Origin of the sequence: Curtobacterium sp. NPDC086286 (genome assembly GCF_044746255.1) — a bacterium.
Classification (GTDB): domain Bacteria; phylum Actinomycetota; class Actinomycetes; order Actinomycetales; family Microbacteriaceae; genus Curtobacterium.
This window is the reverse complement of sequence record NZ_JBIVBW010000005.1, coordinates 246,203-303,873: the sequence shown is the minus strand read 5'-3', so window position 1 is coordinate 303,873 and position 57,671 is coordinate 246,203. Positions and strand designations below refer to the sequence as shown.

Below are 57,671 nucleotides of genomic sequence, written 5' to 3'. Positions count from 1 at the left end.
TCGTCGTACTTCAGGACGTTCTTGCGGACCTCGGCGTTGCGGCCCTCGACCTGCGCCTGGGCCGACCGGATCGCACGGCCGACGAGCTTGTTCTCGATCGCGAGGTCGTCCGGGACGTTCGAGCGGCCCATCAGGCTCTCGGCGGCACCGGAGTTGAACAGGCGCATGAGGTCGTCGGTGAGCGACAGGTAGAAGCGGCTCTCGCCGGGGTCACCCTGACGGCCGGAACGACCGCGCAGCTGGTTGTCGATGCGACGGGACTCGTGGCGCTCGGTGCCGAGGACGTAGAGACCGCCGACCTCGCGCACCTTGTCGGCCTCGTCCTTGATCTCAGCCTTGACGCGGTCGAACACGTCGTCCCACGCGGCCTCGTACTCTTCCGGCGTCTCCGTCGGGGACAAGCCCTTGGCGTGCATCTCCTGCACGGCGAGGAACTCCGAGTTGCCGCCGAGCATGATGTCGGTACCGCGACCGGCCATGTTCGTCGCGACCGTCACGGCGCCGAGTCGACCGGCCTGGGCGACGATCGCGGCCTCACGCGCGTGGTTCTTCGCGTTGAGGACCTCGTGCTTGACGCCCTTCTTCGCGAGGAGCTTCGACAGGTACTCGGACTTCTCGACGCTCGTGGTGCCGACGAGGACCGGCTGGCCCTTCTCGTGGCGCTCGGCGATGTCCTCGGCGACCTGCTCGAACTTCGCCTTCTCGTTCTTGTAGACGAGGTCGGTCTGGTCGATGCGCTGCATCGGCTTGTTCGTCGGGATCGGGACCACGCCGAGCTTGTACGTCGACATGAACTCGGCGGCCTCGGTCTCGGCCGTACCCGTCATGCCGGACAGCTTCTGGTAGAGGCGGAAGTAGTTCTGCAGCGTGACCGTGGCGAGGGTCTGGTTCTCGGCCTTGACCTCGACCTTCTCCTTCGCCTCGATCGCCTGGTGGATGCCCTCGTTGTAGCGGCGGCCCATCAGGATGCGGCCGGTGTGCTCGTCGACGATGAGCACCTCGCCGTTCATCACGACGTAGTCCTTGTCCCGCTTGAAGAGGGCGACGGCCTTGATCGAGTTGTTCAGGAACGAGATGAGCGGGGTGTTCGCCGACTCGTACAGGTTGTCGATGCCGAGGTAGTCCTCGACCTTCTCGATGCCGGGCTCGAGCACGCCGACGGTGCGCTTCTTCTCGTCGACCTCGTAGTCCTCGCCCGGGGTGAGGCGGGTCGCGATCGACGCGAACTCGGTGAACCAGCGGTTGGCCTCGCCCGAGGACGGACCGGAGATGATGAGCGGCGTGCGGGCCTCGTCGATGAGGATCGAGTCGACCTCGTCCACGATCGCGAAGAAGTGGCCGCGCTGCACCATGTCGGATGCCTGCCACGCCATGTTGTCGCGGAGGTAGTCGAAGCCGAACTCGTTGTTCGTGCCGTAGGTGATGTCGGCGGCGTACTGCTCGCGACGCTCGGCCGGGGACTGGTTCGCGATGATGCAGCCGGTCGTCATGCCGAGCGCACGGAACACGCGGCCCATGAGCTCGGACTGGTACGACGCGAGGAAGTCGTTGACGGTGATGACGTGCACGCCGCGCGACGGGATGGCGTTGAGGTACGCGGCCGTCGTGGCGACGAGGGTCTTGCCTTCACCGGTCTTCATCTCGGCGATGTTGCCGAGGTGCAGCGCGGCACCGCCCATGAGCTGCACGTCGAAGTGCCGCATGCCGAGGGTGCGCTTCGCTGCTTCCCGCACGGCGGCGAACGCCTCGGGCAGCAGGTCGTCGAGGGTCTCGCCGTTCGCGTAGCGCTCGCGGAGCTCCTTGGTCTCGTCCTGGAGTTCCTCGTCGGTGAGGCTCGCGAAGTCGTCCTCGAGGTCGTTGATGGCCGAGGCGTACGCCTTCAGCCGTCGGAGGGTGCGTCCTTCGCCGATGCGGAGGACCTTCTCCAGCACGTTTGCCACGTGAGCTCCTTACGAGATCGTCACGCGCGACCTGCGCGATGCGAACAGCCAGTCATGCTAGCAACCCGTCGACTCCGGCCGCTGTGAACAGCGCGGGTGTGCGCGGCCCGCGAACGGTCCGCGCACACCCGGGTTCGGTCTGCCGTACTGAGCGATCGTCAGGCGATCGCGACCGCCGGCTCGGACTCCGACGCCGCTGCCGGAGCGTGCTCGGTGGACGGGTCGTCGATGCTGATCACGCCGTAGTCCCAGCCCTTGCGGCGGTAGACCACGCTCGGCCGGTGCGTCTCCGCGTCGACGAACAGGTAGAAGTCGTGCCCGACGAGCTCCATGAAGTACAGGGCGTCGTCGACCGTCATGGGACCGGCTTCGAAGACCTTGTGCCGGATCACGACGGGGCTGTAGACCTCGTTCTCGTCGTCCTCGGCGTTCGCGTCGACCACCGGGACGGCACCCGTCGCGACGTCCTCGATGAGCTTGCCGTCGGCCGGGACGACACCCATGCGCTCGAACGCGGTGCCGGACGCCTCGGACACGGAGGTCGGACGGTGGCGGCCGCGGTGCACCTTGCGGCGGTCGCGTGCTCGGCGGAGTCGTTCCATGATCCGGGCGAAGGCCAGATCGAAGGCGGCGTACTTGTCCGACGCGGCGGACTCCGCCCGTACGAGGGGGCCGGGGCCGATCAATGTCAGCTCGACGCGGTCCTCGCCCTGGGAACCGCCCGATTTCTCGTTGTGGCGGCTGATGCGCACCTCGAATGCGAGGGCGCGGTCGGCGAGCACGTCGATCTTCTCGGACTTCTGTTCGACGTAGGTGCGGAATCGGTCGGTGACCCCGATGTTCCGGCCCGTGATCGTCACGTCCATGTGGCGGCTCCCATCCAGACTCAGCGCGTCGCCTCCATCCGGCGATCCTGAACGCCTTGCCGCGAGGCTAGACCCGGTGGCGCTCCGGCGTCACGTGATGTCGGTGAGTCGCCAGGACACCCACCGGACACACAGTGGCCACCGAGCGTTCACCGATGCGCCGAGGGCTCCGGACGGGCGCACCTCAGTCGTCGACGCTCGCGACGGCGACGCACCGCACGACCCGACCACCGGCGGCACGCACGGCGCGCACGGCCTCTGCCATCGTGACGCCGGTGGTGACGACGTCGTCCACCACGACGACGGCTCGACCGGTTACGCCCGTGACCGAGAGGGTGCCGACCGTCGCGGCCACCCGTTCCACCGCGCTGCGTTCCTTCTGCCCGCCGCGCACTGCGCCGGCACCGACGCCGACACCTGCACCGGCACCGGCACCGACGCCGACACCGGCACCTGCACCGGCACCGACGCCGGCACCTGCACCGGCACCGACGCCGGCGCGACGCCGCGCCAGCCCTCCTGCCCGCACCCGCGACATCGCCCGCGACCGCCGCACTCCCCCGCGCGCCGCCAGCAGAACGACCGGGTCGAACCCCCGCCGCCGAGCACCCTGCCGCGAGGGCGGCACCCGCAGCAGCACGGCCCCGGGACCGGCGTCGGCGAGCGCCGCCCGCACGAGCCCACCGAACCGGGCGCCGAGGGGCCGAGCGAGGTCCACGCGTCCGCGCAGCTTGAGCTCGAGGAGCATCGTCCGCACGAGTCCCGTGTACCCGAACGCCGCGTCCAGCCGGACCCCGGCGACGAGACGCACCCGGCGGGGCATCGCGTCGAGCGCGTGTCGGCACGCGGCGCAGAGTGCCCGGTCGGGCCGGCCGCACCCGACGCAGTCCACCGGCAGGAAGAGCCCGAGCACCGCGACGGCCGCGTCGAGCCACGGCCGCAGCCTGTCCCGTGTCGTCATGCCGACGATCCTGACCGCCACCCACCACCGGGCGCGCGCCGATCCGTGGGGCTGGGGACGCGCCTCCTGGACCGCCGCCCTGTGGAGGAGCGACCTCAGCGCTGGACGCCGAGCACGTCCGCGCTGATCCCGGTCGTGACCCAGCCACCGCCGGTCGACTGCAGGACCGACCCGTCGGACATCCGCAGGAGCATCGAGCCGCCGCTCCCGCCGACGATCTCGGTCGCCCGGCCGTCGGGCTTCGGCAGGGTGCTCGACTGCCCACCGATCGTGGAGCGGACGACGTCCGGACCGGAGGACGTCTGCCCGACCGAGGCGACGTCGGAGTCGCTGATCCAGGCGGCCCCGACGGCGTTGCCCGTGGCGGCCTGCACGCGCACCGGGGGGCCGAGCGCGGTCGGTGTGCGGTCGGCGCCGCGCACGATGGCCATCACGTACAGGCTCGGTCCGTCGTTCGTCTGGATCAGCGCGAGGGCCCTGGTCGAGTCGCGCGAGACCTGGAACGACACGAGGTCGCCGGCCGGGAGCGTCGTGTTCACCGCGTGCGGATCGCCGCCGAGACCGTAGGCCGTGACCCGGCGGGTGTTCTTCTCGGACGCGACCCAGACGAACCCGAGGTCGTCGACGGACGGCGGGACCAGGCCGTCGGTCGCGTCGATGCGCAGGTGGGAGCGTCCGCGCACGACCGTCACGCCGTCGCCGTTCCCGACCACCGCAGCGGTCCCGGACGCGGACAACGCGAACGAGGACGGCCCGAGGTCGCCGATCTCCGCGCCCATGCCGTTGCCGAGCGGTGCGATCTTCCCGCCGCCGAGAGCCGAGTAGCCCACGGTGCCGTCCTGGTCGACGAGCGGGCGGGCATCGACGTCGGGGTTCTGCTGCGCGTCGGACCCGCTGCCGTCGGGGACGGCGAAGGTCGTGCCCTCGGCCGTGATGTCGACGGAGGACACCGTGGCGACCGAGGCGAGCGACTTGCTCAGCTGCTCGCGCATCCGGATCCGGTCCTGACTGCTGGCGCGCAGGGCGTCGCTGGACAGGTCGACGAGGGCGGTCCCGCTCTGGATCGTGACCGCGTTCAGGGAGAGCTGCGTGCCCTCGGGGAAGGCGGTGACCACGGCCCCCTTGAGCCAGCTCGCGGGTCCGGCGAGCAGCGCGCTCGCGATGCGGGTGCTCGTCGACGACCGGGCGAGGAACCAGCGCTCGTCGGGCACGAGGAACTTGTACGTCGGGTCGTAGAAGTAGAGCGCGTGCTGCTGGAACACCGACTCGAAGTTCACCGGCGACAGGATGATGCCGTCGGGGGCGTAGGCGATGCGCCACTCGCCGTCCTCGCGGGTGAACTGGAACGTCAGCGTGGACGAGGTCGGTCGGACCGCCTGCGTGTACTCGCCGTCGGCGTCCACCGAGGCGCTCGCGGTGAGGGTGTAGGTCAGCTCGCGTTCGCCGACCCGCTCGATCGCCGGGTTGCCGGGCTGGATCGTCACCGAGCGCCGGGGGTTCCACTTCGTCGAGAAGTTCGAGGCGAGGAACTCCCGGGCCACGGCGTAGTCGTCCGCCGCACCGGTGCCGGCCGCGATGAATCCGCGGAGGATCGTCGTCTGGTCGGCGCCGGGCACGGGCTTGCCGGGCCGGTAGTCGACGCCGGACACCGACTGGTCCTTGATCACGCCGCCGGAGCGCACCGCGCCGTCGGTGGGGATCGCGGCGCAGGCGGACACGGCGACGATCGTCAGCGCGGCGAGCGCCGTGGCGACCAGGGTGCGGAAGCGGGTGCGCATCAGTCGTCCTCCCTGACGGCGCGGGGGCCGTCGTACGACTCGTCGAGGTCCGGCAGTGGGATCGCCGAGGTCGTCACGGTGACGCGGTCGTTGCGCGGCAGCGTGAGCACGAAGGTGGAGCCCTCGCCGGGGCGGGACCACACGTCGATGCGGCCGCCGTGCAGGTTCGCGTCGCCGAGCGAGATCGCGAGTCCGAGGCCGGTCCCGCCGATCGTCCGCTTGCGGCTCGGGTCGGCGCGCCAGAACCGGTCGAACACGCGGGCGGCGTCCTCCGGCGGCATGCCGACGCCCTGGTCGCGGACGGCGATCGCGACCGAGCGGGCGTCACTGTCGACGACGACCTGCACGGGCTTCGCGTCGCCGTGCTCGATCGCGTTGCCGACGAGGTTGCGGAGCACGCGGCGGATGCGCTTCGCGTCGAGCTGCATGGTGGTGTGCCCGCCGGGTGTGGCGAGCTGCAGGTCGATGCCGGCCCGTTCGGCGAGCGGCCGGAACTCGTCGACGATGTCGGTCGCCAGGGCCGCGGGGATGACGGGCTCGGGATCGAGGTGCACTGCCTGCGCGTCGAACCGTGAGATCTCGAGGAGGTCGGCGAGCAGGAGCTCGAACCGCTCCACCTGGGCGTGCAGGAGCTCGGCGGACCGACCGACCGACGGCTCGAAGGCGTGCCGGGAGTCGAACAGCATGTCTCCGGCGAGCCGGATGGTCGTCAGCGGGGTCCGGAGCTCGTGGGAGACGTCGGAGACGAACCGCTGCTGCACGCGGGAGAGCTCGGCGAGCTGTGTGATCTGCCGGCTCACCGCGTCGGCCATGCCGTTGAAGCTGCGGGCGAGGGTGGCGATGTCGTCGTTGCCCCGCACCGGGATGCGTTCGTCGAGTCGGCCGGCGGCGATCTTCCGGCTCGTCTCGGCCGCACCCCGGATCGGCACGACCACGAGACGGACGACGAGCGAGGTCACGAGGGCGATGAGCACCATGAGCGCGACACCGCCGATCGAGAGCGTCTGCGAGACGAAGTCGAGGGTCTGCTGGGCGTCCGACAGGTCGTAGACGAGGTACAGCTCGTACTGACCGGCACTCGGGATCTGCAGGGTCGACCCGACGGCGAGGCCGGGCTGGTGGCGGCCGTCGTCGTCGAGGCGCACGGGCTGCAGGCTGAGCGTGCCGGTGTTCTTGCCGACCTGCTTCCGGAGGGCGTCGGTGATCACGGCGTCCGGGAAGCCCTGGCTCGCGACGTTCTGCACCGTCTGCGGCCCGGGCTGGTCGGGACTCCGCTCGATGGCGATGCTCGTGCCGCCGGGGCTCGTGGTGTTCGACAGGATCGCCTGCTGCGCCTCGCTCTGCAGGGTCTCGAGCTCGCTCTGGTTGTTGTCCTCGCCCGCGGTGGCCGCGTCGAAGATGCCCTGCGCCACGATCGTCGCGCGTGCCGACTCGGCCTCGATCTGGTCGCGGCGCTGCGAGTAGACGTTGTTCGAGATGCTGATCATGACGGCCGTGCCGATGATCGCGACCGCGAGGCCGGTGGTCATCACCGTGATCGCCACCGACCGGAACATCAGGGATCGGCGCCACACGTACGCCGCGGCCCGCCAGCCACGCCGGACCCACCGTCGAAGGCGACGGCCGGCGCGGGCGAGCCTGCCCTGCACGGCGACGCCGCCGGTCGACGCTGCGGACGGCACGGTGCTCAGGCTCCTCCGGCCCGGTACCCGACGCCGCGCACCGTGGTGACGATCTTCGGGTTGTCGGGGTCGTGCTCGATCTTCGCGCGGAGGCGCTGCACGTGGACGTTCACCAGGCGGGTGTCCGCCTTGTAGTGGTAGCCCCAGACCTGTTCGAGCAGCATCTCGCGGGTGAACACCTGGTTCGGCTTCTCGGACAGCGCCCGCAGCAGGTCGAACTCGAGCGGGGTCAGCGCGATGACGGCGTCGCCCCGACGGACCTCGTGCCCGGCGACGTCGACGGTGAGGTCGCCGACGTGCAGCACCGTCGCGTCGGCGGCCGTCGGGCGGAGCCGGGTGCGGATGCGGGCGACGAGCTCCTTCGGGTTGAAGGGCTTCACGACGTAGTCGTCTGCGCCGTTCTCGAGCCCGGCGACGACGTCGGACGTGTCGCCCTTGGCCGTGAGCATGATGATCGGCGTGCCGCTCTCGGCGCGGATGCGCTTGCAGACCTCGATGCCGTCGATGCCCGGGAGCATCACGTCGAGCAGCACCAGGTCGGGCTTCGTCCCGTGGAACGCGTCGATGGCGTCGTTGCCGTCGGCGCTGAACTCGGGTTCGTAGCCCTCGGAGCGGAGGACGATGCCGATCATCTCGGCGAGGGCCTGGTCGTCGTCGACGACGAGGATGCGCGGTGTCATGTGATGGGGACTCCGTGTGACGTGCAGCGGTACCCGGTCGGCACCTGACCACTCACGATAGCCGAGGCCCCGTGCGACGGCGTTTTCCGACAGGATGGGTGTCGACCGCGCCTTCCGCGTGCTCGGTCGGGACCACGAGGGGGCGGCGATGTCCGATTGGCAGGTACCGGGGGCGCCCGGCGGTCCGCAGGACGGTCGGGGGAACGGCCAAGGAGGCGCGGCGCGGCCCCCGGGGCAGCAGCCGTCCGCCCCGTGGCCGGGCCAGTCCGGTGGTCCGGGTCGGCCTCCGGCCGGGTCGCGGCCGGTCATCCCGCTGCGACCGCTCGGGCTCGGTGACGTCCTGAGCGGCGCTTTCACCGTGTTCCGCCGCAACGCGCGGGTGCTGCTGCTCTGGAGCGTGCTCCTCAGCGGGGTCCTCGGGCTGCTCTCCACCATCGCGAGTGCGTTCGGCCAGCGTGCGATCCAGTCCCGCATGCTCTCGGCGGTCGACGGCGACGTGGACGGCCAGACGTCGATCCTCGCCGGATCGGTGACGCTCTGGCTGGTGCTGTCGATCGCGCTCCCGTTCCTGGCCTACCTCGGGCGCGGCTTCCTCGTCGCCCCGGTCGCCGCGGACACCGGACAACGCATCCTCGGACGGCGCGCCACCTTCCGCGGGCTCTGGGCGCTCCTCGCCGGACGACGCTGGTCCGTGGTCGCCTGGATCCTCCTGCAGCTCGCAGCCGGTGCCGTCATCGGGATCGTCTTCGTGCTCGTGCTGGTCGGCGCCGCCGCCGGGCTCTCCGGCAACGGGTCGGGCATCGGCGGCTTCCTGCTCACCTTCTTCGTGCTCGGCCTCGGTTTCACGGTCGTGCTCGTCTGGCTCGGGACGAAGTTCGCGTTCACCGTCCCGACCATCGCGCTCGAGGGACGCCCCGTCTTCCAGGCCGCGGCGCAGTCGTGGCGGCTCACCCGCGGAGCCTTCTGGCGCACCTTCGGCATCATCCTGCTCGTGCAGGTGATGTTCGGCTTCGCGGTGTCGATCGCCTCGGTCCCGCTCACGATCGGTGCGACGCTCGTCGGCGGCACGTTCGACCCCCTCGGGCAGACCGATGCGGGGTCGGGAGCCGGGGTCGGCGGGCTCGTGGCGATCGTCGTGGGGAGCCTGCTCGGGATCGCGGTGCAGTGCATCACCGACGTGCTGTCCGCGTCCGTCGTGACCTTCCTGGCGATCGACCGCCGCATCCGGACCGAGGCGCTCGACCAGCGGATCGCGTCGCACCTCGAGACCGGGCAGCCGGGTGACCCGTTCGCGCCGTCGCCGCGGGTGGACCGGCCGGCGTGGCCGGGGCAGGGGCAGGGGCAGGGGCACGGGTGGCCGGGTGCCGGTCCGGGTCCGCAGCAGCCGTGGCCTGGCCAGCCCTGGCCCGGGGCCGGTCCGGGTCCGCAGCAGCCGTGGCAGGGGCAGCCGTGGCCGGGGCAGCCGGGCGCGGGCGGCCAGCAGCCGGGCGGCCCGACGCCGCCGCAGTGGGGCGGCGAACCCGGACGGTACCCGCCGGACGGCCGCGCATGACGATCGACCCCGACGACGCACGACGGCTCCTCGAACGCGAGCTCGAGCGGTCGGAGTACGACGGTGCCCACGTGACGTGGTGGGACCGCGCCTCGCGTGCGGTCCTCGACTGGCTCGGCTCCCTCCGCGCGGACGGCCTCGGCTCCCCCGCGGTCGCGCACACGCTGCTCTGGACGGCCGTCGTCGTGCTCGTCGCGGTGGTCGTCCTCGTGGTCGTCGCCCGCGGACTCCCCCGGCGTCGCGCTCGGCTCGCGGACGGGCAGGTCGGCGGGGTGTTCGACGACGACGACCTGCGTCCCGCCGGTGCGATCGCCGAGGACGCCCGAGCAGCCCTGCGCGCGGGTGACTGGTCCCGCGCCGTGCTCGACGGGTACCGTGCCCTCGCCCGTGGGCTCGGGGAGCGCGACCTCGTCCCCGACGTCCCCGGCGCCACCGCGCGTGCCATCGCCGGCCGGGCGGCCGTGGTCTTCCCGGCCGAGGCCGCGCGGCTCGAGCGCGCCGCGGCCACCTTCGACGAGGTGCGGTACCTCGGCGCCGACGCGACCGAGCGGACCGCCCGCGACGTCCTGGACACCGAGCACGCGGTCCGGACGGCACGCCCCGCGCGGACGACGACCCCGGCGGTCCCCGCGTGACCGCGACCGCCACCCCGTCCGCACCGTCGGGCGAGGCCTCGACCTCGCCGCGCCGTGCGGGCCGTGGGCTCCGCGTCGGCTTCTGGGTCGCCATCGTCCTGGTCGGCACCGTGCTCGCCGTGCTCACGGCCGTCGTCGGGCGGACCGGTCCCGGGCAGGCGCCGCTCGACCCGACCTCCGCGACGGCGAGCGGCGCGAAGGCACTCGTGCGGGTCCTCGAGCAGCAGGGCACCGACGTCCGGATCGTCGACCGCGCCGACCGGATCGGGGACGGCACTGTGTTCGTCGACGACGAGCAGGGCGTCCTCGACCGAGGCGTCGCGCGGCGGATCGCTCGGCAGGCGGACCACGTCGTCCTCGTGTCGTCGACCCCCGCGACGCTCGAGGCGTTCGGGCTCGACGTCGAGCCGGTCACGCAGGTCGGCGGGGACGACACCGTGTCCACCGCCTCGTGCGCGATCCCGGCCGCTGCCGGGGCCGAGCGTGTCACCCTCGGCGGCACCGGGTACGCCGTGCCGGACGGCGGCCGGGCCCCCACCGGCACCGACCTCTGCGCACCGTCCGGCTCGGGCGGCGACCGGGCCTACGGCCTCGTCCGGACGGCGACCCCGGCCGGTGACGTCACGCTCGTCGGGACCACGGCGGCGTTCCGGAACGACACGATCACCACCGCCGGCAACGCCGCCCTCGCCCTCGGTCTGCTCGGCGACGACGCGACGCTCAGCTGGTACACGCCGACCCCCGGCACGTCGGACGCGGCACCGACCCTCGGGTCGCTCGCACCGCCGTGGGTGCCGAGCGCACTCGTGCTGCTCGGACTCGTCGCCGTCGCCGCCGCGGTCTGGCGAGGCCGCCGGCTGGGCCCGCTCGTGGTCGAGCGGATGCCGGTCGTCGTCCGTGCCGCCGAGACCACCGATGGCCGTGCCCGGCTCGCCGCACGCACCGGCGACCGGACCCACGCGCTCGACACGCTCCGGATCGCGGCCCTCCGCCGCACGGCACGCCGGCTCGGCCTCCCCCGGTCGGCCCACGTCGACGAGGTCGTCCGGGCCGCGGCACGCGCCACGGGGATCCCCGACCGGCGCGTCGGGGCGGTCCTCATTGGCGGCCCGGCCACCGACGACCGGGCCCTCACCGCCGGGGCAGCGGCGCTCGACGACCTCGAGCGTGCCGTCCTCGCCGCGACCACCGGCGCCCAGCAGACCGACCGAGACCACCGAGGAGCACGACCGTGACCGATCCGTCCACCACCCAGACCCCGCAGGCGACCCCCGCTGGTGATCCGTTGCGCGACGTGTTCGGACGGCTGCGCGCCGAGGTCGGCAAGGCCGTCGTCGGGCAGGAGGGCGCCGTCTCCGGGATGATCGTCGGCATCCTCGCGCAGGGGCACGTCCTGCTCGAGGGCGTCCCCGGCGTCGCGAAGACCCTGCTGGTCCGGAGCCTCGCCGCCGCGATGTCGCTCGACACGAAGCGGATCCAGTTCACGCCGGACCTGATGCCCGGCGACGTCACCGGCTCGCTCGTGTACGACGCCTCGACGGGCACCTTCCCGTTCCGCGAGGGACCGGTGTTCACGAACGTGCTCGTCGCCGACGAGGTGAACCGGACGCCGCCGAAGACCCAGTCCGCACTCCTCGAGGCCATGGAGGAACGCCAGGTCAGCGTCGACGGCGACGCCCGGGTGCTGCCCGACCCCTTCTTCGTCGCGGCGACGATGAACCCGATCGAGTTCGAGGGCACGTACACGCTCCCGGAGGCCCAGCTGGACCGCTTCCTCATGAAGCTCACGCTCGACGTCCCGCCGCGGGACGTCGAGTGGCAGGTGCTCCGTCGGCACGCGGACGGCTTCGTGCCGCGGGACGTCCGGTCGGCCGGGATCGCGCCGGTCCTCGGCGTCGACGAGGTCCTCGCCGCACAGCGCGCGGTCCGCGGGGTCAGGGCGCGGGACGACGTCCTCGCGTACATCGTCGACCTCGCCCGCGCCACCCGGCAGGCGCCGTCCGTCCGGGTCGGGGTCAGCCCGCGCGGTGCGACCGCCCTGCTCGCCGCCGCGAAGGCCTGGGCCTGGCTCACCGGCTACGACGCGATCACGCCGGACCACGTCCAGGCCATGCTCCTGCCGGTGTGGCGGCACCGGCTGCGGGTGGCCGCCGACGCCGAGCTCGAGGGCGTCGGTGCCGACGGGGTGCTGCAGCAGGTGCTCGAGCAGGTCCGGGTGCCGATCTAGTGGCGATCTCCGGCCGGTTCGTCGCGCTCCTCGCCGTCGCGATCGTGCCCACCGTACTGCTCGGCACGGGATGGGCGGGTGCAGCCTGGGCGGGCGTGGTCGTGCTGGCGGCCCTGCTCGACGTGCTGCTCGCCGCCGACCTCACCGCCGTGCGCGTCGAGCGGCGGATGCCCCGGCTCGCCCGCCGGGACACCACCGCCGACGGGACACTCGTGCTCGCCAACGACGGCCGCCGGACGCTCCGCGGTGTGGTGCGCGACATGTGGGAGCCGTCCGCCGGGCGGGCCCCGCGCCGCATCGACCTGCAGGTGCCCGCCGGGGAACGACGGACCGCGCGCATGCGGTTCGCCCCGTTCCGTCGCGGCCGCCGGGCCTCCGCCGGCGTCGCCGTGCGTGCGTTCGGGCCGCTCGGGCTCGCCGCACGCCAACGCGTCCTCGTGGCGCCCGCCGAGCTGGTCGTCACGCCGCCGTTCCGGTCGCGTCGGCACCTGCCCTCGCGGCTCGCGCGGCTGCGGGAGCTCGACGGCGAGACCACCCTCCAACTGCGGGGCCACGGCACCGAGTTCGACTCGCTGCGGGACTACGTGCGCGGCGACGACGTCCGGTCGATCGACTGGCGCGCGACCGCCCGCCGCCAGGACCTCGTGGTGCGCACCTGGCGTCCGGAGCGGGACCGTCGGGTGATCGTCGTCGTCGACGCCGGGCGTGCCGGTGCCGGACGGGTCGACGACGAACCGCGGCTCGACACGTTCATCGAGTCCGCGCTGCTCCTCGGCGCACTCGCGGCGGCCGCGGGCGACCGGGTGGACCTCGCCGTGCTGGACGACGCCGTCCGGGGTCGCGTCCACGGTGCCACGCGCACCGACGTCGTGCAGCGGTTCGGGGAGACGCTCGCGCTCGCGGAACCCGGGATCGCGGCCACCGACTGGTCGGCGGTGCCCGGGCTCGTCGACTCGATCACCACCTCCAGGGCCCTCGTGGTGCTCGTGTCGAGCCTCGACTCGGTCGGCGCGTCGGGTGACCTCCTCACCGTGCTCCCCCGCCTGACGCGACGGCACGCGGTCGTCGTCACCAGCGTGACGGACCCGGCCGTCGAGCGGATGGCGAGCGGGGCGGTGGACCCGGCGGTCTCGGGACCGGGGCGGCGGGGCGGACGTGCGCCGTCCCTCCAGGGCCGTGCCGAGCGCGACGTGTACCGACGCGCTGCCGCCGAACGCACGCTCCTCGATGCCGACGGCGTGGCGGACGTGGCGCGCCGCGCCGGGGCCGAGGTCGTCCGGGCCGCACCCGAGCAGGTGCCGCCCCTCGTCGCGGACGCGTACATCCGCGCGAAGGCGACCGGACGGCTCTAGGCGTCGGTCAGTCGGCGACGAGGGCGGACGTGCCGCGCTCGAACTCCTCGAGGTCGCCGCGCTGCCCAGCGCGGTACGCGCGACCGCCGAGGACCCACTGGTACCAGAGCACGGCCGCGAGGGCGACGGTGCCGATCCCGATCTTGACGGGCCACGGCCAGTCCTGCCGGGTCACCGTGCCCTCGACGAGACCGGACAGCAGGAGCGTCAGGGCGAGGCCGACGGCGATCGTGATGAGTGCTCGGCCGTCCTCGGCGAGGGCCTGTCCGCGGGTGCGGGCCCCGGGGGCGACCCACGACCAGAAGATCATCAGGCCGGCGGCCGCCGCGAGGAAGATCGAGTACAGCTCGAGCTGCCCGTGCGGGGCGATGTAGAGGAAGAAGTCGCCGAGGCGGCCCTGGTCGTGCAGGATGGCCGCCGAGACGCCGAGGCTGATCGCGTTCTGGCCGATCGAGAACGGCACGAAGAGGCCGGTGATCCCGAAGGCCACCATGGTGGCGGCGATGTACGCGTTGTTCGTCCACACCTGTGCCGTGAAGGCACCGAGACCGTGGTCGGAGTAGTACGCCTGGAAGTCCCGGGTCGCGTACTGCCGGAGCGCCTCGGGGGTGCCGAACGTGTCGACGGCTCCCGGGGTGGTCGTGATCCAGACCGCGGTGATCGCGGCGATCGCCGCCGTGGCGGCCGCCACCCAGATCGCGACCCAGCGGATCCGGTACAGGGCGGCGGGGAGCTGCAGGACGAAGAAGGACGTCAGCGCCGCGAGCGGGTCGACGGGCGTGCCGGTGAACCGGAGTCGGGCGCGGAACAGTGTCAGCGAGAGCCGGTCGCCGACCGCGGTGCGCGGGGCGGCGCCGCGGATGCGCGCGAGGTCGGTCGCTGCCGCCTGGTAGCCGGAGACGAGGCGGTCGACGTCGGCACCGGAGGCGTGGCGGGTGCGGGCGAGCCGATCGAGTTCCTGCCACCGGTCGCGGTGCACCTCGGTGTAGGCGTCCAGGTCCACAGCGTCTCCCCCGCTCGTTCCGGTGTTCGCGCGTCCGTGCCGTCCGGGCGGCGGGCGTGCGTCTCCGACAGAATGATCCCATGCCGAAGACCCGCGTGCCGCGTGACCTCGCCGACGGTCGGTTCGTCGTCGCGCTCGACGACACCCACGACGAGCTCGTCGTCGGTGAGGCCGTCGCACTCGACGTGCAGCCCGCCGGCATCGCGTTGCGGCTCGCGGCGGCGCTCCTCGACGGTGTCTGCCTGCTCGCGCTGTACGTCATGCTCATGATCGGCCTGTCGCGGGTCTGGCCGAGCGACCTCGACGAGGCCTGGGCAGCGGCGCTCAGCATCGGCGTGCTCGTCGTCGTGCTCGTGCTCGTCCCGGCGGCGCTCGAGACCGTCACCCGGGGCAAGAGCGTCGGCCGGTACGCCACCGGCACCCGGGTCGTCCGGCTCGACGGCGGGGCGATCGGGTTCCGGCACGCGTTCACCCGTGCCCTCGTCGGGCTGTTCGAGCTGTGGATGACGTTCGGCTCCGTGGCGCTGCTCGTGGCGCTGTTCGGGTCCCGTCCGCGGCGGCTCGGGGACCTGCTCGCCGGGACGTTCGTGCAGCACGAGCGGGCGGCGAAGCAGCGGTCCCCCGAGGTCCTCATGCCCGCGGAGCTCGTCGCCTGGGCCGGGGTCGCGGACGTGTCGGCGCTGCCGCAGCGGCTCGAGAACCGGCTCGGGGCGTTCTTCCGCGGTGCTGCCGACCTCCGTCCCGAGCTCCGGGAGGCGGCGGCACGGTCCCTCGCGGCAGCGGTCGCCGAGTACGCGCACCCGGTGCCGGCGGTCCACCCCGAGGTGTTCCTCGCCGGGGTGGTCGTGCTGCGGCGGGAGCGGGACCTGCGCGCGTTGCGGGGTCGGGCGGCGGTGCTCGACCGGGCGTCGGCGGTGGCGACGGCGCGGCCGCCGGGGTTCCCGCGCTGACGGGCTGCGCCGCGCGGCGGCGGGCGTCGCGGCGGCGCGGCTCGCGTCCGGCTTTCGAACCAGGTTTCCGACGTCGAACCAGCGCGGGAGGCTGGTTCGACGTCGGAAACGTAGTTCGTCGCCGCCGGGCCCGCGCCGCGGGCGACCGGCGCGCGAGCCGCGGGCCGCGGGCCGCGGGCCGCGAGCCGCGCTCGGTCGCGCCGGGTGCCGGCGCCGACCGGCGCAGCCGGCAGCCGGCGGGCGGCAGCCGGCGGCTGCCGGCGCACAACCAAAAGCACGCGGAGCCGCGCGGATGCGTGGTTCCGGGCGACTTTGGTTGTGCGGTGCGGCAGCGCGCCCGCCGCGGCGCGGCAGCGCGCGACGGCAGCGCGCGCCCGCGCGCCGCGTCAGTACCGGTAGTGCTCGGGCTTGTAGGGGCCCTCGACCGGGACACCGATGTACGCCGCCTGCTCCGGCCGGAGCTCGGTCAGCGCGACCCCGAGCGCGTCGAGGTGCAGCCGCGCCACCTTCTCGTCGAGGTGCTTCGGCAGCACGTACACCCCCGTCGGGTACTCGGCGCGGCGGGTGTGCAGCTCGATCTGGGCGAGCACCTGGTTCGTGAAGGAGTTGCTCATCACGAAGGACGGGTGCCCCGTGGCGTTGCCGAGGTTCATGAGCCGCCCCTCGGAGAGCACGAGGATCGACCGGCCCGTCGGCAGACGCCACTCGTGCACCTGCGGCTTGATCTCGACCTTCTCGACACCCGGCAGGGACTCGAGGCCGGCCATGTCGATCTCGTTGTCGAAGTGCCCCACGTTCGCGACGATCGCGAGGTGCTTCAGCGCGAGCATCTCGTCGACACCGACGACACCGAGGTTGCCCGTGCACGTGACGACCATGTCGACCTGGTCGGCGACGTCCGCGAGGCGCGCCACCTGGTACCCGTCCATCGCGGCCTGGAGCGCGCAGATCGGGTCGACCTCGGACACGATCACGCGGGCGCCCTGCCCGCGGAGCGCCTCGGCCGCCCCCTTGCCGACGTCGCCGTAGCCCACGACGAACGCGACCTTGCCGCCGATCAGCACGTCGGTCGCCCGGTTGAGCCCGTCGGGCAGCGAGTGCCGGATGCCGTACTTGTTGTCGAACTTCGACTTCGTGACGGAGTCGTTGACGTTGATCGCCGGGAACTTCAGCTCGCCGGTGCGTGACAGCTCGTAGAGGCGGTGCACGCCGGTGGTGGTCTCCTCGGTCACGCCCTCGATCTCGGCCGCGATGCGGGTCCAGCGGTCCGACGACTCCTGCAGTGAGGCGGCGACGGTGTCGAGGACGATCTTCCACTCGGTGCTCGCGTCCGCCCCGGCATCGGGCACACGGCCGGCGGCTTCGGCATCGGCGCCGGTGTGCACGAGCATCGTGGCGTCGCCGCCGTCGTCGAGGATGAGGTTCGGGCCGATCCAGTCGGCGGAGGCGGCTGCGGCCTCGGCCGACCAGTCGAAGATCCGGCTGGTGCACCACCAGTACTCCTCGAGCGTCTCGCCCTTCCACGCGAACACGGGGACGCCGGCCGGCGACTCAGGCGTGCCGGTCGGGCCGACGGCGATGGCAGCGGCGGCTTCGTCCTGCGTGGAGAAGATGTTGCAGCTCGCCCACCGGACCTGCGCACCGAGCGCGACGAGCGTCTCGATGAGGACGGCCGTCTGCACCGTCATGTGCAGCGAACCCGCGATGCGCGCGCCGGCGAGCGGCTGCGACGCGCCGAACTCCTCGCGCAGGGACATGAGCCCCGGCATCTCGTTCTCGGCGAGGCGGATCTGGTGGCGCCCCGCCTCGGCGAGGGCGAGGTCGGCGACGCGGAACGGTGCTGCGGTACGGGCTTCGGTGGGCATGCGGCCCAGTCTTCCACGCCGGGAGGCGCGGGTCGTCAGCCGACGTCGGTGCCGTGAGCCGCGCCTCCTGGGATCCCCCTGTGGAGGACCGGACCCGACCGCGTCAGTCCGCGTCGCGACGGAGCGGCTCGCGCCGCACCACCTGCCACCCGCGCGGGACGCGCAGCTGCGCCGCGTGGCGGGCGCAGAGGTCGTAGCCGTGGGGCTCGACGCGGGTGGAGAGGGGGCCGACGACGACCATGGAGTCCCCGTAGTCGTACGTCAGGGTCGCCGAGGCGCTCGCGCCACAGGCGACCTTGCTGCAGATCCTCACGTCCATACCGCCACCGACCCTATCGGAGCAGGGCGGCACCGCCCGCGCCGCGTACGATGTGGGGATGCGTCGCAGGACTCGTCTCGTCACACCCGTCGACCGGGGCCGCGGTCGGTCCCGGCACGGACGCGGCGGACGGTCCAGCGTGACCGGTCCGGACCTCGCGCCGATCATCACCCGCGCCGAGACGTTCGACCGCATCGTCGGCGACACCGCGCACTACCTGCTCGGGCTCTGGCCGGCCGAGCTCGAGGGCGTCGTGTTCCAGGTCGCGGACATGCCGACGGACTCGACCCTGCCGGACCACATGCCCCGGTGGCGTGTGGACCGCGAGCAGCGCCGCGTGACCGTGTTCCGCGTCCCGGTGGAGCGGGTCACCCGCAGTCCCGAGAAGGACGACACCGACAAGCGCATCATCATCGAGACCGCGGTGTTCCGCGCCGTGGGCGAGCTGATCGACAAGGACCCCTGGGACCTGGCGCCGGACCGCTACCGCCACTGGTGACGCAGCGCGCCACGGCTCAGGGGTAGACCCGGACCGGCGTCGAGACCTCGGTCGCCGCCCGCACCGGGAAGCCGGCGATGCCGTCGTCGCCCATGTAGGTCACCCCGGCGACGAGCCCCTCGGTCCCCTGCAGCTCGAGCTGCTTCGCGACCGGGACGACCACGGTGCGCACACCACCGGCGACGACCTGCACGTCCTGCGTCTCGTCGCCGGAGCGGATCGTGACGTCGGCGTCGGAGCGCGTCGGGTTGACGAGCGTGAGGCGCTGGTTCTCACCGGGCGCGACCGCCGTGATGGTGGACTCGCCGAGCGGGTCGGCGGAGGCGAACCACCCGACGTCCGTGCGTCCGTCGTAGGTGGGCGTGGTCGTGCGGGCGCCGGCGACGAGCGGCTCGGTCGACGTGACGGTGAAGGCGTAGCGACCGTCCGGGAAGTCGTCGAGCGTGACGTCGGTGACGACACCGGGCTCGGCGGTGGCGTTCACGGTGGACCCGCCCCCGTCGGCGGTGGTGATGCCGAGGGTCACGCGGGCCGCCTTCGTGCCGGGCACGAACAGCCGGACGATCGGCGCGGCGTCGGCCGTGTCGTCGCCGCGCTGGGCCTCTTGGGCACCGTCGAGGACCACGCCCGGGATGATCTGCGACGTCGAGGGCGCCGCACCGCCGGAGATGATGTCGAACCCACCGGGGGTGAGGGTGCGGACGATGGACTCCTGCATGTGGGCGACGATCTGGCCGCCGGAGGACTCGACGTGCACGACGGTCGAGCCCTGGTCGGAGACGAACCCGGACAGCGGGACGACCTTCTGGGTGTTCGGCGCGACGACGATGCCGGTCGTGCCGGGAGCGCTGACCGTGCCGGAACCGTCGTAGATCGACAGGTCGACGGTCGCGTTCACGTCGGTCGGGTTCGACAGCGTGACGAGGCTCGTACGGCCGGTCTCGGTGGACCCGCCGACCAGCCAGGTGGACTGGCTCGGGTCGTCGCACGACGCGGCACCGACGCCGACGACGTCCCCGCTCGCGACGCTCTGGTAGCTGCTGCCGGCGACCTGCGGGGTGGTGTCCCCCGCCGGAGCGGTCAGGAGGCGCGGCTTGCTCCCGCCGGTCGCGGAGTCGTCGAGGCCGGAGCGCTCGACGCTCGACCCGGTGGTCGCGGTGGCGACGGTGGCCGAGCCGACGGTGCTCGCCTTCGTCGCGTCGTTGCCGGCGTCGTCCGAGAGCCGGAGCGCGTTGCCCGCGCAGACGCGCTCGGCGTCGGCCGGGACGGGTGTCACCGTCTTGCCCGCGGGACGACCCGGGTCGGTGTCGGTGCCGAGGGCGTGCGCCGCGGTGACGGCTCCGGCGGCGACCACGACGGCGATCGCGGTCGCCGTGCCGCGGACGACCCAGCGGCGGACGGAGGCGGGGGTACGGCTCATTCGTCGCGCTCCTCGTCGAAGGTGGTGGCGGGTTCCTCGGCCTCGATGACGTTCGAGGTGGCACGGCGTCGACGGGGCGCGGTGGGCACCGCCAGCAGGGCCGCGGCGCCGAACACGACCCCGAGGACCACGAGGTAGAGCACGTGCGTCGCCTGTGCCCCGGCCGACCCGGTGGACGGGCGGTCGACGTCGCCCTCGTAGTGGAACAGCTGGCCGCTCGTCGTCTCACCGATGCTCGTGAACAGCGCGTTCTGACCGATCGCCCCGGCTGCACGGTCGTGGACCGCCTGCGCGGAGGAACCGTCGGGGGCGTCGTCGAGCAGGACGAAGCTCACGCCGAGCTGCCGCAGTGCGGGCTCGGGGTCGTACCCGCTCCGGCTCGCCAGGTTGCCGGCGAGGGTCGCGAGCTGCGCACCGGACCGGCTGAGCGTGAGTGCCGTCGAGTCGAGGGTGGTCTGGTCGTCGAGCGTCGAACCCTGACCGCGTTCGAGCGACACCGCGAGCGAGCCGTCGTCCTGCGGGTCGACGACGAGCGTGCCGACGTCGGGGTTGGCCTGCGCCTCGGCGTTCACGTAGGCGCTGAGCACCCGGCCGGAGGTCGGCTGGATCACCGCGTTGCCGAGGTAGAACGCCCCGAACGCCGGTGCCACGGTGACGGCGGCGACCACGGTCGTCACGAGTCCCGCGACCGGGGCGGTCCGCGGCAGCACGTCGATCCCGATGCAGGCGGCGGCGACGATGCCGAACCAGTACACGCTCAGCCCGCTGCCCGGCCAGATGATCGTGGTCGTGGACCCGACCCCGGTGACGGTGACGTGGGTGGCGGCGAACGCGGTGGCGAAGCCGGCCAACGCGATGAGGAGCGTGGCTCCCGCGACGGCCCAGCGGTGGCCCAGCATCGCACCGATGGCGGCGACGGCCACCGGGAGCGCGAGCACCGCCATGAGGACCGGCAGGATCCAGGCGGCGAGCGCGAGCCCGGACGTGGTGGGCAGCCAGCCGCTCCAGTCCGGCACCGGCTGGCCGATGGCGAGCTGGAAGGCCGAGGGTGCGCGGGTGGCCGAGGGCACGCCCGGGTCCGCGAAGACGGCGAGCACGTTGCCGCGGGCGACCTGCGCGAGCACGAGCGGCAGGAAGAGCACGGCTGCCGGCACCGGGATGAACACCCGACGGTGCGCACGACGCCACCCGACGGCGAGCGACACGAGCCAGCCGAGCAGCAGCACCGGCACCAGCGACGGCGCCGAGGCTGCGATGACGGCGAAGAGCAGGGACGCGCCCGAGGCCCAGGCCCACGAGCGGTGCGCCTCGAGCACGGCGAGGAACAGCCAGGGCAGGAGGACGTGCGCGATCACGGCGCCGAGGTGCCCGCTCGTGACGGCACCGACGAGCGTCGGGGCGATCGTGTACAGCGCCGCGCCGATCACCGGGACCCAGGTGCGGGTCGTCAGCTTCCGCACCGCGAACCAGGCGCCGAGCGCGGCGAGCGGGAAAGCGACGAGCATCACGAGCACGACCGAGGTCGACGGCGACCAGAACGTGATCGAGCCGAGCACGGCGACGACCGCGGCGAACGGGTCGCTCGGCCCCGTGAACCCGGTGCCGATCGAGTGCCAGCCGTAGCCGACGTTCTGCCACAGCCGGGCGACGTCGGTGCTCAGCGGCAGGAGCCCGCCGCCGGTCAGCGCCGGCGAGCCGAGCAACGGGTACAGGGTCACGACGCTCAGGACCGCCGCGGCGAGGACGACCCAGATGCCGCCGTCGCCGAGGAACGACGCCCGGGCGATCGGTGCGTCCTCGACCCGGGCGAGCTCGACGTCGCGCGACGTGGTCCGCCGTTCGTGCACCCGGCGCCAGCTGACGCGGAGCGGCTCGACCGCCGCCCACCCGAGCTTCTTGCCGCGTGCGAGGACCCGGCGCGAGCGTCCGGTGCCGCCGCCGAAGGCGACCGAGAACGCCGCGGCGAGCTCGGCCCCGACCGCGGCCGGGTGCTTGGCGACGAGGTGCCCGACCGCGCGGCCGATCGCGAACGGCACGAGCGTGAGCCAGTGGATCCAGAGGACCCCGGCGGACGCGTAGGTCATCCGGCGGTGCAGCTGCGCCTGCCGGTGCATCCGGACGCGCCGCCCCTCGGAGACCCGCTTGCGCCCGAACTCCTCGATGGGTCCGGCGCTCGTCACGCGGGCCTCGGGCACGACGGCGACCCGGTGTCCGGCGAGGCGCACGCGCACGCAGAAGTCGAGCGCGGCGTCCACGTTCGGCAGGGCGGGGTCGAAGCCGCCGAGTTCGTTCCACACCGAGCGTCGGACGAGCATCCCGCCGGCGGCGACCGCCATCACGTCGGTGTTCCGGTCGTGCTGGCCCTGGTCGAGCTCGTCCTGCACGAGGACGATCGACCGGCCGAAGCGGGTCATGCTCTCGCCGAACGCCCGGAGCCGCGACGGGTCGTCGACGTCGACGAGCTTCGGCCCCGCGACGACCACGCTCGGCGCGATCTCGACCGCGGACAGGAGGTCGGCGAGGGCGGTGGGCGCCGGCGCGTTGTCGTGGCCGAGCAGCCAGAGCCACTCGTCGACGGGTTCGTCCGCGACCGCGGGCGGGGCCTCGCGTTCGCCGCGGGCGACCGCCTCGCCGAAGGGGCGACCGGCGGGCAGGCGCAGGAGTTCGGCGGAGCCGCCGAACGAGAGGTCGGTGGTCGAACCGTCGGTCGACCCGAGGTCGACGACGACGAGGTTCTCGGGGTGACGGGTCTGGGCGGCGAGCGCGTCCAGGGTCCGGTCGAGGTGGTCCGCCCCGTTGGCGGCGACGAGGATCGCGGTGACTCTGGGCTGCATGACGGGCGTCACTCTACGGTCTGGAGGCGCGGCTCGGCCTGCGGACGGCGGCGCGCCGTGAACCTGTGGGAGCCATCAACGACCGGTGCGCGTCGGACGCGCACCGTGCCTCCTGGACTGGCCAGGTGCGCGCTCAGGCGCGCTTTCGCAGCTTGCGGCGCTCGCGCTCGGACAGGCCGCCCCAGATGCCGAAGCGCTCGTCGTTCTCGAGCGCGTAGTCGAGGCACTGCGCCCGGACCTCGCACGAGGTGCAGATCTTCTTGGCCTCGCGCGTCGAGCCGCCCTTCTCGGGGAAGAACGCCTCGGGGTCGGTCTGCGCGCAGAGCGAGTCCACCTGCCAGGCGAGCGGGTTCTCCTCGTCGTCGGTCTCCGGACGCCGGACACCCGGGACGCCGAGCGACACGGGGTCGACGTGCCAGTCCTCCGGTACTCCGGCGTGGAAGTCGGAACCGTTCACCCTGATCACCCCTGACGTCTCGATAACGGGACCACAACGATCGCTGTCGTTGCCTGTAATTACAGCGGTGTCATTCGCGAGAGTCAAGTCGCGGATCATAGAAGGCACTGACGGTTCCGGCGTGTCATGTCCCCCGTACGGGCGTGTCGCGGCCGGTCTGTCGGGGTTTCGGGGGACAACTGACGCCCCCTCAGCCGGCCGCGACGGCCCGTCAGCCGATGCGGCGCCGGGCTTCCCAGGCGCTCGTGACCATCTCGTCGAGCGTGTGGCGCATCGCCCAGTCGAGGTCACGCGCAGCCGCTTCGCCCGTCGCGACGATCCGCGCGGGGTCACCGGCGCGTCGCGGCGCGATCTCGGGCTCGAACGCGATGCCGGTGCCCTTCGCCATGGCGTCCATGATCTGCCGGACGCTGACCCCGTCGCCGCTGCCGAGGTTGTACGCGCGCTCGAGGGTCTGGCCCGCCTCGAGCTTCTGCGCGGCGACCGCGTGCGAGTGCGCGAGGTCGGCGACGTGGATGTAGTCCCGCACGCAGGTGCCGTCGGGCGTGGCGTAGTCGTCGCCGTTGATCCGCGGCGTGCGACCGGCCAGCAGGGCGTCGAAGACGAGCGGGAAGAGGTTGTGCGGGCTGGCGTCGTACAGGTCCGGCTCCCCCGACCCGACGACGTTGAAGTAGCGCAGCGACGTCGTGGTGAAGCCCGCGGCGACCTCCATGTCGCGCAGCAGCCACTCGCCGATGAGCTTCGACTCGCCGTAGGGCGACTCCGGCGCCTTCGGGGTGTCCTCGACCACGGTGTCGACGTCCGGCGTGCCGTAGACGGCGGCGCTCGACGAGAACACCGCCTTGGTGACGCCGTTCTCCGCCATCGCCCGGAGGAGCGTCGCCATGCCGGTGACGTTCTGCTCGTAGGTGTGCAGCGGTCGCTCGACCGACACCCCCGCGTACTTGAACCCCGCGACGTGCACCACACCGGTGACGGCGTGCTCACGCAGCGTCCGGGCCACCAGCTCGCCGTCGAGGATCGTGCCCTCGACGAACGGCACGTCCTCGGGCACGAACGCCCGGAAGCCGCTCGAGAGGTCGTCGAACGCGACGGTGTCGATGCCCGCCGCACGCAGTGCTCGGACGACGTGGGACCCGATGTACCCGGCGCCGCCGGTGACCAGCCAACTCATGCTGGCCACGCTAGCGGAACCGGCGCGGCGTCAGACCGCCACGCGCTGCGGGTTCACGCACCCGTCGCGATGAAGACCGTGGACGCCAGACCGCTGCCGTTGTCGGCCTCGACCGTGACGTCGCCCTCGTCGGGGGTGATGTAGCAGGACTCCCCCTGGCGCAGCAGCGTCGCGGACTGCGCCCCGACGAGCGTCACCGCGCCCGCCGTGCAGATCGCGATCGAGGGGCCGTGCAGCGGCGCGACCCCGCCGGAGGCCAGGCCGACCGGGCGTCCGTCCCCCGTGACGCGGAGCAGCGCGAACCCGACGCCGTCCGGCGCGAAGCGCTCGACGCCGGCGGCGATCGGCTCGGGGGTCAGGACGGGTGCCGGGTACGCGGTGAAGTCGAGGACGTGCAGCAGCTCCGGGACGTCGACGTGCTTCGGCGTGAGCCCGCCGCGCAGGACGTTGTCGGAGGGGGCCATGAGCTCGATGCCGAGCCCGTCGAGGTAGGCGTGGATGTTGCCGGCGGGCAGGTACATCGCCTCACCCGCGGCGAGCGTCACGCGGTGCATGAGCAGGGAGACCACGATGCCGGGGTCGCCCGGGTAGCTCGTGCCGAGGTCGCGCACGGTCGCGGTGTTCGGGGTGACGGCGTCGTCGGGGAGCGCAGCAGCGAGGTCGCTCACGGCCTGCACGACGGCCTGCGCCGAGGAGTCGCCGGTCTCGAGCCACCGCACCGTGTCCTCGAGCCCGTGCTGCAGGTGCACGACCAGCGGGCCGAGCCGACCGGACCCGGCGTCGAGCGCCTCGACGTCGGCGAGCGTCTCGGCCACCGGGCGGAAGCCGCTCAGCGCCTCGAAGCGTTCGCTGAGCGCCACGACGAGCTCGGGCTTCGGGAACGGGTCCTTGTAGTTGCGGGCCGGGTCGTCGATCGGGACACCCGCCGCTTCCTCGCGCTCGAACCCCTCGCGCGCCTGCTCGGGTGTCGGGTGCGCCTGCAGCGAGAGCGGGGCGGCGGCCGCGAGGACCTTCAGCAGGAACGGGAGCCCCGTGCGGTCCGGTCCGAGGGCGTCCCGGGGCTCCGCGGTGATCCAGTCGAGCAGCGTGTCCGCGCCGCCGACCATCGCCGGGTTCACGACGACGCTCGGGCTGCCCGGGTGCGCGCCGAGCCAGAGTTCGGCCTGCGGTGCGCCGGTGACGGTCCGGCCGAGGAGCTCGGGGATGGCCGTGACGGATCCCCAGGCGTAGTCGCGGGGCGTGTTCGTGATGCCGAGGAACATGCGCACGAGCCTATCGGCGGTCGACGTGCGCTCCCCGGGTACCCTGGCGTCGTGACGAACACCTGGCCGTTGGCGCGCGGATCCGTGCCCGAGCGCGAGGCGTTCGCATTCGGCGCGACGATCCTGTTCGTGCTCTTCGCCGGCGACGCCGTGCCGAACACGCTCACGTGGGTCGGCGCCGGACTGCTCTGGGCGGCCGCCGGGGTCTGGGCCACGACGATCATCGTCCGGGCCCGCCCGCCGCTCACCCGGACACCGCGTGCGCTCTGGCTCTTCCTCGCCTGGTGCCTGGTGTCCGTGGTGTGGTCGCACTGGCGGTTCGCGACGATCTCGAGCCTCGCGGTCCAGGTGATCTGCGCGGGCGCGGCCTTCGCGATCGCCTCGACCCTGACGTGGCGGCGGATCACCGACGCGCTGAGCCTCGCGCTGCGCTGGGTCCTGATGGGGTCGCTGCTCTTCGAGGCCTTCGTCGCGGTCGTCCTCCGGCACCCGATCGCACCGGCGTGGACGGACTACGGCGACCGGAAGATCCCGGACGCCTTCTACTTCTCACGCGCCGAGCTCTTCACCGGCGGGCGCATCCAGGGTCTCCCCGGCAACGCGAACCTGCTCGCGATGGTCGCGCTCCTCGCCGTGATCGCCGTCGCCGTCCAGTACGCCGAGGGGCGACTCCGACGCAACCGCGCGATCGGCTGGACCGTCGTGGCCCTCGTCGTCCTCGCACTCACCCGCTCCTCGACCGTGCTGGCCGCCGGGCTCGTCGTCCTCGTCGCGCTCGCCGTCGCACTCTGGATCCGCCGGGTCCCGACCGAACGACGGACACCTCGCTACCTCGCCGTCGCCGTCGGGGCCGTGGTCGTCGCCGTGCTCGGGTTCCTCGCCCGCGGCCAGGTGTCCGAGCTGCTCGGCAAGGGTTCGGACGCGACCGGCCGCGGCGTGATCTGGGAGCGGGTCATCGGGCTCATCCAGGAGCACACCGTCGTCGGCTGGGGCTGGATCGGCTACTGGTGGCCGGGCATCCCGACCCTCGCGGACCTCGCGCACCGCAAGGGCGTGACCTACCTGCAGGCGCACGACGCCTACCTCGACGTGTGGATGCAGACCGGTGTCATCGGACTGGCGATCTTCGTGGTCTACGTGGTCACGACCCTCAGCCGGTCGTGGGCCTCGGCCACCCGGATCGGCTACGACGCATCGCTCTCCCCCCGTCCGTTCGACCCGGTGTCGCTCCTGCCGCTGCTCGTCGTCGTGGCGCTGCTCGTGCAGTCGGTCGCCGAGTCACGACTGCTCTACCAGGGCAACTGGGTCCTGTTCGCCCTCATCGCGATCAAGACCCGGATCGTGCTCGTCGGCGAGGAGCCCGTGTCCGCCGGTGACGGTCCCCGCACGCCCCCGGCCCGCCGCGAGTTCCGGACGCCCGCGCGCCGCTGACCCGAGCCCGCCCCGGCCCCCGACACCGGTCCCGTCGTCACGGCCGCTCGACCAGGCGGTCGCACGGCACCGCGGCCCGCCACGGCGCGGTCCGGAGCACGACGGACGGCAGCGTCGGGTCGGCGCGACAGGCCTCGGCGGCCGCGGGGACCTGCGCGGACCAGACCGGGCCGGCGCTCCGCCGGGTCGTCCCCGGAGCGGCGTTCCAGGCGGCGGCGACGACCACCGCGGCGACCACGCACCACGCGAGCACGACCGCGACCAGCCGGCCCGCGGTCGCCGACCGGCCGACTGTCGGACCGGACCGACCCGCACCGGGCCGACCCGCGCCTCCCGGCACTCCCACCGACCCGATGACCACGGACGCCGCCACCACCGCTCCCGACACGAGCAGCAGCCCGGACGCTGCCGCGTACCGCTGCGGTCCCACCGCCAGCGCGGCCGGCCCGAGTGCCACCCAGTCCTGCACCGCCGACCCGTTCGCCACCAGCGCTGCCCACCACACCACCAGGGAGCCCCCGGCGAGGGCGACCACGACCCACCGCGCACGCCCCCGGCCGAGCACCACGGCCGTCACGAGCACGACCACCAGCAGGGCGGTCGGCAGGACGACCACGCCCCACCCGTGCGCGTGCACCGTCTCCGCCACGACACCGACCCGACGGTCCCACGCGCCCCCGAGCGGCTGCAGCAGGTACCCGGCGAGCACATCGGAGGCGCGCGGCTCGCCCGGGCGGGACGTTCGCGGGTCCGTGAGCGCCGTCGCGACCTGCACCGCGCTGCCGACGACCGCCGCCAGGGTGACCGGCAGCGGGCGGAGGTCCACCCGTCCGGTGGCCGTGCGTCGCAGCGGGAGCCAGGCGACCAGCAGGAGCGGGAGGAACAGCGTCGCCTGGACCTCGCTGAGCACGCCGAGGGCCGTGACCACGGCGAGCGCCACCGCTCCCCACCAGGTCCGGGCACGGTGCGTGTACAGCCACGGCACCAGGACGAGCACGTACCAGTGCAGGTTCGCCGCGGTGCCGCTGATCTCGACGGGGGCGAGCGGCAGGACGACGGGGACCGCGGCGAGCAGGACCCGGAGCGGCCACGGCCGGACGACGTCACCGGAGAGCAGGAACACGAGCGCGCAGACGACCCCGACGACCAGGCAGGACAGGCCCGACACCGCGACCGCGTACCGCTCGACGGGCAGGAGCCAGGCGAGGTCGACGACGATGCGCGGGACGAGGTGGCGGTACCCGGCGTACGGCTCCAGGACGGCGCCGGGGCCGAGTGCGAGCCGCTCGCGGAGGAACACCCCGCCGTCCTCGGCCCACGCCGTCCCGCGGGTCACCGGGCCGAGCCGCCACCAGGCCACGGCCGTGACGGACCCACCGAAGACCGCAGCGACCGTCGGTGCGCCGTACAGCCGCCACCCGCGCGCCATGGTGCGGCGATCGTACCGCCGACATCGCGGATCGTGGATATCCGCGCGGGGGTGCAGCCGTCGTGTCGCGGACGTCCGGGGCACGCCGATCGAGGCCGCCGCCGGCTCGGTGCAGGGCGCGACGCCGGGGCGTCCACCTGCCGACGAGGCCGGATGGGCCAAGATGGTGAGGTGACGGACGGCCGGGTGACCAGACGCGTGCTCGCGCGACGGTACCTGTCGGCGTGGATCGGGTTCTCCGCGGGCGGCCGGTTCAGCCAGGCACTCGCGACCGTGATCGTGCTCTTCGCGTTCGCGCAGCCCACGGTGACCGCGCTCGTCGGTCGTGCCGGTGTGTGGGCCGTGCTCGTCACGCTGTTCGTCCTCGCCGGCCTGAGCCTGCTCGGGCAGCGGTACCGGATCGAGTGGCACGGGGTGCTCCCCCTCTCGCTCCTGGCGTTCGTCGGGTACTGCGCGTTGAGCGTCCTCTGGAGCGAGTACTCGTGGGTGGCGCTCCGGGGGCTGGTCGGCACGGTCTGCTTCATCGGGCTCGGGCTCTACCTCGCGCTCGGCCGCGACCTGGTGCAGGTCATCCGGGCGTCCGGCGACGCCTTCCGGATCCTGCTGGTGGTCGCGCTCGGCCTCGAGGTCCTGTCCGGCCTCGTCCTCGACACCCCGATCCCGGCGTTCGGCATCCAGGGCAACATCGCGTACGGCGGCCCGATCCAGGGCATCGGCGGGACCCGGAACTTCATGGGGTTCATCGCCGCGATGGCGCTGGTGACGTTCGTGGTGGAGTTCCTCACCCGCTCGGTCACGATGTGGCGTGCGATCGGCTCGACCACCCTCGCCGTCATCGCCCTGATGCTCGTGCAGTCCCCCATCACCGGGCTCGCGATGATCGCCCTGGCCGTGACCGCCCTCGCGCTGTGGTCGCTCCGGCACGCCCGACCGACGACCCGGCCGGTGGTGAACGGCGTGCTCGGCGGGGCGGTCCTGCTCATGATCGGCCTCGGCATCGTCGCCCGGCACCGGGTCCTCGCCGAGATCGGGGCGGCCGGGGGCACGGCGACCCGGGTGGACCTCTGGGCGCAGATCCGCGTGTTCGTGAGCCAGTTCCCCATCCAGGGCTGGGGCTGGGTCGGCACGTGGCCGCACGAGGCCGTGGTGCCCTACGTGACGTTCATCGACCCGGCCGGGCAGCGGTTCACGTCGGGCCTCAACGCGTTCGTCGACGCGTGGCTGCAGATCGGGCTCGCGGGCACGATCATCCTCGCCGTGACGGCGCTGCTCGCGTTCGCGCGGGCGTGGGTCACGGCGACGACGTTCCCGGGGGTCGCCTACGTGTGGCCGGCGGCGGTGCTGGTGCTGCTGGGCGTCACGAGTGCGGCGGAGAGCTACCTGCTGCACGGGGCCGGGCTGATGGTGTTCGTCGCCGTGCTCGTGATCGCCGCGCGGCGGCGGTCGTGGCGGCGGCACCTGCCGCGCGGCTGACGGATCCGGCGCGGCCGGCGGGTCCAGGAGGCGCGACCCGCCCTGACAGCGCCAGCCGCGCCTCCAGGCGGTCGCCTCCCCCGAACACGGGCCGCATCCCTGAGCGGAACCACAGGCTGGGACGCTGCGGGCGCCAATACGATTCCAAGGCGCCCGAGCGGGCGCCGCCCGGCGGTCCCGTCGGCGAGCTCCGAGGGGGAACCGTGCCGTCGCGCCGTCTGATCACCGTCCTGGCCGCCGCGGCGGTCTTCCTCGCGGGAGCGGTCGCGGTCCCCGCAGCAGCCTCGGCGACCCCTGCACCGACCGCGTCGGCCACCACCGCGGACCCCGGCGACGTGCAGCCGCACGGGTGGCGGTACTCGCCCGCCGACACCCGTCGGATCTGGTCGGGGACGATCGGCACCACGGCCCGGAACATCGAGCTCGATCCTGGTCTCCCCGTCGGCACCGGCATCGGTGGCCTGGTCCTGAACGTCGAGGTCGCCGACCCGTCGCACGCCGGGTACCTCCGCGTGACGCCGCGGTACGGGAGCGGCACGTCGGTCGTGACCCAGGACTTCGCCGCACACCAGACCATCTCCTCACTCGTCACCGTCGGCGGCTCCGGCTCGACGATCACGCTGAAGACCTCGGCCGGGTCGGCCCGCGTGTACGTCGACCTCGCGGGCACGTACGACGCGGACGGCACGACGACGTTCACGCCCACACCGCCCACCCGCGCGTTCTCGGCGGCCGTCGGCACCGCACCCGTCCGGGTGCCGCTCGCAGGCACGCACGGGATCCCGGCCGACGCGGCAGCGGTCGTCCTCACGGCCGAGGTGTCCGCCCCGACCGCGACGGGCTACGTCCGGGTGACCCCGTACGGCCGCGACGCCCAGGTCGCCGCCCAGGAGTTCACTCCCGGACGCACCGTGTCGAACCTGCAGGTCGTGAAGCTCCGCTCCGGTTCCGCACAGGTGCGGCTCTCCGCCGGCCGGGCGCACGTCTTCCTCGACGTCTCCGGCTACTACCGCAACGGCGACGACGACGCGGTCTTCGTCCCCGTCGCACCGACCCGAGTGCTCGCCACCACCGTCGGACAGACCCCCGTGGCCACACCGGTGAGCGGACGCGCCGCCCTCCCGACGGCCGTGCGGGCCGTCACCGGGTCCGTCGAGGTCACCCGACCGTCGGCACCCGGGTACGTCCGTGTCACGCCGGCCGGCACCGATGCCCAGGTCGCCACGCAGGAGTTCGGCGCCGGGCAGTCGATCGCCGGTGCGGTGCTCACGGCCGCCACGATCGGGGACCTGGCGAGCACCGCGCAGGTCTCGGTGTCGCGCGGAACCGCCGTGGTGCACGTCGACGTCACCGGCTACTTCGTCGACCGTCGGACCGGTGTCGGGACGGGCGTCGTCGTCAACGGGGAGGACTGCACCGGCGGGCCGACCTCCGACCCGTCGTCGTACGCGCGTCCGCAGTTCACGATCCTCCGGATGGCCCCGCGGACGAACACGTACGCCCTGTGTCCCGCAGCGCTCGCCGTCGCGACGTCCGGCACCGGCACGACGAACCAGGAGGCCGTGCAGTACGCCGTCACCCTCTTCAACTGGGGCGCGTCGACCGCTGCGGCGTCCCCCGCCGGCGCCCGCGCCCGCCCGTGGCCGCTGTCCGACCAGACCCCGAACGGCGGTCCGGTCGTCGCCGGAAATCCCTACGGCACGTGCACCGGAGCCCAGGACCCGGCGTGCTCGTACGTCCTCGGCTACTGGCAGGCATGGGACGCCGCCCAGAACCACGGGCTCCCGGACCCCGCCGGCCACCGCTGGTGGTTGTCCGTGGAGAGCGACTTCGCAGACTTCTCGGTCGCCGACGACACGGCCTTCGTCGAGGGAGCCGCCGCGTACCTCGGGTCGCTCGGCGTGCCGGTGGGCGTCCGCACCGCACCGTCGGTCGCACGGCTGCTGTTCGGGACCGTGCCCGCGACCAGTCCCCTGCACGGCATGGAGACGTCGCTGATCAACCCGCACGACCTCACGGGGCTCCACCAGGACTGCCGGAACACCTCGCTGTTCGGCGGGCCGATCGTCTCGGCGTCCGACGAGGCACACACGGTCGTCGCCTGCCGCTGACTCCCGATCCGTTGCATCGTGCACCTAGACTGCCGGAGACCGTCAGGGGGCGGTCCACGAACCTGGGGAAGAACCACATGCGCCTGCACCGACGCCTCGCACTCGCCCTGACCACCGCGCTCGTCGCCACCGCCGTCGCCGTCGTCGCACCGGTCTCGACCGCGCAGGCCGCGGCCCCGACGACCGGCCGGTACACGCCGATCGACACGACCCGCGTCTGGTCCGGCGCCCTGACGACGTCGCCGAAGGTGGTGAAGATCGCCGGGAACGCAGGGGTCCCCGCGAACGCCACGGCCGTCGTCGTCAACGTCGAGGTCGCCAAGCCCACCGCGGCCGGCTACGTCCGCGTCACCCCGGCGGGCAAGGACGCCACCGTCGCGACGCAGGACTTCGCCGCCGGGCAGACGATCGCGAACCTCGTCACCGTGCGGCTCGTGAACGGCTCGATCCAGGCGAAGCTCTCGAAGGGCACGGCGAGCGGGTACTTCGACGTCGCCGGGTACTACGCCGACGGCTCCGGTGCCACCTACACCCCGCTCGACGCCGCGCGGGTGTTCGGCGCCACGGTGGGCACCACGCCGACGCAGGTGCCCCTCGCCGGCCGCGCCGGGATCCCGGCCGACGCGACCGCCGTCGCCGTGAACGTGCAGGTCAGCAACCCGACGGTCGCCGGGTACGTCCGCGTCACCACGGCCGGGCAGGACCCCTCCGTCGTGACGCAGCTCTACTCGGCCGGTCAGGCGCTGTCGAACCTCGCGATCGTGAAGCTCTCCGACGACGGTGCCGCCCAGGTGAAGCTCTCGAAGGGCTCGGGCACGGTCTACATGGACGTCGCCGGCTACTACTCGAACTCGTCCACCGGTTCGGTGTTCGTCCCGATCGACACCACCCGTGCGTTCGCCGGCTCGGTGTCCGCCACCGCGGGGACCATCCGACTGTCCGGTGTCGCGGGCGTCCCCGGGACCGCCACGGCCGTCGTCGCGAACGCCGAGACGACGAAGCCCACCACGGCCGCGTACCTCCGCGTCACGCCCGCGGGCCAGGACCCCCAGGTCGCGACGCAGGTGTTCGACGCTGGCACCTCGGTCGCGAACCTCGTCGTCGCGAAGGTCACCGGGTCGAGCGTCGACCGCCGGGTGCAGGCGAAGGTGTCGAAGGGCTCCGCACAGCTGCACCTCGACGTCGCGGGGTACTTCCTCGACGGGTCGAGCGGTTCCGGCTTCGGGGCCGACGTCTCGTGGCCGCAGGGCGGGTCCTCGTCGAACTACCCGTCGAACCAGGCGTTCGGCGTCGTCGGCGTGAACGGCTCGCTGCCGAACCAGGACAACCAGTACCTGACCCCGCAGCTCGCGTGGGCCGCGGGGTCGGCCGGGGGCACGTCGCAGCCGAAGGCGCAGCTCTACGCCCTCGCCGCGAACCCCGGCAAGGCCGCCTCGGTCTGGCCGTCGTCCAACCGGGACCCGTCGGGCACGACCGTGTCCAACCCGTACGGCACGTGCACGGCGAAGGCGTACACCAGCGCCTGCTCGTACATGTACGGCTACACCCGTGCGTACGAGGCCGCGAACACCCGCGGCGTCCCGAATCCCTCGTCGTACCGCTGGTGGATCGACGTCGAGACGGGCCTCTCGTGGCTCGGGGCCTCCGACGCGAAGGACTACCAGACGCAGAACCGCGCCGACATCGAGGGCATGGTCGCCGCGCTCAAGGCCGCGGGCGTCTCGACGATCGGCATCTACTCGACGGGGTACCAGTTCGGGCAGATCGTGGGGACCGTCCCGTCGACCTCGACGCTCCGCGGGCTGCCGAGCTGGATCGCGGTGGGCAACGACGGCGTCGCGGCGGCGCAGAAGGCGTGCTCGGCCGGCGGCCTCACCGCGGGCAGCCAGGTGCGGATGGCCCAGTACGTCGTGGGGAACCAGGACTACAACGTGAGCTGCGTCTGAGCCGCATCCCCTTCACGGACTGGAGGCGCGGTGCCAGCTGGCACCGCGCCTCCCGACCGTCCAGGGGTCGCGTCAGCGACGTGCGCCGCGTCGGCGACCGAAGCGCCGCTGCAGGCCCCACTGGGTGGTGCGGAGCATGGCCTCGAGCACGATGGAACGACTCATCTTCGAGACGCCGTGCACCCGGTCGCGGAACCGGATCGGGACCTCGACGATGCGGCCGCCGAGGTCGTCCACCCGCAACGTCATGTCGACCTGGAAGCAGTACCCCTTCGAGTCGATCGAGTCGAGGTCCATCCGGGCGATCGCGTCGGCGCGGTAGACCCGGAAGCCCGCGGTGACGTCCCGCACGCCGATGCCGAGCACGAACCGGGCGTAGGTGTTCGCGCCGCGGCTGAGGACCTCGCGGTGGAGCGGCCAGTCGACCACCGACCCACCGGGGACCCACCGCGACCCGATCGCGAGCAGGACGTCGTCCACGCCGTCGACCGCGGCCACGAGTGCCGGGAGCCGGTCGGCCGGGTGCGAGCCGTCCGCGTCCATCTCGACGAGCAGCGGGTACCCGCGCTCGAGCCCCCACCGGAAGCCGGCGACGTAGGCCGTCCCGAGGCCGAGCTTGCCGGAGCGTTCGAGCAGGTGCACCCGGTCGTCCGCGGCGGCGAGCTGCCGCACGAGGTCACCCGTGCCGTCGGGGCTGGCATCGTCGACGACGAGCAGGTGTGCGTCCGGCAGCGCGCCCAGGACGGCTGCGGCGATCGTGCGGACGTTCTCGGCTTCGTTGTAGGTCGGGACGATGACGAGCGCCGTGGCGCCCGCGGTCACCGGTTCTGCAGCCGACGCTTGATCTTGCCCGCGACGCTCCGCGGGCCCTCGGTCCGGAAGTAGTGCACGGCGCGACCGAGGTCGTGACGGACGCCGTAGAGCTTCTTGCGGTCCGGGACGCGCACGCGCATGGCGTGCGGCTGGATCGTCGACGAGGTGTCGCGGACGCTCTTGTCGGCCGCGCGGATCGGGTTCCGGCAGAACTCGACGAGCGGGGCGAGGACGTTCTCCCACGTGAACTGCTCGCGCACGCGGTCGACGTTGCCGATGAACTCGGCACGGGCCTTCTTGTCGAAGAGCGCCGTCTCGAGCGCTGCGGCCAGGCCGTCGATGTCCTGCTCGTGCACGGCGATGCCGAGCTTCTCCTCGGCGACGAGGTCACCGAAGGAGTCACCGGCGGTCGTGACGATCGGCAGGCGCGCCCACAGGTAGTCGAGGATGCGGGTGCGGAACGAGAACGTGGTCTCGAGGTGCTCGTAGTGCGTCGAGACGCCGGCGTCGGCCTCGAGCAGGTAGGCGCCGCGTTCCTCGTACGGGATCCACGCGTCGTTGAAGAACACGTTCTTGCCGGTCAGCCCGAGTGCATCGGCCTCGGCGCGCACCTTGGCGACGATGTCCATCTCGGGCACGTCCGGGTTCGGGTGCTGCACACCCATGAAGAAGAGCTTGACGCTCGGCTTCTTCGCGGCGAGCCGGCCGATGGCGCGGACGAGCGTGATCGGGTCGAACCAGTCGTAGATGCCGCCGCCCCAGACGACGAGCTTGTCGTTCTTCCCGATGCCGGGGACGACGCCCTTGACCCGCTGCTGGTCGTGCACCGGCGGCGTCGACGACAGGCCGAACGGCACGACGCCGATCAGCGAGCGGAGGTCGGGGTCGCGCGAGTACGTCCGGGCGTTCACACGACCCGAGCCGGCGAGCTGGCCGAGCCAGAACATGCGCTGCCGCTCGGAGGCGCAGATGAAGTAGTCGCCGAGTTCGAGCTGGTGGTTCAGGGTGTCCGACGCGTCGAGGATCTGCCGGTTCCACTGGTCGACGTCGTCGCTGCGGCCCTGCTCGAGCTGCTCGAGGTGCAGCGGGTCGTAGACGTCGACGACGAGGATCTTGCTCGTCGACTCGAGCACCGGGAACAGGCGGAGGGCGTGGCCCTGCACGATGATGACGTCGGCCCAGGCCTCGTGTTCGACCATCTGGCGCGGGTGGCGGTGCGGCACGGTGACGACCTCGTACGAGGGGTCGATCTGCGACGAGCGCGTGAGGCTGATGACCCGGACGTCGTGCTCGCCGGCGAGCTGCTTCGCCATCTGGGTCGCACGGATCGCCGGACCGGCCATCTTCTCGCCGATGGAGTCGCCCGTGATGATGAGGATCCGACGCCGGGTGCCGACCTCGAGCACGCCGAGGGAGTGCACGATCTTGTCGTAGCCGGCCAGGTAGTTCTCGATCGGGTACGCGGGCTCGTCGCGGTTGCCGAAGAGGCGCAGGAGCTCGCGGTCGCTGCGCACGCGGGTCGCCTGGATCTGCCGACGCGACTCGGTCATCGACGGCAGCTGCTCGACGAACTGGTCGACGCCGTAGATGCCCGCCATCGCCGTCTTCGGCACGGGGATCGTCGGGACGCTGTCGTCGCCGGGGTTGCGGAGGTCGAGCTCGGTCGAGTCGAGTTCGCCACGACCGACGGCGCGACGGACGACGAGCGCGAGCGACCCGGGCAGGGCCGCTGCGAGCTGCTCGTCACCCAGGTTCTTGTAGAGCGTGAAGAGGGCGTTGCGCTCGAGGAGGTAGGTCTCGCGGAAGTCGCCGAACTTGTTCATCGACGCGTGGTGCTTGTGGAACGCGACGGACTTCGGCTGGTACCGGAAGCGCCAGCCGAGCAGGTTGAGCCGCCAGCCGAGGTCGACGTCCTCGTAGAACATGAAGTAGCGGTCGTCGAAGCCGTCGAGCTGCTCGAAGAGCTCCGCACGGATGAACATCGCCGCGCCGGTGCCGAACAGCACGTCGGTCTCGGACTCCCAGCGCCCGGTGTCCGGCGAGCCCGCGAACGGCTTGTAGCCCATGCCGTACCAGGTCATCGCGGCCTCGGTGAAGTCGACGTTGACGCCTTCCCAGTCGAGGACCTTCGACGCCACGGCGCCGATGTCCGCGCCGGAGGCGAACGTCGCCATGGCCTCGCGCACCCAGCCGGTGTCGGGTCGGGCGTCGTTGTTGAGGAACGCCACGATCTCGCCGGAGGACTTCTCGACGCCGAGGTTGCAGCCGCCGGTGAAGCCGAGGTTCGCACCGGCGTCGACGAGCGTGAAGTCGAGCTCCGACGCCTTCAGCCGACCGAGGTGCTCGGGGCCGGAACCGTTCTCGACGACGATGACCTCGAGCCGGTCCTGCGGCCAGTCCTGCTTGCGGAGCTCCGCGATGCTCGTCAGGGTGTCGTCCGTGCCCTTGTAGTTCACGAGGATGACGGACACGACTCCCGGCTTGCGCTCTGTCACGCGGTTCCTCCAGCAGCTGCCGCGCACCTGGCGCGGGTCGACGGGTCGGCCGCGGGGTGCCGACGGCCGATGACACCCTACAAGGCGCGCGCCCGCGCTCCCCTGAGATCAGCGCCGATTCGTGCAGAATGGCTCGGTGACCGCGACCAGCATCCCGACCGCTCCCACGTCTTCCCCCCTCGCCGCGGACTACGCCGCGATCGCCGCGGGCGACCACGCCGAGGGGCCGCGCGGGACCGTCCGGTTCGCAGTGTCGACGGACGACCCGGCCGAGGGCAAGGGCGACCTCTACGTCGCGCTCGGGCTCGCCCGGGCGCTGCGGGACGCCGGGTGGGGGGTCGCGATGTGGCCGATCACCCGCTGGGCCGACCCGGTCTCGGACGACACGGCCGTCGTGGTCGTGATGATCGAGTCCTTCGTGCCGGGCCGGGTGCCGCCGTCCACCGCCCTCGTGGCGTGGGTGCGCAACTGGACGGCGAAGTGGGCGGCCCTGCCCTACCTCGACGAGTTCGAGGCGATCTGGACGTCGTCGAGCGCCGCGCGCGACGCCGTCGCCGCGCACTACGACGGCCCGGTCGAGGTCGTGCCGATCGGCGTCGACCTCGAGCTCTTCACGACCGACCCCGGTACCCCGCGGAGCGACCGTGCGGTGGCGACCGTGAACTTCTGGGGCGTCCGCCGCCACGTGCAGGACGTCCTCGACGACGTCCGTCCGGCCGAGCCGATCGTCTGGTTCGCCGCGAACGCCGAGCACGTCGACCCGTCCCCCGGCGTCGAGCTGCGGCCGATGGTCCCCTACTTCGCGCTCCCCGAGGTCTACCGGTCGGCGGCCTTCGTCGTCGACGACGTCATCGCGCCCGCCGCCGAGTACGGCACGTTGAACTCCCGCCTCTACGAGTCGCTCGCATCCGGGGCACTCCCCGTGACGGACTGCGCGCTCGGACTCGACGAGCTCGGCCTCGGCGAGGTCCCCGTGTTCGAGGACGCCGCGTCCCTCGAGCGGGCGCTCGCGATGCCCGCCGACGAGCGGACGGCGCTGGTCGAACGGCTGCGCGCCGTCGTGGTCGAGCGACACTCCTTCGCGGCGCGTGCGGAGCAGGTGCGCCCGGTCCTCGAGGCGGCGATCGAGCACGCGCGGTCCCGGACCGGCAGCCGGTCCCCGTTCCTCCGCTGGGCGACGAACGAGCGCGAGGTCCTGCGGGTCGCCGAGCTCGAGCGCGACGTGCACCTGCAGGGCGTCCGCGACATCAACGAGCGGCTCGTCGTGGCCGAGCAGGCGGTGGCGTCGTTCGACGCCGCGCGTCGGCGTGCGGAGGAGGAGCGCGACACGATCGCCCTGCGGTACGACGAGCTCACCCGGTCGGCCGAGTACCGCCTGCTGCACCGCTTCGGCGGTCTGGCGCGCGCCGTGCGCCGCGGTACCGGACGCGGCTGAGCCGACCACGGACGAGACGGGAGGCGCCCCACCGGCTGGTGGGGCGCCTCCCGTCTCGCATCGTGGTCCGTCGGACCGTCAGCGCACTACTTCACCGTGATCGTCCGGCACAGCGTGGTGTTCGCTCCCGCGCCGGTGTTCATCGCGTAGACGCAGACCTGCGTGCTGCCCGCCCTGTAGCCGGACACGGTCGTCGAGAACGAGTGGTTCGCGCCGTACCCGCCGTAGGTGGTGGCGAGCGACGCCTTCGCCTCGTTCGCGGTGAGCGACTTCGCGCCGGCGCCGTTCACGTACACGTGCACCTGGATCGGGGACGCGGTGTCCGGGTCGATGGTCCAGCCGCGCACCTTGACCTGGCCGGCCGCGGGCGACGACACCTCGTCGAGCAGCAGGACCGGGTTGCCGGAGGTCATCGCGACCGTGCTGCAGGCGCTGGCGTCCTTCCCACCCCCGACGTTCGTCCCGACGACGCACACGGTGTGCTTGCCCGGACCGATGCCGGTGAGCGTGGCCTGGAAGCCGTGCTTCGAGTAGTACCCGGGGTACGCTTTCGCCGCGGTGGCGCTGGCCTGGTCGGCCGTGCCGGTGGTGACCTTCTTGCCGTCGACCGTGTACGTCACGCCGATCGGCTGCACCGTGTCGGGGTCGACCGCGTAGCCGCTGACCTGCAGCGAGCCGAGCGTCGGCGACGAACCGGACTCGATCTTCACCTTGGGCGGGCCGGTCGGCGTCTGGAACGTCGTGCAGACGTTGCTGTTGCCGCCGGGGCCCACGTTGATCGCGATGATGCAGAGCTGGTGCTTCCCGGCCGGGACGCTGCTGCGGGTGAACAGGATCGCGTGGTCGTCACCGTAGCCGGGCAGTGCCTTGTCGAGACCCGCCTTGGTCTGGTCGGCCGTGAACGAGGTCAGGGCCTTGCCGTCCAGGTACAGGTGCACGCGCAGCGGGGCGATCGTGTCCGGGTCGGCCGTCCAGCCGCGGATCTTGAGCTTGCCGGGAGCGGTCGACGATGCCTCGTCGATGACGATCCACGGCGAACCGCTCGCCTTCGTCACGGTCTTCGCCCCGAGCTGCGTCCACTTGCCCGTGGAGGTGTCCTTCGCCCACGTGCTGATCGTGTGCTTCCCGGCGCCGATGCCGCTGATCGTCGCTGAGTAACCGTGCGCGTCGCCCCAGCCCGGGTAGATCTTCCCGACGTCGGTGCGCGAGGCGCTGGCGGTCCAGGCCTTCTTCGCCACGCCGTCCACGCGGAGCTGCACGGGGATCGAGGACTTCGTGTCCGGGTCGATCGCCCAGCCGCGGACGCTGAGCTTGTCCGCCGCGAGGGTGGCCTGGTCCAGCTTGCCGAACGGTGCCCCGGTCCGGACGGTCACCTGCTGGCAGCCGAGCAGTGCGTTGGCACCGGCGCCCTGGTTGATGCCGAACACGCAGACGTTGTGGCTGCCGCCGGAGATCCCGGTGAGGGTCGTCGAGAACCCGTGGCTGGTGTTGCCGGCGCCGAGCTGGCTGCCCAGGTCGGAACGCGCCCCGTCGGCCGTGATGGTCTTCTTGCCGACGCCGTCCACGTAGAACGCCACCCGGATCGGGCTCGTCGCGACGTCGGGGTCGTACGCCCAGCCGCCCACCGTGACCTGGCGGAACCCGGCGGTCGCGGAGTCGACGTGCCCGGCGGGCGAGCTGCCACCGGTGGGCGAGCCGAACCAGTCGGTGTACATGCGCCAGAAGTTCCGGTTGCCGTACGCCGAGCAGCCGTCACCCGTGCCGTAGAGGTTCGACATCGCGGCGGCGTTCGGCGTGTACGGCGTGTAGATGTACAGCCCGGCGGTCGCCTGGTTCTTGATGTAGACCGTCTTCCGACCGCACGCGGCGTTCGGGTTGTAGAGGATCGAGTTGTTGCGGCCGGCCTGGTAGGCCCAGGACGTCGGCGAGGCCTGGTAGCGCTTGAACTGCAGCGCGGCGGCGTACACCTGCTGGCCGAAGCCGTAGTACTTCGGGTCGCACGGCGCGGTGTCCGGGCACGCGAAGCCGGTGGCGTGCAGGTACATGTAGCTCGTCGGGCTGTTCGTCGTGACGATGCCCTGCTCCTTCTGCAGGAGGACGAGCAGGACCTTCTGGCTGATGCCGCACGCGGCGCCGACCTGCGCGATGACCGTGGCCGCCGACTTCACGCCGCCGTTGATCGCGGAGCACCGACCGGACACGGCGGCGATGCCGCTCATGTTCTGCGAGAAGTTCTTGAGGCACGCCGGGCCGCCCGATGCCTGCTTGCAGTTCGGCGCGACGCTGTTGAGGAACGACTGCACGGACGACGAGCTCATCGCCGACCCGTTGTAGAAGTTCACGTCGCTGATGATGTTGCCCGGGTCGAACGACGCGGCGGTCGCGGCCGAGGCGGACTCCGTCGTCGTCTGCTCGGACAGCACCGTGCCGAAGGTCAGGCCGCTCACGGCGACCGCGAGGGCGGCCACCAGGGCGAGGGACGACCGCAGCGGGCGTCGTCGCCCGTCGGTTCGGATGGATCGCATCACGGCACCTCCGCCGTCATCGGGTCGGACGTGGTCGACTGCGCGCCGACCCGGTAGTCGAGGGTGATGGACCAGGTGCCGCTGGACACCTGGGCCGCCGGGAAGGACACCTGCGCGCAGTTCACGGAGGACGCGCTCGCCTCAGCCGTGCTGGTCAGGGTCCGGGTGACACCGCTCTTCGTCGCGGTGAACGTGCACGTGCCCGACGTGTTCGTCGTGCCGGAGACGAGTCCACCGGCCTGGAGCGTCCGGCTGCCCGTGTCCCACCCGGCGTACGTGACGACGGCGGTGGCCGGGAAGTCCGACGGGTCGTCGTCGGGCTCGGTCGTCTGGCCGGAGCCCGGGAACGCCGAGGGACTGTCGTCCGCGTCGTCGGAGCTGCTCGGCGACGGGGTCGACGAGGGGGCGGACGTCGCGGTCGCCGACGCGGTCGGAGTCGGTGAGGCGGACCGCGTGGGCGACGCGGTGGGGTCGTCGTCACTCGTGGCGGAACAACCCGCCGCGAGGAGACTGAGAACACCGACCACCGCGAACGCAGCGATCGGCCGTGACGCGAAGTGCATGCTGACGGGCCGTCCTGTGGATGTTGACAAGGGTCCGGGTTGCGTCAACGGTAACCCCAAAGTGAAGGTTGAGGGTTCAATCCGCGCACATTCACCCCCGCACGGGGGCGGACGACAGGTGTCGCCCGGTCCGCAGCGCGCACCGGCGTCCTGGGTGATGCGGTGAGTATGCTGTTCCGGTCCTGCCCCCACGAACGAAGAGACACATGGTCGATCAAGCCCGCATGGCCGCGCTCGCGAAGGAGCCCCTGGTCGTGGTCGGCGCTCCGACGAGTGCCATCCGAGGAACCTGGCGAGAACTGCGCGACGTCTTCCGGCAGCGCGAGATGCTCGGCATGCTCGTGCGCCGCGACCTCAAGGCGCGGTACAAGGACTCGGCGCTCGGGTTCGTGTGGACGCTGGTGCGCCCGCTGACCCAGCTCCTCATCTACTACTTCGTGATGGGGCAGATCCTCGGCGCGGCCAAGGGCATCGACAACTTCGCGATCTACGTCTTCACCGGCCTGAGCGCCTACACGCTCTTCAGCGAGATCGTCGCGGGTTCCACCAGCTCGATCGTGGGCAACAGCGGGCTCATCAAGAAGGTCTACGTCCCGCGCGAGGTCTTCCCGCTCGCGAGCGTCGGTGCCGCGCTCGTGAACTACGTCATCCAGTTCGCCATCCTCATCGCCGCGACCCTCGTCATCGGGGTGTTCCCCTGGCACGAGGGACTCGTCTACCTGATCCCCTCGCTGCTCGTCATCCTCGTGTACGGCGCCGCGATCGGGCTCGTGCTCGCGGCCCTCAACGTCTACCTGCGCGACGTGCAGTTCCTCATCGACGTGGGCCTCATGGTCCTGCTCTGGGCGTCCCCCATCGTCTACTCGTACTCGATGGTCGTCCAGCGGCTGAAGGTCGACTGGATCCTCGCGGTGTACACGAACAACCCCCTCACGCTGTCCGTCCTCGGCATGCAGAACGCCATCTGGCTGCACGACCCGGCGAAGGTCGTCTACCCCGACCACCTCATGCTCCGACTCGGCATCGCGTTCGTCATCGGCCTGTTCTGCCTCATCGGCGCCCAGCGCGTGTTCTCGCGCCTGCAGGGCAACTTCGCGCAGGAGCTCTAGACCCATGGCCATCAGCACCCCCGTCGCACCCACCGCCCAGCAGCGCGGCGACGAGCGCCCCGACGTCATCGTCATCGACCACGTCCGGAAGCGCTTCACCGTCCGCAAGGACAACACCATCCGCGAGCGGATCGTCACGCTCGGCCGCGCCGGTCGCAAGCACCGCCAGGACTTCTGGGCGCTCGACGACGTCACCGTGTCGATCCAGGCCGGGACCACCGTCGGCCTCATCGGCCAGAACGGCTCCGGCAAGTCGACGCTGCTCAAGGCCATCGGCGGCATCATCCAGCCGACGTCCGGCACCGTCTCGCGCCGGGGGCGGCTGGCCGCGCTGCTCGAGCTCGGCGCCGGCTTCCACCCGGACCTGTCCGGCCGCGAGAACGTCTACCTCAACGCGGCGCTGCTCGGTCTGAGCCGCAAGGAGACCGAGGCGCGGTTCGACGACATCCTCGCGTTCTCCGGCATCGGCGACTTCATCGACACCCAGGTGAAGTTCTACAGCTCCGGCATGTACGTGCGACTCGCGTTCGCCGTGGCCGTGCACACCGACCCCGACGTGCTGCTCGTCGACGAGGTCCTCGCCGTCGGCGACGAGGCGTTCCAGCGCAAGTGCCTCGACCGCATCCGCTCGTTCCAGGAGCAGGGCAAGACGATCATCATCGTCACGCACTCGCTCAGCCAGGTGCAGGAGATGTGCGACCGGGTCGTGCTGCTCAACAAGGGCAAGGTCCTGCACGACGGGGACGCCGTCCAGGCGGTCAGCAAGTTCCGTGACGTGCTCGAGGAGCGCCGGTCCGGCGAGCTCAGCGCCGACGTCGCCGTGGGCCGCGGCACGGTCCTCGGGGCGACCGTGCACGCCGACGGCAAGGAGCACCGCGCACCCGTCACGCCCGGTGACGACCTCGTCGTGGACATGGAGTTCGAGCACCTCGACGGCGTCGCCGACTGGGAGGCCGCCGTCCAGATCAACAACACCGCCGGTCAGGTCGTCTACGGCACCACCACCGGCATCATGGGCGTCACGCTCCAGCCGCTGCACGGGCGCCGGAAGCTCCGCCTCCGGATCACGGACACGAACTTCGGCACCGGCAAGTACTTCATCAACGTGTCGATGATGGACTCCGCCGGGCGGCACCTGCACGACCTGCCGGAGTGCGACTCGTTCGAGGTCCCGTCGTTCGGCGACGCCGTCGGCAGCGTCTACGCGAAGCCCTCCATCGAGGAGCTCGGCTGACGCCCACCGACGGCGCCTCCCGCACCGCGGTCGTCGTCGTCAACTGGAACCGTGCGGACCTCACGACCCGGGCCGCCCGCGCCGTGCTCGACGACGGCGCGGCCGACCAGGTCATCGTGGTCGACAACGGGTCGTCGGACGACTCCGTCGCCGTGCTCCGCCGCGAGCTGCCCGAGGCGACGGTGCTGGTCCGCGACACCAACGGCGGGTTCGCCGCGGGCGCGAACACGGGCATCCGGCACGCGGACGCCGACGTCGTCGTCCTCCTCAACAACGACGCCGAGCCGGCTCCGGGCTTCGTCGCGGCCCTCCGCGACCACCTCGACGCCGCCCCTGCGGCCGTGGCGGCCGTGACGGGCCGCATCGTGCTCGCCGGGCGCTGGTCGCGCCTCCAGGCCGGTGCCCCGGTCCCCGCCGGACGGGCGTTGCGCGACCACACCGGCCACCTGTGGGTGCCCGACGCCGACGGCGAGGTCCGCCTCAACTCGACCGGCGTGCGGGTCGACCGCGACGGCAACGGCATGGACCGCGACTGGTTCGGCGCGGCAGACCAGCCGGCGGACCGCGACGTGTTCGGGTTCTCGGGCGGCGCCTCCGCGCTCCGGAAGGCCGCGCTCGACGACGTCGGACTCCTCGACGAGTCGCTGTTCATGTACTACGAGGACACCGAGCTCGCCTGGCGGCTCCGTCGCCGCGGATGGCGCGTCGAGTACGCGGCCGACGCGGTCGTCGAGCACGACCACTCGGCGTCGTCGGGCGTGCAGAGCGACCTGTTCGTCTTCCGCAACGCCCGCAACCGGCTGGTCGTCGCCCTGTGGCACGCGCCGTGGCCGACGGTCCTGCGGGCTGCGGTCCGGACGACCGCGCGCGGCCTGGTCGGACTGCGTTCCGGTCGCACCCGACGGGAGGCGCGGCTCGTCCTGGCAGCGCTGGCCGACGTGACGGGGCACCTCCCCGCGCACCTCGCGCGGCGGCTCCGTGAGACGCGGGTCGCGTCCGTCCCGCGGAGCGCCGTGGACCCGGACGCATGAGCGGAGCGGGCTATCCTGGGGACTCCCCCGTCGACGGTCCCGGCCGCGGCGTCCCCGGCCGGAAGGAACCTCGCGTGCCGCAGCTCACCGTCCTCATCGACGGGACCGCGGTACCGCGCAACCTCGGCGGTGTCGGACGCTACGTCGAGGGGGTCGCGTCGCACCTCACCGACCCGTCGCTCGACGTGCACCTCGTCGTCCGGCCCGAGCACGCCGCGCACTTCCGCGACGTCGCACCGCACGTGACGCTGCACACGGCACCGGCGTGGACCGACTCCGTGCCGCTGCGCTTCCTCTGGGAGCAGACCGGGCTGCCGGCACTCGGTCGGCGGATCGGCGCGGCGGTGCTGCACTCCCCGCACTACACGTTCCCGTTCTCGTGGCGCCGTGGGTCCGTGGTGACGCTGCACGACGCCACGTTCTTCTCGAACCCCGAGTGGCACTCCCGCCTGAAGCGCACGTTCTTCACCTGGTGGAGCCGCCGATCGCTCCGGACCCGTCCGGTCGTCATCGTGCCGAGCGCCGCCACCGCGACCGAGGCCGCACGCGTGGTGTCCGGCATCCGTGCGGACGTCCGGGTCGCCCCGCTCGGGGTCGACCGGACCGTGTTCCACGAGCCGTCCACCGCCGAGGTCGAGGACGCCCGCATCGCCGCGACCCTCCCCGACGACGCGTCCTGGATCGCGTTCCTCGGCACGATCGAACCGCGCAAGAACGTCACCGCACTGCTCGACGCCTATGCCGCGGTCCGCGACGCCCGCGCGGTCACGGGGTCGGATACCCCCTGGCTGGTGCTCTCCGGTGCCCGCGGCTGGGACGAGACCGCGATCGCACGGCTCGACGCGCTCCAGGACGCCGACCACGTCATCGAGGCCGGGTACCTCCCGCTCGAGGACCTCTCCGGCTTCCTCGGCGGCGCGGAGTTCGTCGTGTACCCGTCCCTCGGCGAGGGCTTCGGCCTGCCGGTGGTCGAGGCGATGGCGACCGGCGCCTGCGTGCTCACCACCAGGCGCCTGTCGCTGCCGGAGGTCGGGGGTGACGCCGCCGTGTACACCGAGCCGTCAGCCTCCGCGCTGGGGGCGGCGATGGCCTCGCTGCTCGACGACCCCGCTCGCGTCGCGTCGCACCGCGCCGCCGCACTCCGCCGGGCCTCCTCGTTCACGTGGGTGGCCACAGCCGCCGTGCACGTCGACGCGTACGCGGCCGTCGCTCGTGGCGGCTCCGGGGGTGTCCGATGACCCGGGTCGCGGTACTCACCGTCACGTACAACACCGGTGAGACGATCCGGCCGTTCCTCGCGAGCATCGAGGCGGCGTCCAGTGATCCCGTGGCCGTGGTGATCGCGGACAACGGCTCGGCCGACCTCGACGCACTGCGGGCGATCGGCGAGTCGTACGGCGCCGTCGTGGTGTCCTCCGGGGGCAACCGCGGCTACGGCGGCGGGATCGACGCGGCCCTCAGCGCGCTCGACGACGTGCTCCCCGACGTCCGGCCGGAGTTCCTGCTCGTCACGAACCCCGACGTGGTCCTCGCGCCGGGCTCGATCGACGAGCTCGTCGCGGCTGCGGACCGTCTGCCGTCCGGCGGGTCGTTCGGTCCGCGGATCCTCGACGAGCAGGGCGACACCTACCCCTCGGCGCGCCAGCTGCCGTCGCTCCGGACCGGCCTCGGCCACGCGGCGTTCTCGCGCTTCTGGCCGGCGAACCCCTGGAGCCAGCGGTACTGGTCCACCACCCAGGTCGTCGAGCGCGAGGCCGGCTGGCTGTCCGGCGCGTGCTTCCTCATCCGGACGTCGCTGTTCCGCGAGCTCGGGGGCTTCGACGAGTCGTACTTCATGTACTTCGAGGACGTCGACCTCGGGCAGCGCGTGGGGCTCGCCGGGCGGGCGAACGTGTACGTGCCGACCGCCGTGGTCACGCACACCGGGGCGCACTCGACCTCGTCGAACCGGCGCCGCATGGAGATCGAGCACCACCGGAGCGCCTACCGGTTCCTGTCGCGGAAGTACCGGGCGTGGTGGCTGTGGCCGCTGCGGGCGATGCTGCGTGTGGGGCTCGCCGTCCGGGCGCGCTGGGTGACGCGCAAGTAGCGCGCGGCGCCGCTGCGCAGCGCAAAACCAAAACCACTGCGCGCCGCGCCTTCCCGCGGTTCGGAGCGGCTTTGGTTGTGCGGCGGCGCAGCCGCGCCCGCGTCGAACCACGAATCCGACGTCGAACCAGGAGCGCGGCCTGGTTCGACGTCGCGAACGTGGTTCGACGCCGCGGCGGCGGCAGCCGCGGCGCGGCGCCGCAGGCGGCCGCGGCCCGCGGCGCGCTCAGCGCCGCAGGCGCGCGCGCTCGGCGCGCGCGGCGTCGAGCAGCACGCGGGCACGGGCATCGAAGGAGTGCTCGGCGGCGATGCGCGCGGCCACCTCGGCACGCGAGGCTTCGTCGGGCCACGGGTACGCCGGGTCGAGCAGCGCCGCGAGGTCCTCCCGCGACCCCGCCACCGCCAGCGTCGGCACGTCGAGCACCTCGCCGAGCCCGACGACGGGGTCGGTCACGACGACTCCCCCGGCGGCCAGGACGTCGAACACCCGGTTCGACACGAACCCCCCGGCGGCCATGTCCGGCCAGTGGTCGTTCAGCACGACACGGGCGGACGCGTAGGCACGCGCGACCTCGGCGCGGGACAACGACGGCGCCCCGAGGGAGGATTCCGGCACGACGTCCTCCCACCCGGGCCCGTGCACGCGCAGGTCGGCACCGAGTGCGACCGCGTCCGCGACGACGGGGCGAGCGGCGCCGCGGGTGGAGCCGACGAAGACGACGCGGCCGGCGTCCGGCCCCGACGACACGCCCGGGTGGAACACCGCCGGGTCGGTCGCCTGCAGCAGCGTCCCGACCGGCACGCCCGACCGCGCACTCGCCGCGGCGGCCCACGCCGGACCCGCGGCGAACGCCCGGTCGAACGACCGCAGTTCGGTGTCCGCGACGTCGTCCGGGTGGCTGATCACCCAGAGCAGGTTCACGGACGCCGGGTTCGGCGGCACCCGGTCGAGCCCCCGCACGACGAGCGTGACGTCGTCCGCGCCGTCGTCGTCCCGCACGTGGGCGTCGCGGCGGTCGACGCGGACCCGCTGTCCGAGCCGCTCGAGCGCGGCGGCGAGTTCGGCCGCGAAGTGCACGTCGCCCCAGCCGTCGCCCTCGGGTCCGGCGGGCGCGGCGATCTTCAGCGACCACGCGAGCTGCTCGGTGGCCGACACCGTCGGGGCCACGGGTGTCACCGGCCGAGCGCCCCACGGCGGCACCGGCGGCCCGGCCACCACCGAGCCGGTCCCGTCGACGGCGCGGTCGCGCCACCCCGAGACGGCGTCGACGGTCGCCGCGTCGACGGTGCGCCCCGCCTCGTCCGAGCGCTCGAGCGCCCAGACGAGCGCGACGTCACGATCGGTGCGGTCCGCGACCGCGCGGCTCCAGGCCGACAGCGTGGTGCGTTCGTCCGGGAGGCACGGTGCCGGTACCAGCGCACGTCCGGGCATCGCCAGTGCGGGTTGGTCCGCGGCGAAGACGGTCGCAGCGGCTGCGGTGTCGCGTGCGGTGAGGATCGTCGACCGGAGTCCGTCGTCGCCGGGCACGACCGACGCGGTGTCGTCGCTCCAGGGCAGCGCCCCGGGCCGGAGGAGCCGGGCCCCGTGGCGTGCGGAGCCGTCGGCGAGCCATACCCGGGCCTGCGCCACACCGCGCGCACCGGCCTCGGCGAGCACCTGGAGGTCCTGGTCGGTGACACCCACCGTCGAGTCCACCACGACGAGCACGCCGCGCACCCCGCCGGCGACCCCGGCGTTCACGGCCGATCCGATGCAGTCGACGGCGTCCGGCCGCACCCACGGCACACCCCGGGGCGACGGCAGGACTGGGGAAGCATCCGCGACGTAGGCCACGGCACGGACGTCCACCTCGGGACCGAAGGCGGTCCGGGCAGCGGTGACCATCGCGGGCAACCGGTCGTGCCGGTCGGACCGGCTGACGAGGAGCACGGTGACGCCGGTCTGCCGGACCTGCGCCGGGCCGTCGAACCCGACCACCCGCACGGGCGACGCCGCCGTCGCGGACGGGTGTCGCGCCTCCTGGACCGCATCGGGCCCGGAGGGCGTCGCGTCGCGACGGCGGCGTCGACCGAACCAACCAGAGCCGGGCGCCACGGGGGTGACTAGGCGGAGAGGAGCCGCTGGAGGTAGACGCCGTAGCCGCCCTTGACGAGCGGGGCGGCGAGGTCGGCGAGCTGTGCGTCGTCGATCCAGCCGTTGCGCCAGGCGATCTCCTCGATGCAGCCGATCTTGAAGCCCTGACGGTCCTCGATCACCTTGACGTACTCGGACGCCTGCATCATCGACTCGAACGTGCCGGTGTCGAGCCAGGCCGTGCCGCGGTCGAGGACCTGCACGCCGAGCTCGCCGGCGTCGAGGTAGCGCTCGTTCACGGTCGAGATCTCGAGCTCCCCGCGGGCGCTCGGCTCGATCGTCTTCGCGATCTCGATGACCTTGTTGTCGTAGAAGTACAGGCCGGGGACGGCGTAGTTCGACTTCGGCTCGGTCGGCTTCTCCTCGATGGAGACCGCGGTGAAGCTGTCGTCGAACTCGACGACGCCGTACGCCTTCGGGTCGGCCACGTGGTACGCGAAGATCGTCGCACCCTCGACCTCGGTGTTCTTGCGGAGGTTCGTGCCGAGGCCCGTGCCGTGGAAGATGTTGTCGCCGAGGACCAGCGCGACGCTGTCGTCGCCGATGAAGTCCTCGCCGATGACGAAGGCCTGCGCGAGGCCGTCCGGGCTCGGCTGCACGGCGTACTGGATGTCCATGCCGAGGGCCGAGCCGTCGCCGAGGAGCGCGCGGAACTGGTCGTTGTACTCGGGCGTCGTGATGACCAGCACCTCGCGGATGCCGGCCATCATCAGCGTCGACAGCGGGTAGTAGACCATCGGCTTGTCGTAGATCGGCATGAGCTGCTTGCTGATGCCCTTGGTGATCGGCCAGAGACGGGTGCCGGAACCCCCGGCGAGGATGATGCCCTTCACGGGTGCGTCCTTTGCTTCGTTACTTCGTCGTACGGAGGGACTCGGTGTAGGCCAAGCACTCCTCGTAGGTGGGGAGCAGCCCTGCGGCGGCAGCCTGCTCGAGGGTCGGTGCGCTGGTGTCCTTCTCGGAGAGGACCGGCTCGCCGAGCCCGTCCGGCAGGGTGAGCCCCACGGTCGGGTCGAGGATCGTGATCCCCTTCTCGCGCTCGGGGTTGTAGTGCGCGCTGACCAGGTAGTTCACCGTCGACTGGTCCTCGAGCGCGACGATCGCGTGGCCGAGCCCCTCGGACAGGTACACCGCCTTGCGGTCGACGTCGTCGATGCGGACCGAGTCCCACTGCCCGAACGTCGGGGAGCCCACGCGGATGTCGACGATGTAGTCGATGAACGCCCCGCGGACGGCGGTGACGTACTTCGCCTGGCTCGGCGCGACGAGGGCGTAGTGGATGCCCCGTGCGACACCGGCTGCCGAGATCGACATGTTCACCTGCCGCAGGTCGAGCGGGTGGCCGACCGTCTCCTCGAGGACGTCGGCCCGGTACGCCTCGAGGAATGCTCCTCGTGCGTCGCCGTGCTGGACGGGCGTGAACTCCCACGCGCCGGGGATCTTCAGTTCGCGGATCTGCACCGGGGAAGCCTAGCAAGGCGCGAGTTCGCATAGGCTGTCATGGTTCTGCGCACTGCCGACTCCCGAAACGAGACCAAGCGAGCCCGTGAAGCTATTCGTCCAGATCCCCTGCCTCAACGAGGAGAACACCCTCGCCAGCGTCATCGACTCGATCCCGAAGCAGATCGACGGCATCGACGAGATCGAGATCCTGGTCATCAACGACGGCAGCACCGACCGCACGGTCGAGGTCGCCAAGGAGCACGGTGTCCGGCACTTCGTGCACCACACCACGAACATGGGCCTCGCCCGGTCGTTCCGGGACGGCGTCGACTATGCGCTGCTCCACGGTGCCGACATCGTCGTGAACACCGACGGTGACAACCAGTACCCGCAGGCGCACATCGCCGAGCTGGTCCAGCCGATCCTCCGCAAGGAAGCCGAGATCGTCATCGGCGACCGGCAGACCCGGACGATCGAGCACTTCTCCGGGTTCAAGAAGCTCATGCAGCGCTTCGGCTCGTGGGTCGCCTCGCGCGCGGCGGGCCTCGACCTGCCGGACGCCGCGAGCGGGTTCCGCGCGTACTCGAAGTACTCGCTCATCCGCCTGAACATCGTGACGCGCTTCAGCTACTGCATGGAGACGATCGTGCAGGCCGGGTACAAGCGCCTGGCGATCGCGTCGATCCCGATCACGACGAACCCGAAGACGCGCGAGTCCCGCCTGTTCAAGAACATCTGGCAGCACATGTTCCAGTCCGGGTCGGCGATCGCCCGCGTGTACCTGATGTACCGCCCGATGGCGCTCTTCCTCTGGGTCGCGGCGATCCTCGGCGTGCTCGGGGCGTGGCCGCTCGTCCGGTACCTGGTGCTCCTCGCGATGCACACCGGCGGCAACCACCTGCAGTCGATCATCCTCGGGGTGGTCCTGCTCATCACCGCGGTGCTCAGCATCGTGATCGGCGTCGTCGCCGACCTCACGCGGCTCAACCGCACGCTGGCCGAGGAACAGCTCGACCTGCAGAAACTCCAGCGCTATGGCGACTGAGGTCACCGCCGCACTGCCGGTGACCCGGGGGGAACGACGCGCCGTCATCGCACTGACGGCTGCGTTCGCGCTGCTGCTCACGCTGTGGGCCTTCCTGACGCCGATGTTCGCGGCCCCGGACGAGGCAGCGCACTTCGACGCCGCCGAACAGCTCGCGCTCGGCAAGGGGTGGCCGGCGCCGGGTGACATGGACCTGCTCAAGACGACGTACGTCGAGCAGGGGCAGTCCACGAACGTCGCCGCGGCGAACCGTGAGACCGTCGCGCAGCTCACGGCGGAGAACCCGGGCAACCACGACTTCGTCAACCAGATGTCGCAGCACCCGCCGACGTACTACGGCGTCGGTGCGGTCGTGCTCAAGGCGATCGGGTTCTTCCACCTGCGCTGGGACATCGGCGTCATGGCCCTGCGCCTGATGGACGTCGTGGTGCTGCTCCCGCTGCCGTTCCTGACGTGGGCGACCGTCCGGCGGGTCACCCGCTCCCCGCGCACCGCGATCGTGGGCGTCCTCGCCCTGTTCGCCGTGCCGCAGCTGGCGCAGATCGGCTCGTCCGTCACGAACGACGCGCCCGTCATCGTGCTCGGTGCCGTGATCTCGTGGCTCGCCGCCCGGGCCCTCACCGGCGACCACCGGTGGCGCATCGCCGTGTGGCTCGGGGTGGCCGTCGCCGCGGTCTGCTCGGTGAAGGGCACCGGGCTGCCGACGGTGCCGTTCGTCGCGATCGCCCTGCTCGTCGCCGGCCACGGGACCCTGTCGTGGGGCGCCCGCATCGGCCGGACCGCCGTCGCCGGCGCGATCGTCGCCGCGGCCGGCTCGTGGTGGTGGATCCGCAACCTGGTCCTCTTCGGCACGCTCCAGCCCGACGGCGTGAGCGCCGTCCGCCAGGACAAGCCGTGGGGCCGCGAGACGAGCGCCAACTTCGGCGAGTTCATGAACGTCGAGTGGGATCGCCTCACCTCGTCGTTCTGGGGGCAGTTCGGTGCGCTCCGCTACCCGATGACGCAGATCCTCACGGACTCCCTGACCGTCATCGCCCTCGCCGTGATCGTCGGGTGGGCGTTCCGTCGCACGGCGCAGCGCACCACGGCGATCGTGCTGCTCGTCCTACCGGCGCTGACGCTCGTCATCCAGCTGCAGAACAACTTCTCCTCGTACGACGACACGCAGCTCATCGCCGGCGCACAGGGCCGCTACCTGTTCATCGGGCTCGTCCCGCTCATCGCCGTCAGCGCGATCGCGTGGCGGAACCTCGTGACGAGCGCACCGGAGCGCGGCCGTGTCGGTTCCTTCGCGCTCTGGGGCTTCCCCGTGATCGGGCTCTACGGCCTGACGGTCGCCTACCGCGGCTTCTACGAGAACACCCACCTGCAGGTCACCGTCGCCGGTCTCGGTCGACTCGTGAACCTGACGCCCGCCGGCCGGTACGGCTTCGTCGTGGTGCTGCTCCTCGCCGCCGTCGCGGTGGTCTGGGCGCTCGTCGAGGCCCGCCGGAACCTGGTGCTCCGGGACGCCCCGCTACACTCGTCCATCGATCCAACGTCACCGACTCCGAAAAGGAACCTGACCTCGTGAAGATCCTCGTCACCGGCGGAGCCGGCTTCATCGGCTCGAACTTCGTCCGTCGCACCCTGCAGGACGCGTACCCCGGACTCGAGGGCGCCGAGGTCGTCGTCTACGACGCCCTGACCTACTCGGGCAACCTCGAGAACCTCGCCCCCGTCGCGGACTCGCCGCGCTACACCTTCGTGCAGGGCGACATCCGCGACGCGGCCAAGCTCGACGAGGTCATCCCCGGCATCGACGCCATCGTGCACTTCGCCGCCGAGTCCCACGTCGACCGCTCGGTCCGCGACTCCGGCATCTTCGTCGAGACGAACGTCGTCGGCACCCAGCGTCTGCTCGACGCCGCGCTCCGGCACGGCACCGAGCGCTTCGTGCACGTCTCCACCGACGAGGTCTACGGCTCCATCAGCGAGGGCTCGTGGGACGAGGAGCGTCCGCTCGAGCCGAACTCGCCGTACTCGGCGTCGAAGGCCGGCAGCGACCTGCTCGCCCGCAGCTACCACCGCACGCACGGGCTGAACCTCTCGATCACGCGCTGCTCGAACAACTACGGGCCGTACCACTTCCCCGAGAAGGTCATCCCGCTCTTCGTCACGAACCTCATCGACGACAAGCACGTCCCGCTCTACGGCGAGGGCAACAACATCCGCGACTGGCTGCACGTCGACGACCACACCCGTGGCATCGCGCTGGTGCTCACCAAGGGCCGCGCGGGCGAGATCTACAACATCGGCGGCGGCACCGAGCTCACCAACAAGGAGCTCACCCAGCTGCTGCTCGACGCGACCGGCAAGGACTGGTCGTACGTCGACCGCGTCGCCGACCGCCTCGGCCACGACCTCCGCTACTCGGTCGACATCTCGAAGATCCAGGCGGAGCTCGGCTACGAGCCGCAGGTGCCGTTCGAGCAGGGTCTCGCCGACGTCGTCCAGTGGTACCGCGACAACCGCGCGTGGTGGGAGCCCCTCAAGGAGCGCGCGGCGCTCGCCTGAGCCCGGACGTCACGATGACCCGCACCCTGATCACCGGCGCCGCCGGCATGCTCGGTCGCGACCTGCAGCTCGCGCTGCACGGACGTGACGTCACCGCGCTCGGTCGCGCCGACCTCGACATCACGGACCCCGACGCGGTCGACGCCGCCGTCGCCGGCCACGACGTCGTGATCAACTCGGCCGCGTACACCAAGGTCGACGACGCCGAGACGCACGAGTCCGACGCCGCAGCGGTCAACGCGACGGGCCCGCGGCTCCTCGCCGAGGCGGCCGTCCGGCACGGCGCGAAGCTCGTGACGATCTCGACGGACTACGTCTTCGACGGCAACGGCACCGCGCCCTACGCCGAGGACGCCCCGACGGACCCGCTGAACGCCTACGGCCGGACCAAGGCCGAGGGCGAGGCACACGTCCGCCGGATCGCTCCGGACTCGTCGTACGTCGTGCGGACCGCGTGGATCTACGGCGCGCACGGGCCGAACTTCGCGGCGACGATGCTCCGGCTCGCGCAGACGCACGACACGGTGTCCGTCGTGACCGACCAGGTCGGGCAGCCGACGTGGACGGGTGACCTCGCGGCACGCATCGTCGAGCTCGTCGACGCGGACGCCCCGGCTGGCACCTACCACGGCACGAACTCGGGCCAGGGGTCCTGGTACGACTTCACCAAGGCGATCTTCGCCGAGAACGGGCTCGACCCGGACCGCGTCCTCCCGACCGACAGCGCGGCCTTCGTGCGTCCCGCACCGCGTCCGGCGTACAGCGTGCTCGGGCACGACGGCTGGTCCCGCGCGGGCCTGGCGCCGATGCGCGACTGGCGCGAGGCGCTGCACGCGGCGACGGCCGCCGGGGTCTTCGCAGCGTGACGGCCTCGTCGACCCCGGCGACGCTCGTCGTCGGCTCCGGAGGCTTCCTCGGGCGCGCGGTCCGTCGTGCGGCGGCCGAGGCGGCACCGGGGGCCGACGTCCGCGCGGCCTCGGTGCCCTGGGACGACCAGGACGCCGCGGTCGAGGCGCTCGTGACGGCGATCCGGGGCGTCCGCACGCCGGACTCCCCCTGGCGGGTCGTCTGGTGCGCTGGGACGGGGGTCGTCGCGACCGGTGCGGAGGTGTTCGAGGCCGAGCAGCAGCTCATCGGGCGGGTGCTCGAGACCCTCGCGGGCGACGAGGCCGCTCCGGGCACGCTCTTCTTCGCGTCCTCGGCGGGTGCCGTCTACGCGGGTTCCTCGCCGGCCCCCTTCGACGAGGACTCGGAGCCGGCTCCGCTCGCGCCGTACGGCCGGTCGAAGCTCGCGTCGGAAGCGCGGTTCCGCACCTGGGCCGAGTCGACCGGTGCGCGCCTGCTCGTCGGACGGTTCTCGAACCTGTACGGGCCGGGGGCGAACCTCGGCAAGGCCCAGGGGCTCGTGTCGCAGCTGGCGCTCGCGCACCTCGAGGGCCGGCCGTCGTCGATCTACGTCCCGACGGAGACCACGCGGGACTACCTCTACATCGACGACGCGGCGGCGATGGTGCTGGACGCACTGGACACGACCGAACGGTCGACCGACGCCGGCACCGCCGTCACCAAGATCTTCGCCTCCGGCCGCAGCGCCACCATCACCGAGGTGGTCGCCGCGGTCGAGGACGCCTTCGGGGAACCCCTCGACGTCCGCCACGGTGCCGACCCCTCGGCGACCTACCAGGGCCTCGACCTCCGGTTCGCCTCCCGGGTGCTGCCGACCGTGGACGCCCGCGACTTCACCGACTTCGGCCAGGGCGTCCGCAACACCGTCGACGCCCTGCGTGCCGCCCGGATCTGAACGTCCCCGAAGCCGCGTCCGTTTCCGAGGATCGCACGACAACTCGTAGGATTCCGTCAGTGAGCACTGCAACCGAGGACCCCCGCGGACCCGCACACCGCGCCCGGGACACCACCCGCTGGGACATCCAGGGGCTCCGGGCGTTCGCAGTCCTCGCCGTCGTCGTCTACCACCTGTGGCCGAACCGGCTGCACGGCGGGTTCGTCGGCGTCGACGTCTTCTTCGTCATCTCGGGCTACCTCATCACCGGCCACCTGCTGCGCGAGCAGCTCTCCACCGGGCGGATCCGACTCGGGCAGTTCTGGTCCCGGCGGGCGAAGCGGCTGCTGCCCGGCGCGTTCCTGACGATCCTCGCGACGGGCGCCGCGGTGCTCCTCGTCGTCCCGAGTGCCCTCTGGTCGCAGTACGGCCGCGAGCTGATCGCCTCGACGGTCTACGCGCAGAACTGGGAGCTGGCGGCCAGTTCGGTCGACTACCTCGACGCCGACAACCAGGCCTCGCCGTTCCAGCACTTCTGGTCGCTCTCGGTCGAGGAGCAGTTCTACATCGCGCTGCCCCTCCTGCTGCTCCTGCTCACGCTCGTCGTGCGGAAGCGGGTCTCCCCCGTCACCACGGCACGGATCCTGCTCGGCACCGTCGTCGTGGTCTCGCTCGTCTGGTGCATCGTGCAGACGAACACGAACCCCGGCGTCGCCTACTTCTCGACGGCCACCCGCGCGTGGGAGTTCGCGCTCGGCGGGCTCGCCGCGACCGTCGCGCTCCCCGCACCGCGCACGGTCGTGGCCCGGTCCGTCCGCTCGGGTGCCGCGATCGTCGGGGCGCTCGCGCTCCTCGCCTCGCTCGTCGTGATCACCCCGACGACGCCGTTCCCCGGCATCGCCGCCGCGCTCCCGGTCGTCGGCGCGACCCTGATGGTGACGTTCGGTGCCGGCACGCTGTTCGAGCTCCTCGGCGCGGTCCGCCCCATCGCGTTCGTCGGGCGCATCTCGTACTCGCTGTACCTGTGGCACTGGCCGCTCGTCGTCATCGTGCCGATCTGGCTCGACCACCCGCTCGGCTGGAAGAGCAAGCTCGCGGTCCTGGTGGTCTCGCTCGTCCTCGCGGCGGTCACGACGGTGTGGTTCGAGGAGCCGCTCCGGTTCTCGGGCTGGGTGCGCACGCTGCGCCCGCGTCGCGTCGCCGTCCTCGGCGTCGTCTGCACCGTGGTCGTCGCGGCACTCGGCGTCTCGACGCTGACCGCCGTGCACGTCCAGGAGGTCCAGGCCGCGACCTTCACGAAGCGCCTGCAGGACGGCGAGGTCTCGTGCTTCGGGGCTGCGGCGCAGATCAGCGCAGCGAAGCCGTGCGTGGACCCGAAACTCGCCGACGTCCGTGTCCCGGCGCCGTCCGCCGCCAAGGAGGACGACCCGAACCCGTCACCCGACGAGCCGGACCCGAACATCAAGAAGTGCTGGAGCGGGCGCTTCGAGACCTGCGTGCTCGGCAAGACCACCGGCTACTCGAAGCACCTGCTCGTCATCGGCGACTCGCACAGCAACACCCTGCTCGGCGTC

General features: G+C 72.3%; 45 protein-coding genes (2 of these 45 running past the window's edge). 23 read left to right on the top strand and 22 right to left on the bottom strand.

Translation table 11 applies throughout. The annotated features are described in order from the left end of the window. The 6 genes from secA to mtrA form a co-directional block, all read right to left on the bottom strand. Positions 1 to 1,940: the 5' portion of a preprotein translocase subunit SecA gene (gene secA / locus ACIPKM_RS11535; RefSeq protein WP_402736763.1), read on the bottom strand. The gene continues 841 nt to the left of window position 1, outside the view; only the first 1,940 of its 2,781 coding nucleotides appear in the window; the start codon lies at positions 1,938 to 1,940; its stop codon lies off the left edge, out of view. 158 nt (positions 1,941 to 2,098) lie between these two features. Further along, positions 2,099 to 2,806, bottom strand: a complete 708-nt coding sequence (gene hpf, locus ACIPKM_RS11530; protein ID WP_402736762.1) for a ribosome hibernation-promoting factor, HPF/YfiA family — start codon at positions 2,804 to 2,806, stop codon at positions 2,099 to 2,101. A gap of 184 nt (positions 2,807 to 2,990) precedes the next feature. After that, positions 2,991 to 3,767: a ComF family protein gene (locus tag ACIPKM_RS11525; protein ID WP_402736761.1), complete on the bottom strand. Its 777-nt coding sequence runs from the start codon at positions 3,765 to 3,767 to the stop codon at positions 2,991 to 2,993. 95 nt (positions 3,768 to 3,862) lie between these two features. Continuing rightward, positions 3,863 to 5,545 carry an LpqB family beta-propeller domain-containing protein gene (locus ACIPKM_RS11520; RefSeq protein ID WP_402736760.1) on the bottom strand — a complete coding sequence of 561 codons (1,683 nt, stop codon included), beginning with the start codon at positions 5,543 to 5,545 and terminating at the stop codon, positions 3,863 to 3,865. After that, positions 5,545 to 7,227, bottom strand: coding sequence for an MtrAB system histidine kinase MtrB (gene mtrB / locus ACIPKM_RS11515; RefSeq protein ID WP_254791888.1), 1,683 nt, complete (start codon positions 7,225 to 7,227; stop codon positions 5,545 to 5,547). The genes ACIPKM_RS11520 and mtrB overlap by 1 nt, the downstream gene beginning before the upstream one ends. Positions 7,228 to 7,232: 5 nt before the next feature. After that, entirely contained in the window at positions 7,233 to 7,907 is a 675-nt protein-coding gene (gene mtrA, locus ACIPKM_RS11510) for an MtrAB system response regulator MtrA (RefSeq protein WP_070418502.1), read from the bottom strand. Positions 7,908 to 8,055: 148 nt separating this feature from the next. Here mtrA and ACIPKM_RS11505 point away from each other — a divergent pair, with 148 nt between their 5' ends. From ACIPKM_RS11505 to ACIPKM_RS11485, 5 genes are read left to right on the top strand one after another with little or no spacing between them, the layout of a single operon-like run. Next, a complete protein-coding gene (locus ACIPKM_RS11505) occupies positions 8,056 to 9,459 on the top strand; it encodes a glycerophosphoryl diester phosphodiesterase membrane domain-containing protein (protein WP_402736759.1) in 1,404 nt (467 codons plus the stop codon). Further along, positions 9,456 to 10,094, top strand: coding sequence for a DUF4129 domain-containing protein (locus ACIPKM_RS11500; protein WP_402736758.1), 639 nt, complete (start codon positions 9,456 to 9,458; stop codon positions 10,092 to 10,094). Before ACIPKM_RS11505 ends, ACIPKM_RS11500 begins: the two co-directional genes overlap by 4 nt. Further along, positions 10,091 to 11,329, top strand: coding sequence for a DUF4350 domain-containing protein (locus tag ACIPKM_RS11495; protein ID WP_402736757.1), 1,239 nt, complete (start codon positions 10,091 to 10,093; stop codon positions 11,327 to 11,329). The genes ACIPKM_RS11500 and ACIPKM_RS11495 overlap by 4 nt, the downstream gene beginning before the upstream one ends. Continuing rightward, entirely contained in the window at positions 11,326 to 12,321 is a 996-nt protein-coding gene (locus ACIPKM_RS11490; protein WP_402736756.1) for an AAA family ATPase, read from the top strand. Before ACIPKM_RS11495 ends, ACIPKM_RS11490 begins: the two co-directional genes overlap by 4 nt. Beyond that, the gene (locus ACIPKM_RS11485) at positions 12,321 to 13,673 is read left to right on the top strand and encodes a DUF58 domain-containing protein (RefSeq protein ID WP_402736755.1); all 1,353 of its coding nucleotides are present in this window, start codon (positions 12,321 to 12,323) and stop codon (positions 13,671 to 13,673) included. The genes ACIPKM_RS11490 and ACIPKM_RS11485 overlap by 1 nt, the downstream gene beginning before the upstream one ends. Positions 13,674 to 13,680: 7 nt before the next feature. On the opposite strand, the gene ACIPKM_RS11480 is transcribed toward ACIPKM_RS11485, so the two are convergent. Then, positions 13,681 to 14,676, bottom strand: coding sequence for a stage II sporulation protein M (locus ACIPKM_RS11480; RefSeq protein WP_071303800.1), 996 nt, complete (start codon positions 14,674 to 14,676; stop codon positions 13,681 to 13,683). Positions 14,677 to 14,756: 80 nt separating this feature from the next. Between ACIPKM_RS11480 and ACIPKM_RS11475 the strand changes: the two genes are divergently transcribed. Then, positions 14,757 to 15,626, top strand: coding sequence for an RDD family protein (locus tag ACIPKM_RS11475; protein WP_071294910.1), 870 nt, complete (start codon positions 14,757 to 14,759; stop codon positions 15,624 to 15,626). Positions 15,627 to 16,012: 386 nt separating this feature from the next. Here the strand turns inward: ACIPKM_RS11475 and ahcY are convergent, their stop codons facing one another. Then, positions 16,013 to 17,491, bottom strand: coding sequence for an adenosylhomocysteinase (gene ahcY / locus ACIPKM_RS11470; protein WP_071296415.1), 1,479 nt, complete (start codon positions 17,489 to 17,491; stop codon positions 16,013 to 16,015). Positions 17,492 to 17,594: 103 nt separating this feature from the next. Continuing rightward, positions 17,595 to 17,810: a DUF3499 family protein gene (locus ACIPKM_RS11465; protein ID WP_070418494.1), complete on the bottom strand. Its 216-nt coding sequence runs from the start codon at positions 17,808 to 17,810 to the stop codon at positions 17,595 to 17,597. A 139-nt stretch (positions 17,811 to 17,949) separates the two neighbouring features. On the opposite strand from ACIPKM_RS11465, the gene ACIPKM_RS11460 reads away from it, so the two are divergent. Then, a complete protein-coding gene (locus tag ACIPKM_RS11460; RefSeq protein WP_254789530.1) occupies positions 17,950 to 18,309 on the top strand; it encodes a metallopeptidase family protein in 360 nt (119 codons plus the stop codon). Between the two features lie 16 nt (positions 18,310 to 18,325). Here ACIPKM_RS11460 and ACIPKM_RS11455 read toward each other — a convergent pair whose 3' ends face one another. From ACIPKM_RS11455 to manA, 5 genes are all read right to left on the bottom strand, one after another. Continuing rightward, positions 18,326 to 19,729: a DUF5719 family protein gene (locus ACIPKM_RS11455; protein WP_070418492.1), complete on the bottom strand. Its 1,404-nt coding sequence runs from the start codon at positions 19,727 to 19,729 to the stop codon at positions 18,326 to 18,328. Then, positions 19,726 to 22,563 (bottom strand): glycosyltransferase family 2 protein, encoded by a 2,838-nt coding sequence (locus ACIPKM_RS11450; RefSeq protein WP_071296414.1) that lies wholly within the window; start codon positions 22,561 to 22,563, stop codon positions 19,726 to 19,728. The genes ACIPKM_RS11455 and ACIPKM_RS11450 overlap by 4 nt, the downstream gene beginning before the upstream one ends. Positions 22,564 to 22,696: 133 nt before the next feature. Beyond that, entirely contained in the window at positions 22,697 to 23,029 is a 333-nt protein-coding gene (locus ACIPKM_RS11445) for a WhiB family transcriptional regulator (RefSeq protein ID WP_083403492.1), read from the bottom strand. Positions 23,030 to 23,231: 202 nt separating this feature from the next. Beyond that, a complete protein-coding gene (gene galE / locus ACIPKM_RS11440; protein WP_070418491.1) occupies positions 23,232 to 24,194 on the bottom strand; it encodes a UDP-glucose 4-epimerase GalE in 963 nt (320 codons plus the stop codon). A gap of 53 nt (positions 24,195 to 24,247) precedes the next feature. After that, on the bottom strand, positions 24,248 to 25,456 hold the full coding sequence (gene manA, locus ACIPKM_RS11435; protein ID WP_071296413.1) for a mannose-6-phosphate isomerase, class I: 1,209 nt from the start codon (positions 25,454 to 25,456) through the stop codon (positions 24,248 to 24,250). Positions 25,457 to 25,507: 51 nt separating this feature from the next. Between manA and ACIPKM_RS11430 the strand changes: the two genes are divergently transcribed. Further along, positions 25,508 to 26,887, top strand: a complete 1,380-nt coding sequence (locus ACIPKM_RS11430) for an O-antigen ligase (RefSeq protein WP_139202027.1) — start codon at positions 25,508 to 25,510, stop codon at positions 26,885 to 26,887. A gap of 37 nt (positions 26,888 to 26,924) precedes the next feature. Here the strand turns inward: ACIPKM_RS11430 and ACIPKM_RS11425 are convergent, their stop codons facing one another. Then, complete coding sequence (locus tag ACIPKM_RS11425) at positions 26,925 to 28,316, bottom strand: hypothetical protein (RefSeq protein WP_071296411.1); 1,392 nt, start codon at positions 28,314 to 28,316, stop codon at positions 26,925 to 26,927. Between the two features lie 186 nt (positions 28,317 to 28,502). Between ACIPKM_RS11425 and ACIPKM_RS11420 the strand changes: the two genes are divergently transcribed. The 3 genes from ACIPKM_RS11420 (at position 28,503) to ACIPKM_RS11410 (ending at position 33,846) form a co-directional block, all read left to right on the top strand. Continuing rightward, on the top strand, positions 28,503 to 29,789 hold the full coding sequence (locus tag ACIPKM_RS11420; protein WP_139202026.1) for an O-antigen ligase family protein: 1,287 nt from the start codon (positions 28,503 to 28,505) through the stop codon (positions 29,787 to 29,789). A 203-nt stretch (positions 29,790 to 29,992) separates the two neighbouring features. Beyond that, positions 29,993 to 31,900 carry a hypothetical protein gene (locus tag ACIPKM_RS11415; RefSeq protein WP_071296410.1) on the top strand — a complete coding sequence of 636 codons (1,908 nt, stop codon included), beginning with the start codon at positions 29,993 to 29,995 and terminating at the stop codon, positions 31,898 to 31,900. Positions 31,901 to 31,977: 77 nt separating this feature from the next. After that, positions 31,978 to 33,846, top strand: coding sequence for a hypothetical protein (locus tag ACIPKM_RS11410; protein WP_071296409.1), 1,869 nt, complete (start codon positions 31,978 to 31,980; stop codon positions 33,844 to 33,846). 72 nt (positions 33,847 to 33,918) lie between these two features. Here the strand turns inward: ACIPKM_RS11410 and ACIPKM_RS11405 are convergent, their stop codons facing one another. Further along, positions 33,919 to 34,668, bottom strand: coding sequence for a polyprenol monophosphomannose synthase (locus tag ACIPKM_RS11405; protein WP_402736754.1), 750 nt, complete (start codon positions 34,666 to 34,668; stop codon positions 33,919 to 33,921). Continuing rightward, complete coding sequence (locus ACIPKM_RS11400; protein ID WP_071303791.1) at positions 34,665 to 37,154, bottom strand: glycosyltransferase; 2,490 nt, start codon at positions 37,152 to 37,154, stop codon at positions 34,665 to 34,667. Before ACIPKM_RS11400 ends, ACIPKM_RS11405 begins: the two co-directional genes overlap by 4 nt. Positions 37,155 to 37,290: 136 nt before the next feature. On the opposite strand from ACIPKM_RS11400, the gene ACIPKM_RS11395 reads away from it, so the two are divergent. Next, positions 37,291 to 38,589 (top strand): glycosyltransferase, encoded by a 1,299-nt coding sequence (locus ACIPKM_RS11395; protein WP_402736753.1) that lies wholly within the window; start codon positions 37,291 to 37,293, stop codon positions 38,587 to 38,589. An 86-nt stretch (positions 38,590 to 38,675) separates the two neighbouring features. Here ACIPKM_RS11395 and ACIPKM_RS11390 read toward each other — a convergent pair whose 3' ends face one another. Together ACIPKM_RS11390 and ACIPKM_RS11385 are read right to left on the bottom strand one after the other, a co-directional pair. Next, positions 38,676 to 41,114: a hypothetical protein gene (locus ACIPKM_RS11390; RefSeq protein ID WP_071303789.1), complete on the bottom strand. Its 2,439-nt coding sequence runs from the start codon at positions 41,112 to 41,114 to the stop codon at positions 38,676 to 38,678. Further along, a complete protein-coding gene (locus ACIPKM_RS11385; RefSeq protein WP_070418483.1) occupies positions 41,114 to 41,677 on the bottom strand; it encodes a hypothetical protein in 564 nt (187 codons plus the stop codon). Before ACIPKM_RS11385 ends, ACIPKM_RS11390 begins: the two co-directional genes overlap by 1 nt. Before the next feature lie 206 nt (positions 41,678 to 41,883). Between ACIPKM_RS11385 and ACIPKM_RS11380 the strand changes: the two genes are divergently transcribed. The 5 genes from ACIPKM_RS11380 (at position 41,884) to ACIPKM_RS11360 (ending at position 47,140) form a co-directional block, all read left to right on the top strand. Further along, positions 41,884 to 42,786 carry an ABC transporter permease gene (locus tag ACIPKM_RS11380; RefSeq protein WP_070418482.1) on the top strand — a complete coding sequence of 301 codons (903 nt, stop codon included), beginning with the start codon at positions 41,884 to 41,886 and terminating at the stop codon, positions 42,784 to 42,786. Positions 42,787 to 42,790: 4 nt separating this feature from the next. After that, positions 42,791 to 44,020: an ABC transporter ATP-binding protein gene (locus ACIPKM_RS11375; protein ID WP_071295760.1), complete on the top strand. Its 1,230-nt coding sequence runs from the start codon at positions 42,791 to 42,793 to the stop codon at positions 44,018 to 44,020. Beyond that, the gene (locus ACIPKM_RS11370) at positions 43,939 to 45,051 is read left to right on the top strand and encodes a glycosyltransferase family 2 protein (protein WP_402736752.1); all 1,113 of its coding nucleotides are present in this window, start codon (positions 43,939 to 43,941) and stop codon (positions 45,049 to 45,051) included. Before ACIPKM_RS11375 ends, ACIPKM_RS11370 begins: the two co-directional genes overlap by 82 nt. A gap of 74 nt (positions 45,052 to 45,125) precedes the next feature. Beyond that, a complete protein-coding gene (locus tag ACIPKM_RS11365; RefSeq protein WP_402736751.1) occupies positions 45,126 to 46,289 on the top strand; it encodes a glycosyltransferase family 4 protein in 1,164 nt (387 codons plus the stop codon). Continuing rightward, entirely contained in the window at positions 46,286 to 47,140 is an 855-nt protein-coding gene (locus ACIPKM_RS11360; protein WP_071295763.1) for a glycosyltransferase family 2 protein, read from the top strand. Before ACIPKM_RS11365 ends, ACIPKM_RS11360 begins: the two co-directional genes overlap by 4 nt. 225 nt (positions 47,141 to 47,365) lie before the next feature. Here ACIPKM_RS11360 and ACIPKM_RS11355 read toward each other — a convergent pair whose 3' ends face one another. The 3 genes from ACIPKM_RS11355 to ACIPKM_RS11345 form a co-directional block, all read right to left on the bottom strand. Beyond that, positions 47,366 to 49,117, bottom strand: coding sequence for a glycosyltransferase (locus tag ACIPKM_RS11355; RefSeq protein WP_402736750.1), 1,752 nt, complete (start codon positions 49,115 to 49,117; stop codon positions 47,366 to 47,368). A gap of 125 nt (positions 49,118 to 49,242) precedes the next feature. Then, entirely contained in the window at positions 49,243 to 50,106 is an 864-nt protein-coding gene (gene rfbA, locus ACIPKM_RS11350; RefSeq protein ID WP_071295765.1) for a glucose-1-phosphate thymidylyltransferase RfbA, read from the bottom strand. Between the two features lie 19 nt (positions 50,107 to 50,125). Then, a complete protein-coding gene (locus ACIPKM_RS11345; RefSeq protein WP_070418475.1) occupies positions 50,126 to 50,734 on the bottom strand; it encodes a dTDP-4-dehydrorhamnose 3,5-epimerase family protein in 609 nt (202 codons plus the stop codon). A gap of 85 nt (positions 50,735 to 50,819) precedes the next feature. Here ACIPKM_RS11345 and ACIPKM_RS11340 point away from each other — a divergent pair, with 85 nt between their 5' ends. The 6 genes in view from ACIPKM_RS11340 to ACIPKM_RS11315 are tightly spaced (at most 59 nt apart) and all read left to right on the top strand, a layout consistent with a single transcriptional unit that may run on beyond the window. Further along, entirely contained in the window at positions 50,820 to 51,761 is a 942-nt protein-coding gene (locus ACIPKM_RS11340; protein ID WP_402736749.1) for a glycosyltransferase family 2 protein, read from the top strand. Next, positions 51,751 to 53,334, top strand: a complete 1,584-nt coding sequence (locus ACIPKM_RS11335; RefSeq protein WP_402736748.1) for a DUF2142 domain-containing protein — start codon at positions 51,751 to 51,753, stop codon at positions 53,332 to 53,334. Before ACIPKM_RS11340 ends, ACIPKM_RS11335 begins: the two co-directional genes overlap by 11 nt. Continuing rightward, complete coding sequence (rfbB, locus tag ACIPKM_RS11330) at positions 53,331 to 54,317, top strand: dTDP-glucose 4,6-dehydratase (protein WP_070418472.1); 987 nt, start codon at positions 53,331 to 53,333, stop codon at positions 54,315 to 54,317. The genes ACIPKM_RS11335 and rfbB overlap by 4 nt, the downstream gene beginning before the upstream one ends. A 14-nt stretch (positions 54,318 to 54,331) precedes the next feature. Further along, positions 54,332 to 55,183 (top strand): dTDP-4-dehydrorhamnose reductase, encoded by an 852-nt coding sequence (rfbD, locus tag ACIPKM_RS11325; protein ID WP_402736747.1) that lies wholly within the window; start codon positions 54,332 to 54,334, stop codon positions 55,181 to 55,183. Further along, positions 55,180 to 56,118: an NAD-dependent epimerase/dehydratase family protein gene (locus ACIPKM_RS11320; protein WP_402736746.1), complete on the top strand. Its 939-nt coding sequence runs from the start codon at positions 55,180 to 55,182 to the stop codon at positions 56,116 to 56,118. Before rfbD ends, ACIPKM_RS11320 begins: the two co-directional genes overlap by 4 nt. 59 nt (positions 56,119 to 56,177) lie before the next feature. Beyond that, positions 56,178 to 57,671: the 5' portion of an acyltransferase family protein gene (locus ACIPKM_RS11315; RefSeq protein ID WP_175496051.1), read on the top strand. It continues 636 nt past the right edge of the window; the window shows 1,494 of its 2,130 coding nt (coding positions 1-1,494); it begins with the start codon at positions 56,178 to 56,180; its stop codon lies off the right edge, out of view.

Coding starts and splice junctions, on each gene's coding strand:
- ACIPKM_RS11390 (WP_071303789.1), bottom strand. CDS start 41,114: ATGCGATCCATCCGAACCGACGGGCGACGACGCCCGCTGCGGTCGTCC.
- ACIPKM_RS11465 (WP_070418494.1), bottom strand. CDS start 17,810: ATGGACGTGAGGATCTGCAGCAAGGTCGCCTGTGGCGCGAGCGCCTCG.
- ACIPKM_RS11450 (WP_071296414.1), bottom strand. CDS start 22,563: ATGCAGCCCAGAGTCACCGCGATCCTCGTCGCCGCCAACGGGGCGGAC.
- ACIPKM_RS11410 (WP_071296409.1), top strand. CDS start 31,978: ATGCGCCTGCACCGACGCCTCGCACTCGCCCTGACCACCGCGCTCGTC.
- ACIPKM_RS11500 (WP_402736758.1), top strand. CDS start 9,456: ATGACGATCGACCCCGACGACGCACGACGGCTCCTCGAACGCGAGCTC.
- ACIPKM_RS11360 (WP_071295763.1), top strand. CDS start 46,286: ATGACCCGGGTCGCGGTACTCACCGTCACGTACAACACCGGTGAGACG.
- ACIPKM_RS11525 (WP_402736761.1), bottom strand. CDS start 3,767: ATGACGACACGGGACAGGCTGCGGCCGTGGCTCGACGCGGCCGTCGCG.
- ACIPKM_RS11375 (WP_071295760.1), top strand. CDS start 42,791: ATGGCCATCAGCACCCCCGTCGCACCCACCGCCCAGCAGCGCGGCGAC.
- ACIPKM_RS11425 (WP_071296411.1), bottom strand. CDS start 28,316: ATGGCGCGCGGGTGGCGGCTGTACGGCGCACCGACGGTCGCTGCGGTC.
- hpf (WP_402736762.1), bottom strand. CDS start 2,806: ATGGACGTGACGATCACGGGCCGGAACATCGGGGTCACCGACCGATTC.
- ACIPKM_RS11335 (WP_402736748.1), top strand. CDS start 51,751: ATGGCGACTGAGGTCACCGCCGCACTGCCGGTGACCCGGGGGGAACGA.
- ACIPKM_RS11380 (WP_070418482.1), top strand. CDS start 41,884: ATGGTCGATCAAGCCCGCATGGCCGCGCTCGCGAAGGAGCCCCTGGTC.
- galE (WP_070418491.1), bottom strand. CDS start 24,194: ATGAGTTGGCTGGTCACCGGCGGCGCCGGGTACATCGGGTCCCACGTC.
- ACIPKM_RS11505 (WP_402736759.1), top strand. CDS start 8,056: ATGTCCGATTGGCAGGTACCGGGGGCGCCCGGCGGTCCGCAGGACGGT.
- ACIPKM_RS11475 (WP_071294910.1), top strand. CDS start 14,757: ATGCCGAAGACCCGCGTGCCGCGTGACCTCGCCGACGGTCGGTTCGTC.
- mtrA (WP_070418502.1), bottom strand. CDS start 7,907: ATGACACCGCGCATCCTCGTCGTCGACGACGACCAGGCCCTCGCCGAG.
- ACIPKM_RS11385 (WP_070418483.1), bottom strand. CDS start 41,677: ATGCACTTCGCGTCACGGCCGATCGCTGCGTTCGCGGTGGTCGGTGTT.
- ACIPKM_RS11455 (WP_070418492.1), bottom strand. CDS start 19,729: ATGAGCCGTACCCCCGCCTCCGTCCGCCGCTGGGTCGTCCGCGGCACG.
- manA (WP_071296413.1), bottom strand. CDS start 25,456: ATGTTCCTCGGCATCACGAACACGCCCCGCGACTACGCCTGGGGATCC.
- ACIPKM_RS11520 (WP_402736760.1), bottom strand. CDS start 5,545: ATGCGCACCCGCTTCCGCACCCTGGTCGCCACGGCGCTCGCCGCGCTG.
- ahcY (WP_071296415.1), bottom strand. CDS start 17,491: ATGCCCACCGAAGCCCGTACCGCAGCACCGTTCCGCGTCGCCGACCTC.
- rfbD (WP_402736747.1), top strand. CDS start 54,332: ATGACCCGCACCCTGATCACCGGCGCCGCCGGCATGCTCGGTCGCGAC.